Here is a 57,671-nt window from a genome sequence, read left to right as displayed (position 1 = left end):
GGGAGTCGTGCCTTCCAGGTGGAAACTTTCCAGGTAGTGATGGCCGTTTGGTTCGACTTCGCCGCTGGCCCAGCGGTTATTGTGTATTTTGTGTTCCTGGCCCTGGTAGGTAACGGTTTCATCCAGTTTGGCGAGCATGAGGGTGCGCCCCAGCGGAGGTTTCAGGGCGGCAACGAGGAGACCATGGTAGCGGCGGGTGAGCGTGCCGGCAATCGTGCCCATCGCATACCCGCCAATCCCATTCGTCACCAGCCATTCCCGCCGCTCCGCCGACGGCAGCACACCACATATCTCGCGTCCGTAATCCAGCATCTACTCCTCCACGCTCACGGCCTGCTGCCTGATCGCCTCCACCGCGCCCGGATTCGCCAGCGAGGAGAGGTCGCCCGCGTTCTCACCCAGGTAGGCCGCCTTGATCACGCGCCGCATCACTTTGGCGCTGCGCGTTTTCGGCAGGTCAGCCACAAATAGAATATCTCGTGGTTGCAGCGGCTTGCCCAATTCCTGCGCCACCCACGCTTGCAGCGCCGCCGCCAGGGCGGGCGTGGCCGCCGTTCCGGGGACGAGGACGCAGAAGACAACCACGACCTGCCCTTTCAGCTCGTCGGGAATGCCGATGGCTGCCGCTTCCACGACGGCGGGGTGGTTGACGAGGATTGATTCAACTTCCGCCGGGCCGACACGTTTGCCGGCCACCTTAATCGTATCATCCGACCGCCCCAGAATGTACCACTGACCCTCGCCATCCACCAACGCCCAATCCCCATGCACCCAGAGGTTGGGGAAGCGGGACCAGTAAGCCGCCAGATACCGCGCGCGATCCCGCCAGAAGCCGCGCGTCATGCCGATCCACGGCTGGCGAATCACCAATTCCCCCACCTGGCCGCGCACCGAGTTTCCATCCTCATCCACCACGTCCACGGCCATGCCCGGCGGCACCCCGGAAAAGGCGCAGGGCTTCACCGGCGTCAGCACATTGCCCATGACGATGCCGCCGGAGATCTCCGTGCCGCCGGAGTAGTTGATGATTGGGCAGCGACCTTGCCCCACGTGGCGGAAGAACCACCACCACGGTTCCGGGTTCCACGGCTCGCCGGTGGAACCTAGAATGCGCAGCGAAGACAGGTCATGTGCGCGCACGATTTCCTCCCCATGCGGAATCAGCGCCCGCACCAACGTCGGCGAAACCCCGAAAATGGTCACGCCGTGCCGCTCAATCAGCGACCACAGCCGATCCGGTTGGGGATAATCGGGCGCGCCGTCGTAAAACAGCATCGTTCCCCCCAATAGCAGCGTGCCAAACAACTCCCACGGCCCCATCATCCACCCCATGTCCGAGACCCAGTACATGGTGTCTGACGATTGCATGTCCATGCCGTGCGCCATGTCCTGCGCCGCTTTGATGGGAAAGCCGCAGTGGCTGTGGACGGCTCCTTTCGGTCGGCCCGTGGTCCCCGACGTGTAGATGATCATCAGCGTCTCGTCGGCGTCGGTGCGCGTTGTCTCCGCGGTGAGGGGCTGCCCGGCCACCAGGTCGGACCACCAGATGTCGCGCCCTTCGGTCCAGGCTATTTCGTTGCCGGCACGCCGCTGCACAATGACGTGCTGTATCGTAGGAACCTGGGCCACTGCCGCGTCCGCCACCGGTTTCATGGCAACTACTTTGCCCCGTCGTGGCGCGCCATCGGCGGTGAAGAGGGCTTTGGCGTTGGCGTCGGCCAGGCGGCTGACGATGGCCCCTTCGCCAAAACCGGAAAACAGGGGCAGGATGACGGCGCCGATTTTGGCGATGGCCAGCAGGGCGATGGCGATTTCCGGCGTCATGGGCATGTAGAGGCCAATGGCGTCGCCGCGCCCCAGGCCGAGGGCGCGCAGACCGTTGGCGACGCGGTTGACTTCGCGCAGGAGGTCGCCGTAGGTGAGGGTGCGCGTCTGGCCTTCTTCCCCTTCCCAACGCAGGGCGGCGCGGTTTTGCGTGGATGTGCCCATCCATTTGTCCAGGCAATTGTGAGCGATGTTCATCTGGCCGCCAACGCACCATTGGGTCCAGGGAATGCCGGCAGACGTGTCCACAATTTTCTCATAAGGTCGGTAAAACTGGATGTCTAGCTGGGTCAGCACAGCTTCCCAAAACCAGCCAATGTCCTTCGTGGAGCGGTCCATTAAGGCGTCCAATGAATCCAACCCGTGGGCATCCATGAACTGTTGCAGGACAGAGTGGTTTACATAATCGGGGGTGGGATACCAGGCAAATGGGGTGGCTGTGGGAGCCTCCATAGGTTTTCTCCTTGAAAGTAAGGCACGGATTAACGCGGAAAAACCAAGTCGTTCTGGGCCAAAAAACCGATTTCTTCTCCCCGGACGACGCGCCAGGCCGAGAAACCCGGTTTTTCGGTGTTCTCGTAGTTGACGGTGGTCGGCGGGTGGTGGTCAAGCAACGACCGGGCAAGTTGACAAGGTGCCGGCGCGGACGAGAACATTGTATCTGATTCAGCGTGTGCCGTAAAACATACAGGCGCAATCGGGTGCGCGGGGTTTTTGTGGACACCGTCATTTTTGTGGGGCGAATACTGTTCCGCGCCTCGACTCGGGCGGAAACAACTTGTGTTCCCCGTATTTCTGTGAGAGGCAATGGGCTCATGGGTTATCAACAAAAGTTCCGCGCACCCGGCGCAATCAGTGGGGAACAGGTGAAGGAGAATCGGGGGGGCTGAAATCGAGCTTCTGGGAAGGTTCGTTGGACCATGTATGCTGGAGGCTGAATAGTCTCAATCGAACAACCCTTGCCGTGCGCCGATTTTCCAAAGGGTGTGCTTCAAACGAGCTGAAACGACTTGGCTTATCACTCCCGCGATGGCGGGAAACCCTGCTACTATCGACTGCATTCCTGGGGGGCAGGAATGACAGGAGCTTCTGAATGGTTTTTCAACTAAAACGAAACACACCCATTGACAAATTGTGGGCAAATTGGCGAAATGTGATAAGATGGTGTTCGGTTTGGCAGCCGTTTTTGTGTGTGTTTTCTTCCAGAAAGAGCCAGTTCAGAACGTTCTGCCAACAGTTGTCTTCAGTTTTTTTGTTACAAAGAGAGGTTTACAATGGCAGAACGTGAAGTTGGAGTTGTTAAGTGGTTTAGCGCGGACAAAGGCTACGGCTTTATTGCCCGTGATAACGCCCCTGACATCTTCGTCCATTACAATGCGATCAACGGCCGCGGCTTTCGCTCCCTGGAAGAAGGGCAGCGCGTTGAATTCACCGTCGGTGAAGGACGCAAAGGCCCGGCAGCGCAAGACGTTGTCGTAATTGGCGGTCAATAGCCCCTACCGTTTCCGATTCGGAAGAAAAAGCGGTGGACTGGCAACAGTCCACCGCTTTTTTTTTTGGATCGCGGAAAGAGGCGAAATAGGATAAGAATCCGCGAAAACAGTCGTCAGCAGCCGGAAGCACGTCGTTCGCTTTTCCGAACAATCCCGCGCGAGATAGGAAGTTGCCGGCATTTGCCAATCAACGCATAATTTCCCTGTAACGACTAACGCTCTTGGGAAATTGGACCCATTTCAGCGGAGAAAATTGGTCCAATCGGGCTTAGTAGTCACATTTCCCTACCTTTATCCTCCTTCACGCAAAGGAACCCTCATGAATCTACCCGCCGTACAAACCATTGACCTCACGCGACAGTTTGATCGCAAAGTGGCCGTCGATCACCTCAACCTGACCGTCGAGGAAGGCGAGTTTTTTGGCTTCCTGGGGCCAAACGGGGCCGGGAAATCGACCACCATTAACATGCTGGTCGGGCTGCTGCGCCCCACGTCGGGCACGGCCTTGATCAACGGCATCGATGTGTGGCAGGAACCATTGCGGGCAAAACGCCTGCTGGGCGTGCTGCCAGAGGGGCTGAACCTGTACAAACGGTTGTCAGCACGGGAGTTCATCCATTTTGCCGGCACAATGCACGGCCTCCCCCACACCGAAGCCAGCCACCGCACCGAAGAACTCCTGCAACTGATGGACCTCGGCGACGACGCCGACAAACTGATCGTAGACTACTCCACGGGAATGAAAAAAAAGACCGCCCTGGCCGCCGCCATCATTCACGCCCCGCGCGTCCTCTTCCTCGATGAACCCTTCGAGGGCATCGACGCCATCAGCGGGCGGGCCATCCGCGACACCTTGCAGCGGCTACGCGCCGGCGGAACCACCATCATGTTCTCCTCGCACATTTTGGAAGTCGTGGAACGGCTTTGTACCCGCGTCGGCGTCATCGCCGAAGGCAAACTCGTCGCCTCCGGCAGCATTGCCGAACTACGCCAGCGCGCCCAGGCAGGCGAAACCGCCACCCTGGAAGAAATCTTCCTGCGCGCCGTCGGCGCCGCGGATGTCAACAACCAACTGGAAGGTGAAGGACGGCTCTCATGGCTGGGCTGACAGACCGATTGGGGTTGAACCTCGTCCAACAGAAGGCGCTCTTCCGCCTGCGCGCCCGCCTCACCTGGCGGCAGTACGTCAGCGAGCCGGGCAGGATCGTCGGCGCAATCATATTGGGCATCTTCGTGCTGCCGCTCTTCCTCGGCGCGGCCGTGGGCACAACCATCGGCTATCTGCGCCTCCCCGCTCCCTGGCCGGCACAACTGCTGGGCGGGGTCGTCGTCCTCCTCTGGGGCATCTGGCTGCTGGCCCCCATCCTGCTATTTTCGCTCAACGAAGGCATGGACCTGACACGGCTGCTCGTCTACCCCGTGACGCGGCGCGATCTGGCCGTCAGTTTCGTGTTGGGAACACTGTTTGACTTTCCCACGTACCTGATGCTGCCCCTCTTCCTGGCGATCCTCATTGGTTGGGGCATTTCCCCCGCGTTGCTCATTTTGCCCCTGGCCCTGCCGCTACTCTATGGGCACATGGTCTTAACCAGCCAACTGGTGGTGACCATTGCCGGCGGTATCTTGCGCAGCCGCCGCTTCCGCGACATCAGCATCATCCTGCTCTCCCTGTTGGGCACATCCTGTTACTTTCTGCAAAACGGCTTTGAGCAGCTCCTACGCCGCACAAGCATCAATCCTGATCAGTTGGCGACGTGGCGCCCGTTAGATGTGCTGCAATGGCTGCCGCCGGGAGCGGTGGCACGGGCTATTGAACAGGCAAGCCTGGGCGAATGGAGTCGTTCGCTGCTATGGTTGGGATACGCGGCGCTTTGGCTGCTGCTGATCGCCTGGGCATGGTCGCGGCTGCTACTGCGCTGGCTCACGGGCGAGGGATTCCTGATCAACCTGGCACCGCGCGCGGAAAAAGAGAAGCAGGCGGCGTCGCGGCCCGTGGCGCGGGGGTGGGTGTGGCTGCCGGCGGATGTTGGCGACCTGATGATGAAGGAGTTGAAATCGCTGTGGCGGATTCCACAGCGGCGGGTCGGGCTAATTCAGACGCTGATTTTGCCTTTTATCATGGGGGGCGGTTTTCTTGCCAGCGGATCCTCGCTGATTGGTGAGAGTGGGCGCTGGTTGAGTCTGGCGCTGCCGGCATACAGTCTCTTCATGTTTTGGATCATGGGGCAGAATATGCTGGGCATGGAAGGAGTAGGACTGGCGCAGTTGTTGACCACGCCCGTGCCCCGGCAGCGTATTTTTCTGGCGAAGGGAGCCGCGCTGCTGCTGGTGATGGGCGGGGTGTTGCTGGGCATGATGGCGCTGCTGCTGATTTTCACGAGGGAGGCGTTACTCGTGCCGGCATTTTTCACCGCCCTGATCATTGGACTCTCCTCCCTGGCCGTGAGCGCCCTCCTTTCCGTCTATTTCCCCATGCCGGTCAACCTGGAATCCACCTCGCGCCGTGGCGTGCGCGTGACCGGCGGAAGCTGTCTTACAGGCATCGTGGCCGCCTTCGTAGCCCCCATCGTCCACTTCGTCGCCGCCCTCCCCGCCGTCCTGCCGCTGGTCCTCGGCTTGATTCTAGAACGCCCCTGGGTGTCGTGGTTGGGGCTGCCCCTGGCGCTGGCCTACGGTGGTCTCGTATTCTGGTGGGGCACGCGATATGCCGGCAGCGCCCTCACAAAACGAGAACCAGAAGTACTCGCCGCCACTCGCCTGCCGGAACAAGACGAAAGCACCTGATCAGACCCAAAGCGGGACACGGATAACCACGGAAGAACGCGGATAAAACAGCCATGCGCGCAGGCTTGAGCTACTTCGTCCTTCGTGGCTTCGGCGCAAACAGACCTTGAGCCGGTCGAGAGGCAGTCGGATGGTACGCCCGCGCATCAGGAACACGCTCGCCTTGCAGGGAAAAAGAAAAACCCAGCACCAGGCTGGGTCATTATCGTTAGGGAATGGGTCGCCGACGTGACGGAAAAACCGTTAACGCGAGGTCGCCGCCGCCGTGACAATTAGATTCGATTCCGTCATCAACTGCTCATTCACCCACACTTGCAGTGTGTACTGTCCCGGCTGGAATCCTTCTTCGGGGTTTAGATACACATAACCCGGACCATCCGCCCCATAATTCCACAACTGCGTGCCGCCGCTCACCGGCTGTCCGTTGTGCCGCCACACCCAGGCCCACTCCATGCCATCCGCCATGCCATCATAAGAGAAGGTAGCGTAAATGGTATAGTAGCCTGCTTCGAAAATGCGCGAGGGCAGCACCGGCTCGTAAGCGTCGCTGACTTGCCGGGAAAAAGCAATGCTACCAAGCGTCGTTTTCTCCGTCAATTCGCTTTGGGCTTCGTAGGGGGTGCGGAATTGTGCCGGCAATTCCGCGGGCACAGCGGCCAGGGCATCAATCGTTTGCGCCTCGTCAACCGAAGGGGGTGAAACAAGCGCATTTGCCGCGGCAGGTTGGTCTACTAACGACGCGGCTGCCGCTGGCGAGTCGATCCGCACCACTCGCGGCGCCGCATCGCGCGTCTCCGCCACGCTTTCCGCGGCAAAAACAGGCTTGGTATTGGAGATGATGGCAAACCGGGGGGTTGTATCTTGAACGGGGCTCCACCCATACCAGAAAACGACGGAGGCGAGAAGGGCAAAAACAACGCTGACAGTCGTGTACTGCTGCAATCGGATTTGCGCCTGCCTCCTCATAAAGAAGTAGGGCGACCGCTTCACCTCACGCCATGACTTAAATGTCAGGCTGAGGGAAATTATAATCAGCGACGCCAAGCCACCGAGCAACCACGGCATGCTAGAATCAGCAAAATTCATAGCTATTTATGTAATCCTCTTCCCATAGATCACCGGTGCCATTATAGCAAACGCATTATTACCGGCAAATTTCATACGAATTCCTGACGCCTTCCAAGCGAATTGCCACTGTATTGCCCCCGTATTGTCCCATAAATCCTGTATTTTTCGCGTCACGCCAGGAGTAGGTCGAGTCTCTAACTCGACCTGGCGAAAGACGGAATGCGGCAAAATGAGCATTCGCTAAATCCTGCTGATTTCGTCCCTCTTGTTGGTGCGCCCCACCCATAGGAGCGACGATGAAATAAAGTACGGAATTGCCTCGTCAGTTTGCAGAAACGGTAAGGAAACAACTTCGTTGTCTTGTTTGATTTCCGTTCCATAGGGAACTCGCGGCATTTGTACATAGGCAAAACGCCCGCCCGTCGCTAGAATACCGCCCATGTATAAACTTGTAACCATGTATCGACGTGTTGATGATGAAGAGGCACTGGAAGCGTTTTTTGTGCAGCAGCATTTGCCGCTGGCGGAACAGCTCCCCGGCCTCCTGCGCAGCGAGGTGTGCCGCATTGACGGCAAACCGGGCGGCGAGTCTCGCTTTCACCTCACGTACGCGCTTTATTTCCCTTCTCAGGAGAAATTGTTAATGGCGCTGGCGTCACCTGCCGGCATTTCCCTGTTGCAGGCGCTCTATCCCTGGTTGGAAGCGCGCGTCATCTCCTGGTACTACGGCTCCGCCTGGGGGGACGACCACATCCAGCCTTATGAGGCAGCCGCCTGAGGCGCTGGGTGTGCGGACTAGCCACCGCCGGGCGCAGCAGGCAGGTAGATTTTGTTTTCCAGGGGAGCGAAGTAAACCATGCCGGCATAAACCTCCCCCTCCTGCTCCCCGCCAAACACATAAATGCGCGACTCAATCGCCGCCATGCCAAAGTAACGCCACGCCGTAATCGCTTGCGGGATGTCCACCGACTCCCACGTCGCCGTTTTCGGGTCATACAGCGCCCCCGTTACCGGCCCCGACGCGCCTCCCAAGACATATAACTTATTCACCAGCACCGCCGCTCCCGCTCCGGCGCGCGGCTGCGCCATGTCCGCGCAGGCGGACCAGCTTTCAGCGATAGGATCAAACGTCTCGCAGGAGGCCAACGGTTCTCCTTCCGCCATCCCCCCCACCACGTACAAAATCCCCCGGACGACGCCGCCGGCGGCAAATGCGCGTGCCTGGCGCAATGCCGGCAAAACACGCCAACGATCGCTCCCCGGATCATAAACATAACTATCCGCCAACGTTTCCCCATCATCCTCCCCGCCCAGAAAATAAAGCAACCCGCCATCAGAAAGCAGCAAGCCCCCCATGCTGGGGCGCGGCAAACTGGCCACCGGTCGCCAGGCGTTGTTGGTCGGGCTGTACGCCTCCACCACCGCCGCCGGTTGCCCATCCGCCAATCTTCCTCCGGCCACGTACACCTCTCCACCCAGCACCGCCGCCGCCGCATCCGCGACCGCCGTCGGTTTGGCCGACAACAGCCGCCATTGCCCCGCGCGCGTGTCGTAAAGACGCGCCGTATTCACCACCCCCACCGCCGTCTGCCCGCCAATCTGATACAGGTCTAGCCCCAGCGAGGCCACGGCCATATGCGCCGCGGGTTGCGGCATCGCCGCCACAGCAAACCAGCGCGATTGTCCAATTTCCTGCGCGGGCGCGGGCGTAGGCGTCGGGCTTTGCGTGGGCGCACTGCCGCGCAGCAACCAGCGACCGGCCAGCAACACCGCCGCCAGCACCACCACCGCCAGCCCCCAGCGCCAGGGCACGGCACGGTCCGCCGCCTGACGCACAGGCAGACGCGCCGTCTCCGATGGCGTATCCGCCGCTTGATTGTCATTGTGAATGATAAGGGGGAATGTTTCAGACGACGCTTCCGCGACGTCCTCGTTCTTGCTCTCGTCCGTCGTGGGCGCGGGTGACGACAGGGGCATATCGGGCAGCGTGACCAGCCCCTGCGCCAGCGCCGCGCGCATCGCTTCCGTCCGCGACGAGACACCTAATTTGGCGTAGATGCGGCGTAGATGCACTTTCACCGTGTTCGGGCTGATCGATAAATCTTGCCCGATCTCGCGCGTGGAAGCACCCCGCGCCACCGCGTGCAGCACGTCAAGTTCTCGTTCGCTTAATGGTTCGCCCTGTTCAGCCATCCCCAAGATTATATCATCACAAGGGGCAACGTGTGACGCGCGCGCAGGCACATGGGGAAAATGGCAACAGCGTTCTTATGCCGGCATACGCCTCGACTGCTAACCTTCTCCTCGGCTGAGCTAGTGGAAGCCCCTGTTGCCTTCGACAGGCTCAGGCAATCGAACGCCTACCCGCCATCAAGGCGTGGGGGTAGCCTCAATCGCGGGCGTTTCCGTTGGCTCCAGCGTGGGAGTGGGCGTCGGCGTGGCCTCCTGGCATCCCTGGCGCGCCTCATCCACCTTCTGTGCCAGGTCGCGGCTGTAGGTCTGGTTCAGCGCGTCACGATAATATCGTTCGGCGGGACACCAGTCGAGGGCAACGGCGTATTGGTCCGCGTAAGCAATACGTGCCGTATTCAGTTTTTCACACGCATTTTGGTAAAAAGGCGCCACCAGACACAGATCCGAGAAATAGGCAATAGCCGCATTCCAATCCACTCCGTAAAAGGCAATCCCCCGCAGATACATCTCCGCCCAACTCATCTGGTCGATCACGTCCGTCGCCAGCGCCCCCAATCTTTCCGCCTGCGAAAGATAGGCCAGCCCCAATTCCACCTGCTCCCCATACAACAGTTCCACGCCATAGGCGACGTAAGCATCGTAGAGCAGTTTGTCCGTTTGCAACCGCTGGTAGTTCGGATTGGCCGCCTGGAAATTAATAATGGCGGAGATGGCATCCTGCCACGCTTGCTGCCGCACCAACTGTTGCAGCCGCTCCAGTTCAGACACCGGCTCTGGCGTGGGCGTGATCGTGGGGGTGGGCGTGAGGGTCGGCGTCGGGGAAGGGGTCAGGACAACGTCACGGGCGATGATGGCCTGGTTTTGCAATTCGCGCACGCCGGGGTAGTCCGGTTGCTGCTGCAATATCCATTCCATCCGATGTAGAGCCAGGTCATATCTGCCGGCATTCACATCTTCCCGCGCCAATTCCAACTGCCGCGCCAATTCCGCCGCCATCTCCGTCTCTATCTTCTCCCGTCGCAGCGATTGCCCACTTTGCCAGGCAACATACGCCGTGCCCCCGTAAAGCGCCAACAGCACGCCAATAATCAGCAAAGCGTAACCCAGGCCACGCAGCACCCGCTTCAAACCCGATGGTCTGGTATCCAAATTACGACTACTCCTGTACTCTTGTTGTCAGTTGGTGGTTATTCGACGGTGAACACCGCTCCGCCACCATGGGCAATTGCTCTTCGCGGCAGCACCCACCCGCCCAAGTATATCAGGCGTCGCCCATGATTTCCCTATAAACAGCCACCGTTTGCGCGGCGATCTGGCTCTGCGAATACCGCGCCAGCGCCCGGCGACGCCCCCGCCGCCCCAATTCGTCCCGCCAGGCGGGTTGTTGGATGAGTTGCCGCAAATGCGCGGCCAGTGCTTCCACGTCATCTTCCGCGAAAATCAGGCCGGCATCGCCGATAACGTTGGGGATTTCGCCGCTATCGGACCCCACGACGGCTACCTCGCAGGCCATGGCTTCCACAAGAACGCGGCCAAACTGCTCTTTCCATTGCGGGGTTGTGCGTGATGGCAGAACCAACACATCTAGCTGGCGCAAGTATGCCGGCATTCGCTCCGACGAAATCACTCCATCAAAAAAGACCCGCTCCGCAATCCCCAACGACTGCGCCATCTGCTCCAGCCGTCCCCGCTCCGGGCCATCCCCCGCGATATGCAACCGCCAGATACCCGGCAACGTCGCCGCCGCCTGCAACAGCAAATCCACGCCTTTTGCCGGCACAAGCCGACGGCTGGCCGAACCAATAACAAACCCACGCCCCGGGTCCCGCCGCGCCGGCGGCGTATACAGCGCCGGGGACACCCCAAATTGCGGAATCACGGCGCAGCGGTGGCGATACCCCTTGGCCCGCCACACCTCCACTGACGCGGCATTCCCCATAATGGCGTAATCCACCCACTCCAGCACCTGTTTCTCCAGACGACTGAACGGAAACGGATAATTCTGGTGGATATTTTGCCAGGAAAAAAAGAGACTCTTTACCCCCTGGCGACGCGCTTCCCGAACCGCCAACCACGTCGCCAGATTGTACGGCTCCTCATCCATGTGCAAAATATGCGGACGAAAGGCGCGAATGCGCCGCGGCAAACGTGGATAATAATGGAAGTGATAATGCCCGTTGAAGCGCATGGGATCAACCAGCAAACTGTACCCCTCGGTATGTCCCCGCTCCAACAGAACAGAACCGGCGGGGTCATCCCAACGGGGCGGAACAATAACCTGAAGCTCCACATCGTCACAACGAGCAATTGCTTCCAGCTTAGTCTGGTAGGCCCCCACCAGGCAAGCCTTGGACACCATCAACACACGCATGGGAAAAAACAAACTCCTGAGAAAAGACTGGAGCAGTCCCTAAGACTGCTCCAGTCCGCCAGATATCATGACATCTTCCCGCCGGCGCGCGGGAATGACCTAATGCCAACCCGGTTTGTGAAAGTTGACACAGAATCCTATTTTGCTATACTTGCCCCGATTTGACAACTGCGCATCACAGTACCCCACACCATACATCGTCACACCCGGGCCCATCCCACTTCGGATGGGTTTTTTTACTGTTGGCCATCCTCGTGGGCGCCGCGCTACGACTCTGGCTTCTAAGCAGTGCGCCTCCAGGGCTTTATCGAGATGAAGCATTCAACGGCCTGGATGCCCTGGATGTGCTGAGAGGGCACGTCGCCCTCTTTTTTAGCGCCAACAATGGGCGCGAACCCGCCTACATTTACCTGACAGCACTGAGCACGGCCCTTTTTGGCCGCACCGTGTTCGCCGTGCGCCTGGCAGCGGCGCTCACCGGAACCTTAACAACCTGGATTACCTACAAACTGGCCGCTGCCTGGTTCAGCCAGCGCGTGGGCCTGCTCGCGGCGTGGCTGTGGGCCATCACCCTCTGGCCCATTCACCTCAGCCGCATCGGTCTACGCCCCATCCTGCTCGTCCCCCTGCTGGCGGCAACCCTCTGGATCGGAACATTGGCCTACCGCCAACGCCGGCGGCGGTGGTGGATTATCGCCGGGCTGCTCTACGGCCTCAGCTTCTACACCTATCTCCCCGTCCGCTTCACCCCCCTTCTTTTCCTGCTGCTACTGCTCTACCTGATGCTTAGGCAGCGAGGGAAAGACTGGCGGCAGGCATTGTGGCCGGGACTTGGCTGGTTCACCATCACCACCGCCCTCGTGACCGCGCCGCTGGTCTGGCTGGCGCTGCAAAATCCGGCGCTGGTGCTGGGCCGCATCGGTCAGGTCTCCATCCTCGACCCGGCCATCAACGGCGGCGACCTATGGGGCACGCTCTGGCGACATACCTGGCAGGGGCTGGGCATGTGCTGCTGGCGCGGCGACGTTATTTTGCGCCACAATCCCGCCGGGCGCCCCGTTTTTGATTGGCTCATGTCCGTTCCCTTTCTCGGGGGTGTGGCCTGGTGCGCGCGCCACTGGCGCAGGCCGACGGCGGCGGCGCTGCTGCTGTGGAGCGGCGTCATGCTGGGGCCAACGATCCTGGCGGAGGATACGCCCCATTTCTTACGCGCGGTGGGAGTGCTGCCGGCATTTCTCTTCTTCCCCGCGCTCGGCCTCAACCAACTCGCCGCCTGGCCCCGCCTGCGATACACCCTCATCCCCCTGCTTCTCCTCGGCAGCCTCGCCCTCACCATCCGCGACTACGCCGCCTACACCCGCCAACCAGACACCGCCTACCTTTTTGAGAGCGGTGCACGCGACCTGGCCGAACAAATTAACGCCGACCACCACAGCCAGGTCATCTACCTGGAAAAACGCTTCGCCGACAACTGGCCCTCCATCCGTTTCCTGGTAAACCCCGAGCAACCCGTCGTCGCCTTCGACGCCACCATCCCGCCGCCACCCATCATCGCCGGTTCTGCCGGCCTCTACATCTGGCCCTATCAATCATTGGATTTCCTGCGTCAGACGCTGCCCCCCCCCGCTCTCATTTCGGCGGAAACAGGCAGCCTGGGGCGCGGCGACCTGGAACCAGAACCCTATCCGCTATTTGTTCATTTCCAACGGGAACCCATCCCGCCTCGCGCCGCGCTCACCCGTTTTGGCGACAACATCCACCTGGAGCAGGTCGAAGTCGCCCAAACCGACCCGCTTCATCTGGCCGTCACCCTCACCTGGTCCACCGACGCCCCCATCACCGAGACACTGGTGGCCTTCGTCCACGTAAGCGATGACGGTTTTCTCATTGGGCAGGACGACCAACAGCCCGCGCAAGGGTATTGGCCCACAACCTGGTGGCAACCAGACCTCCTTGTGCGGGATCAACACTTGATCACCCTGGACGAGGCCTACGATCCCGCGCGCCATCCGGTTATCGTTGGCCTGTACAGCGCGGACACCCTCATCAGGCTGCCCGTCTTCACGCCCAATGGCGCGCCCATTGGCGACACATGGCAAATCAAATAACCGGGCTACCGTTACGCCAGGCGCGCATTCTCTAATCTACATCTAATGATTCGCAGGAGAAAGTTGCCCTTGCGTGCAATTCTCGCCAAACTAAACGACCATGCCCCGGCTCATTGGCGCAAATGGCTCACGACAGACCACATTCCGGGAAAAAAGTGTCTTTCCAAACAGGCAACAAACCTTGAGCAGCACCGACGTAGACCCGCGACAACAACCTCACATCTCGAGACCTTTGTAGGCGGCACTCAACCGGAATAATTCCAACAACACACAACCAACTATTTCTCCCACCATTATCCACCACTCACCAACCGTTTTCCTTGAAGGAGTAAACCATATGCGAGAATTTCGTGTCAGCTCTGCAGCGAGGTTGATCTTGAAACCAGGCTTCGTCCTCCTCCTTCTGCTGGGACTGGGCGCGGCGACGCTGTACAACAGCCACACCGTGCAGGCACAGGAGCAAAACTTGCTCGCCAACCCCAGCTTTGAAGGATCCTACAGCTCCTATGTTCCGCCTGGGGGCAATCCCGACTGCCCCGCGGGAATTTGCACAACCGCGCAAACGGCGGCAGGCTGGACACCCTGGTGGTGGATCGTAGCCGGGCGGGATGATACGCTTTATGCCAATCCTGAATTCAAGCCGGCGGAAGCGCGTGATTATGCCTCGCGCGTCCACTCAGGCGACCGCGCTCAACAATACTTCAACTTTGGCCGCATCAACACCGCCGGACTTTTCCAGCAGGTGACGGTTCCCGCCAATGCCAACCTGCGCTTCTCCATCTGGGGCATGGCCTGGTCCACGGGCATCGCCTGGGATGGTCCAAACAGCGACGTTCCGTATTCCGCCGAGCCAACCACGGTGAACATGCGCGTGGGCATTGACCCCACGGGAGGAACGGACCCATTCAGTCCAAACATTGTCTGGTCCGGCACCCTCAACCCGTATGACCAGTATGCGCTGTTGAGCGTGGACGCACGGGCGCAGGGTTCAGTGGTGACGGTGTTCACCTATTCGTCGCCCAGCGAGCCGCGTAAGCACAACGACATTTATTGGGATGACGCGGCGCTGGTTCCCCTGGGGCCGGGCGGCGCGCCAGTGGTGACAAATCCGGGCGGAGGTGGCGGCGCGGCGCCCGCGCCGGCAGCGCCGGTGTCCTTCGTGCTGGCGCCGACAGCCACGCCGGATGCGGAAGGGATTATTTACGCGGAAGTGCCCCCTGGGGGATCGATCTGGTCGGTGGCGGCTAATGCCGGCATCACCCTCGACGAAATCCTGGAATACAACAACCTCTCCAAAGATGACTTCGTTAACGCCGGTCAGCGCCTCATCGTCGGCTATGGCGACCCCAACGGCGCAGCCACCCCCGTGGAAGAAGCATCACCCGAGGCGGAAATTGCCGCCGCCGCCGTCGTCACCGATACCGCGGCGCTGGAACAACCCGCCGCCCCCACGGAAGCGCCCGCCGCGCCGGAAGCCACCCCCACCAGCGAACCTGAAGCCGTCGCCGCACCGGTAGATGCCGGCATCTCCGTCGCCCAACCGGAAACAGCCGGAGCCAGCATCTGCCTGCTCGCCTTCGAAGACACCAACCAGAACGGCCTGCACGACCCCGGCGAATCCCTCCGCGCCAATGTCGCCTTCACCATCTCCAACGGCCAAAAAGTCGTCAGCAACTACGTCACCACCGGCACGGACGAACCCTACTGCCTCCCCGGACTGGCTGATGGCAACTACCAGGTAACGCGCTCGCAGCAGGCGGACGAAATCCTCACCACTCGTGGCGACTGGGGCATCGCCCTCACCGACGGCAGCGTCGTCACCATGGAATTTGGCAGCTACACCAACGCCAACCAGGCCATCGCCAGCGCCGACCAGAACGCCACCAGCGCCGACCTCCAGGCCGCCACCAACAACGTAAGCGCCTCCGTCGTGGAGGCAGAATCCGCGCAAAGCGGGGGCCTCACCAGCGGCATCACCATCGCCGCCGTCGTCCTCGCCGCCCTCCTACTCGTCGTCGTCGTCGGCCTGCTGCTCACAGCGCGCCGCACCAGTTAAGGGTTAGTTCTCTCCAAGATTGGTTCATTCTCCAAGAATGAACCAATCCGCGCCCCCAGGAATGAAAAATATGACCAAACGCCACCTGCCCATGACCGCCAGGCTGCCCCTCTTGCTGCTGGCCTTGCTCAGCCTCGTCCTATTCGCCCGCGCCCATCACTCAGAAGCAGCGCCATTGTTGCAAGCCACCAACCGGGTCACCAACCCCGGATTTGAGCAGCCGTACAACAGCGGCGTCGCCAACGGCTGGGCGCCCTGGCATCAAGACACAGGCAAAACGACGTGCGATACGCGCTATCTGGTCCAACCGAAGTGGTTCAACGAACTAAACCCCAGCATTGTCCTCGAAGGAGGCAGTTCGCAGGGCGTGGGCAACCAGTTTGACACCTGGCGCGGCGGCGTTTTCCAGACCGTCACAGGACTGACAACGGGAGCCACCTACCGCTTCACCGTCTCCGCCCGCCTGTTTGCCTCCAACGAAAACTTTGGCACGGCCCCGGCGGACGGGATTGGCGTGGTGCGCGTGGGTATTGATCCCAACGGCAGCGGCCTCTGGAGTGATGGGGACATCAAATGGAGCAACGTGATTGCGCCCGCCGGCGCATGGCAATCCGTCTCCGTGGAAGCCACGGCCACCGCCGGGCAAATCTCCGTATTCACGGAAGTGGATTACGGCGGGGCCAACAACTGCCGCGCCCATCTCGATTCCTGGGTAGACCGCGCCGAATTGATTGAAGTCAGCGCGGCGGGCGGGCAGCCGCCCGCGCCCGTGCCGGGCAACACCCCCGCGCCCGCGCCCAATCCCGCCCCCGTGGTCATCGTCACCCTCGGCCCCACCCCCACTCCGGATGCCGAAGGGGTGATCTACATGGCGGTTCCGCCCGGCGGCTCGCTGTGGACGGTGGCCGCGCAGGCCGGCATTTCCCTGGACGAACTGCTGGAGTACAATAACCTGACCCGCGACTCGTTCGTGCAGGCAGGGCAGCTCCTCGTCGTTGGCTTCGCCGAACCATCCGGCGGCGAAGCCACGCCCACCGCCGAACCGGAAACCCAGGGCGGCAGCGCCGATGAGCCGGCGCCAGAGGCCACGGCCACAGCAGAGGTTACCCCGACGCCGGCGCCGCCCACGGCTGCTCCCGGCGGGGAGATTTGCGTCAATGCCTTTGGCGACACCAACGGCAACGGGCAGCATGAAACAAGCGAAGGCTTCATGGCGGGCGTGACGTTCACGCTGTCGCAGGGGAGCGATGTTCTGGGACAAGGGGTTTCGCGTGGCGCGGCGGAATCGGTTTGCTTTGAAAACATCCCTGCCGGCAATTACGAGGTCGCCCAGATTTTGCCGGCAAGCCTGGAAGCCACCACCGCCAGCAACCTTAGCCTCGACCTCAGCGTCGGGCAGCAAATTGGCCTGGAATTCGGCAGCCGCGTGCGCCAGGAAACCCCGGCGGAAAACGCCATCGCCGGCGCCGCCACCGAAGCGCCCGCCGCCACCGCCGTGCCCACCGACAGCGGCGGCAGCGGCCTCAGCTTCGGCGCTATCAGCGGCCTGCTGCTGATTGTCGTCGCCGTCCTGGTCCTGGGCGGCCTTATCCTCGTCGTCATGCGCCAGCGCGGATAATGCGCGTGGAAAACCACCTTCCCGGAAGCAAATTTCGGGAAGGTTTCGAAGGCAGAAGGCGGAGAGACGCTTTCTGCCTTTTTTATTAGGGCGACAACGAGATTTCGGGAAGAATCTTCCCGGAAGGTTGACCCCGTTTGCAAAATTGCTTCATACTTGAGTCTGGCGAAATCCACATAGGGTGATCGGAGTCGAGGCTTTAGCCGGGTCACCATAGGGTGATCGGAGTCGAGGCTTTAGCCGGGTCCCCCCCATATGTGGACCGGCTGAAGCCTCGACTCCAAAAACGCCAGAGTCCAGTTCATAAATGCGGCGTTTTGACCTGAAGAGACCTTCCTGGAAGGTTGACCCCGTTTCCAAATTGCTTCATAAATGCGGCGTTTTGATCTGAAAAGACCTTCCAGGAAGATGTGAAGACTGCACGCATGTCCAGCATGAAACTCGTGGTCCAAGACGGCTCCCTACCCGGCATCCGCTTCCGTATGGGTAAGCGTGAGTGGATCATGCCGGCATCATGGCCGGTATTAGGGCTGATCATTCTAGTCGCCGCGCTGCCCCTGGTGCATCCGGGGGCGCTGCTGAACACACGCGGCGGCGGCGACAGCCCCTTTCTCCTGCAACGGGTGCAGCAACTTGCCGCCGCCCTCGCCGACGGTCACTTCCCCGTGCGCTGGATGCCCGACGCCAATTATGGCTACGGCTACCCCTTCTTCAACTTCTACGCGCCGCTGTCCATCTACATTCCCGCCCTGCTCCACCTGCTGGGCTTCAGCCTGACCGGGGCCATCCAATTGGCGCAGATTGCCGGTTTCGCCGCCGCCGCCGGGGGCGTGTATGCACTGGGGCAGCGGTGGTGGGGGCACGAGGGAGCCAGCTTGCTGGCCGCCGCCGCCTACACACTGGCCCCGTTCCATCTGGTCAACGTGTATGTGCGCGGCGACTCGCTGGCGGAATTCTGGGCAATGGCCTGGTATCCGCTGGTGCTGCTGGCGGGGGACAGTCTGGCAGCGGCGGAGGGACGGCAGGTGGGCAGGCAAGCGGCGCTGTTTGGCCTCAGTTATGCGGCGCTCGTCCTCAGCCACAACATCTCCGCACTCATTTTTTCCCCGTTTTTGCTGTTGTACCTGCTGCTGCGCTGGCGGCGCGCGGCGCTGCCGCTGCCACGTTATGGCGGGCGGCTGCTGGTGGGGTTGTTGTTGGGGTTGGGGCTGGCGGCGTGGTTCTGGATGCCGGCACTCGCCGAACAAAACCTGGCGCAACTCGGACCCGTCACCACCGGCTACTTCCACTACAGCGGCCACTTTCGCGGCCTCAACCTGGCGCAGCCCACCTTCCTCTTCAACTACGACGCCGGCGCAGCGGACGGCGGCCCCTTCCGCATGGGACTGGTCCAGACGCTCCTGATCGCAGCCGGGCTGCTCGCCTGGTGGCGGCAAGACCACACCGCCTCATCCCGCCTCCCGCGCCTCTTCGTCACCGGCGGCCTCCTGCTCGCCACCTTCATGATCACCCCCCTCTCCCGCCCCCTCTGGGACCACCTCCCCCTGCTCCCCTTCACCCAATTCCCCTGGCGGTTTCTCTCCGTGCAGGCCCTCATGGGCGCGCTGGCCGCGGGCGGATTGGGCCTCTGGGCGGCGCGGATGGACGGCTGGCGCGGCGGCGGCCTGCTCCTTGCGCTGCTGCTCCTCCTGGGCCTCAGCAGCCTGGGCGCGCTAAACCCCGATTTCCTCCATCTGCGCGACAACGACATCACGCCGGCGCGGCTGGCGGAATACGAGTGGTTCACGGGCAACATCGGCAGCACCGTCAGCGCCGAGTACCTGCCCCCCGGCGTGCAGCCGCGCCCCTACACCAGCCCGTGGCTCAACGAAGGGCAACGGGACGCCGCGCGCGTCATCAGCGGAGAGGCCACGGCACAGCTCACCACGCGCCGCGCCACCCGGCAGCAGTGGACAATCACCGTGGCCGGCAGCGCGGCCACCGTGCGCCTGCCCACGCTCTATTGGCCGGGCTGGCAGGCGCGGCTAGACGAACAGCCCATTCCGCTGACCGGAGCGGCCGGCTCTGGCCTGATGCAGATCACGGCCCCCGGAGGCACGCACACGTTGGCGTTGACGCTGCGGCGCACCCCTGTGCGGCGGGCGGCGGAGGCGCTTTCGCTGGCGGCGCTACTGCTGACGCTCTGGCTCCCGCGAGGCTATGCGAAGAGGATTGAGCGGCGATGGGCGTTGGCCGCTGTCGGCGGCGTGGCAGTCCTGGCCGTGGCGCTGCGCGTCTGGCCGTCCCCCTCCGCCTCGGCGGACAACCTCACCTGGGATTTCGCGCAGATGGGGTATTTGCATCATGACGAGGCGGGCGTCCCCTTCAACAATGGCGCCGTTTTGCGCGCCTATGCGTACAGCGCGGAGACCATTGCCGCGGGCGAGAGCCTGACCGTCCGCCTCGATTGGCAAACGGGCGCGGATGCCGCCAGCACGGATGCTGCCGCCACGCTCGCGCTCTATTCGCCCGCCGTCAACCGCCTGGCGGAGGGGCTGGCGGAACCGGTGGCGGCGCAGACGCAGCCGGCCACGTCGGGCACGGTGGCGTATGCGCTGACCGTGCCTGACGATGCGCCCGCCGGTTTATTCGTGCCGCGCCTGACGTTTGCCGGCATTTCCCCCCTGCTCCCATCCGGCCAAACACGCGGCGATCTTTTCCTGCGCCCGGTGCGCGTGGTTGCCGCCGCGACGGAGAATGCGCCGCCGACCAACGCGACCCTGTCGTTGCGCCTGAATGAGGCTGCCGTCATCGGGCCAACGGTGCGGCTGCATCTGGCCTGGTGGACGCCGCAACCGCTGCCGGGGAACCCCAAGGTGTCGCTGCGGTGGGTGGGACCGGATGGGGCGCTGCTGGAACAGTTTGATACGGAGCCGGGGTATGGATTTTTGCCGGGCGGCGGCTGGGCGGCAGGGGCGTGGGTGAATGATTGGCTGGCGCTGGCGCTGCCGGCATCGCCTCTCCCCCACGCTATCCTGACCGCGCAGCTATACGATGCCGGCACGGGCGAAGTCCTGCTCACGCGCCGCCTGGGGGAACTGGTCACGCAAGCGGACGGCGCGCCCATTTTCCGCCCCACGCAGCCCGTCTACACCCTGCCCACGGACGTGACGCCGCTGGCGGCTGATTTTGGCGGGGTGATTCGCCTGCGCGGTTACACGCTGGCGCAAACGGCGGAACGGCTAGAAGTGACGCTGTACTGGGAGGGGCTGCGGGCGGGGGAGCGGGATTATTACCATTTTGTGCATCTGCTGGACACGCAAACGGGGGAGATTATGGTGCAGGATGATGCGATGCCGCGGCGGAACAGTTACCCGACGAGCCAATGGTCGGCGGGGGAGATTGTGGCGGATGGGGTGACGCTGGATCTAACGGGGGTGGCGGTGGGGCGTTATGAGTTGGCGTTGGGGTTGTATGGGAAGGTGGATGGCGGGGAGGTGAGAATGCCGGCATTGGACGCCACCCAACATCCCCTCCCCGACGACCGCCTCATTCTCCCCGTCACCATCACCGTGCCCTAGCCGATCAGCCGGCCACCTGCTTTACCGCGCGCGCCACGCTGTCCTTCGGGCTGACCTTGAACTGGACATCTTCCAAAAAGCCGTCGGCATCCACCACAAAATGGCTACGAATGATGCCCATGTACTTGCGCCCATACAGGCTCTTTTCCCCCCAGACGCCATAAGCCTCCGCGGCGGCATGGTCGGGGTCCGACAGCAGATGGTAGGGCAAATTCTCCTTTTGCCGCCACTTCGCCAGCGCCGGCGGCGCGTCCGGACTGACGCCCAACACAACCGCGCCCGCCTCACTGATTTGCGGGAAGCGGTCGCGGAAACCACACGCCTGCGTGGTGCAGCCAGAAGTGCCCGCTTTGGGGTAGAAGAACAGGATCACGCGCCGTCCGCGCAAGTCGGACAGCTTTACGGGCGTGTTTTCATCGGAAGTAAGCTCGAAATCAGGAGCAGGATCGCCTATTTTTAACATGGCAGTGTTCCTCGAGAATAGTGGACAGTGGATAGTGGTCAGTGGATAGAATAGTGGACAATGGATAGTGGTCAGAAGCGCCGTCCGTCAACTATCGTCAAGATAAACCTGCGTCATCTGCGCAATCTGTGACTATTTCCATTCATTGTAGCACGCCCCTCATACCTCATACCTCATACCTCATCCCCGCGGGGCGAATGTGCGCTTGCACATATTCCTGATACGCAGTCCACAGCCGCTGTGTGAGAGGGCCGGGGCGGCCAGCGCCCACGGGGAGGCCGTCAATCGCCACGACGGGCACGACGCCGCGAGACGAACTGGTGATGAAGGCTTCGTCCAGGCGGGCGATGTCGTCGATATGGATGGGCGTCAGGGATAGGGGGAGGTGTAATGCCGGCACTAACGCCAACAAAATCCGGCGCGTAATTCCCTCCAGAACGCCCGCCCCCGCCGTGTACACCATGCCATCACGCACCGCGTAGAAATTGCTGCTGCTCCCCTCCAGAATCTCCGCCGCCTCGTTCACCAGAAGATGCTCATACGCCTCTGGGTGTCCCAGAGGATAGGGGCGGCGCGCCAGCACAAAGCCGGCCGCTTTCACCAGCGGCGTCTCCCGCTTCAAGCGGGGCGCAAGCTGCACGCGCACGCCCTCCTCATAGCAGGCGGCGGGCACGGGCGTGAACGGCGTCAGCGCAATGAGGAGGCGACTGTCGCTGCCCAGCGGCGTGGCCGGCGCGGCCAGCACATCAAAACGCACGCGGGCGTCCGGCAGTGGATACGCCGCACAGACCTGGTGCAGTGCCCGGCACAATGCCATGCGGTCCAGAATATAATCCCAGCCCAGCAGCCGCATGGACTGCTCCGTGCGGTCCAGATGGTAATCAAGATGCAGGAATTTGTTGTGCGCGAAGGTGCGTAAAGCGGAATAGACGCCCAGGTCGAGGACATCGAAGGCGTCGTGAATGGATGTCGCGCCGGGCGGCCAGGGAAGTGGCCGCGGACCGGTGGCAGTCACGGCGAAAAGTTGAAGATCGTTCATCATTCTTGCGCAGCCGGGGGCGGATCGTCCGCGCCGCGGCGTTGGGCCAGTTGCTGGCGAATTTGCAGGTGCGCCTGACGGTTGAGCGGGTAGCGCCAGGCCATGACAATGGCAAAGACGAGGCAAATTGCGGGAATGACGCTGACGAGGAGCCGCAGCGCCAGCAGCGCCGCCGCCGGCTGCGCCGTGACTATCAGGCCATCCTGGCCGGCAATGAAGCCCGCCGCTTCCAGCACCAATCCTACCAACAGGATTGATCCCGTGCCCGTGAGCTTGCGGAGAAAAACGAGGTAGCCAAAGTAGACGCCCTCGCGCCGCTGCCCCGTCGCCAGTTCGTCTGCTTCGATGACATCGGCGACGATGGCCCAGGGAACGGCGTTGGCCGCGCCATAACCAATTCCGGCGAACAGGGCGGCGACCAGAATTGTCTTTTGCCCGCCGGGGGGGACCTGGCTGATGATGCCCAGGACGATCACCCAGACGAAGGCGCAGCCGATGTACGTGAGCCGCTTACCATACCGGTGCATCAATTTCACGACCAGGGGCATGGTGATGAGCGCCAACATGAGCATGACACCGAGGACGATACTATCAAATCCCGCCGCCACACGCACGTAAAACACAAGAAACCAGACGAATACGGCGGCGACGACGTCCACGGCGGCAAAACTCGCCAGGTAGATCATAGCCGCGTAGCGGAATGGGACGTTGGCGTATACTTCGCGGGCGGTGCGCAGGAGGTTGGCGGAGCCGAAAACGGGGGGCGTCTCCGGCTCTTTGATGGCGGCGAACAGCAGCAGCGGGGGGATGGCCAGGGTGACGCCCCAGACCGCGCCCGCCGTGGCGTAGCCCGCGCGCAGGCTGCCGCCAAACCAGGAAGCAAAGAGGGTTTCGGCCAGGAGTTTGAAGCCGGCTGCCGTGACCAGGGCGGCGAAGATGGACACGCCCATGCGCCACCCGGCCAGGGTGCTGCGTTCGTCGTAGTCTGGGGTGAGGGCGGGCGCGAGGGCGGAGTAGGGCACGTTGATAAGCGTGTAGAGGGTGTCAAAGAGGATGTAGATGAGGCCGTAATAGGCGGCGCGCGCGCCCAGGCTGGGGATGGGGGGCGTGCTGAAGAGGAAGAAGAAGCAGAGGCCAAAGGGGATGGCGGTGAAGAGGAGGAAGGGGCGGCGGCGTCCCCAGCGGGTGTGGACACGGTCGCTAAGGATGCCGATGAGGGGGTCGTTGATGGCGTCCCATAGTTTGCCGACGGCGACGACGATGCTGGCGACGCCCACGTCTACGCCGACGATGTTGGCAAGGAAGAAGAGCCAGAAGAGGTTGCGGGCGGTGGTGGCGGCGGAAGTGCCCCAGTCGCCTAGTCCATAAAGGAATTTGATGCGCCGGGGCAAGGGGGGTGTGGCAAGGGAGGGGGTGAGGGTGGACATGCCGGCATTTTACCCCATCGGGAACCATTTGCCCCCTGCCGCCGTCTTTTTAACATCAACCCTTTCACCAACGGAGGCGAGACATGCTCACAACGTATATGGCAATGTGGTCCATTGTGATGATCGGGGCTATCGCCCTGTGGCGTCTACGTCATCCGGGGCAACTGTTGCTCATTTCCCTGGTGTCTTTGCTTGTGCTGCTGCTTTCGCAAACCTTATTCTGGCAGCTTTCGCGGAGTGCCGGCATTTCCCCCACCACCTCCCTACCCGACCTCGCTATCTATCTCCAGCACGGCCCCGTCGCCTGGCTGGCTCTCCTCGTCATGCCCTGCGGCTGGCTGGGTCCCATCCTCGGCCTCAGCCTGGTGGAAAAAAGTCGGCGTCTGGCGGAATAAACCGGGATGCTACCCCGACCACATGCCCAGCGCCAGGCGCAGCAACGCCCGCAGCAGCCAGCCGCCCACACCCAGGCGCGGGCGCAGTGACAAACTTTGCTCCATCAGCGTCATGGCCGACAGCCAGCGCCCCCGGCGCACGTGGTGCAGGCTCAGCGCCCACAATACCCGGCTCTGTCGCTCCCGATCCCCGGCCCGCGCCAGCAACGCCGATGCCTCGCTGTAATTGATTGCTGCTTGTTCTTGTTGTTTGATGCCGGCATAAACATCCCCCAGATTCGCCAGGGCCACACCCTGCCCCGCCCCATCCCCCAACCGCGCAAAGCCCGCCGCTGCGTCTTCCAGGGCCGCGATGGCCGCGGACCCGTTGCGCTGCAGGCGATAGACCACGCCCAGGTCGTTGAGCGTTTCGCACCAATCGGCGGAATCCGCCGCGTAAGCGGCAGCCGCCGCCCGTAGCTGCTCCGCCGCCGCCGCGTACTGTCTCTGCCGGAACAAGCGTAGCCCCGCCGCGCGCAGCCCGTCGGGCGTCACTTCATTAACACCCATTCACCCACTCCCCCAAGCATGAACCCATCTGAAAAGCGCCATTAGAAAGTGATGTCCAGAATACCTTCGGCAATCTGGCGCAGGCGGTGGACGTCCAGGTCGGCCAGGCGCATGGCGGTTTCAATGTAGCTGCGGTTGATGGGTTCAACAACGAATGCGCGCATGGATGCCGGCAAATCCGCAAACCGCTGCCGCATCTTCTGTTCCGCCTCATGCTCCGCCAGCGGCCCCCGCTGCTGGTCCATGAAATAATCCAGCGGCACGCCCAAATACTTCCCCATCCGCTCCAACGTTAGAAGCGGGATCGGCGTTTCTCCCAATTCATACGCCGCCACCTGCCCGGCATCCCCCTTAATCTCTTGTGCGACTTCCTCCAGCGAGCGCCCCGCCTGCACTCGCGCCTGTCGCAGCAGTCCCCCAATAACGCTGCGCCGCAACTGCTGCAATTCGTCATAATCGACCTGTCTTGGCCGCCCCATGGTCTCGGTTCCCCAAAAGTGCGCCATGGGCACCTGCAAATACATTGCCAGCACTTCCAGGTCAGGCAATGACAACACGTGCGTCCCTTTTTCCGCCGCGGCAAATGTCGCGGGGCTGATATTTAAAGTGCCGGCACAATCCGCCACGGACCGCCCCGCAAAAAGACGGGCATCCCTTATCAAAAGTCCCAATATCTTGGCGCGCGTTTTGTCGAGTTCATTCATATGGGCCTCTTTTCGGCAGGGGAATCAAACAAGGCAATAAGATTGATGCTTGAGAAGCAGGCGTGCATCACAGCGGACACAGAATAGATGCGATCTTAGCATAAAAAACAGGTGTGACAATAACCGACACGTCCTATCCCTTTGTGACAAATATCACGCATGACAGATGACAACCGCGACTATCGCCCGCCCGCGCAGCCCACTATAGTGTCATTAGGATGTCCGGATTGCTTCCCCGGTTATGCCGGCATCCTCACCACAACCAGGGAATCAGCCACAGCCCTCACACGATTCCGCTAACGCAAACTGGCGGGGCAAAAGCCAACCAAAAATCATCCCTCCCCGCACCCAACCTGCTTCCCCACCAGTCTCACAGCCCTCATGGGGGATGCGTCATCCACGCCCACAATAAGAGCCGATCGCATCCGCCACCGTCCTGGCTCCATCTACCGGCGTGGCCTGGAAAACGCCACCAACCTCATCCAGGCCATTCACGCCTTCATACCGTTTCTCGACCCGAATCCCCGTCGAGAAAACATCACGGAGGGAACGGAACACCATGGAGTGGCAACCAATCAACAAAACCAACATCGGCTGGCCTGTCCAGCCCAATCTCCTCAACTACGAGGAAACGAAAGCAACCTTCTCCTGGGACACCATCCGCGAGGAACTGCCGCCCACCAACAGCGCCGGTTTAAACATCGCCCACATCGCCGTTGACCGTCACGCCAACGGGCCACGCCGCGACCATGTCGCCCTGCGCTGGCTGGGCAAAGATGGCGACATCCAATCATTCACCTACGCCGACCTCAAAGCGCAAAGCAATCGCTTCGCCAACGTCCTGCGCCAGTTGGGCATCGGCGCGGGCGAGCGCGTCGTCGTCCTTGCCGGACGCATCCCCGCCCTTTATATCACCGCCCTGGGCACATGGAAAAACCGCGGCGTCTTTTGCCCCCTCTTCTCCGCCTTTGGTCCCGAACCCATCTTACAGCGGATGCAGCGCGGCGACGCCCGCATCCTGGTCACAACCCAGTGGCAGTTCGCGCGCAAGATCGCTTTGCACCGAGAAGAACTGCCGCACCTGCAATACATCTTCCTGGCGGACGTTGACGAAGACATCGACGAAACGGTGCTGTCCTTGCCAAAATGGATGTCCCAGGCGGACGACAACTTCACCATCCCCCTCACCGACCCGGAGGACATGGCCATCCTCCATTTCACCAGCGGTACGACGGGCATGCCCAAAGGCGCCATTCACGTCCATAACGCCATTTACATCCATTACATGACGGCAAAATACGTGCTGGACCTGCATCCCGACGACATCTACTGGTGCACGGCAGACCCCGGCTGGGTCACGGGCACGTCCTACGGCATCATCGCCCCACTCATCCACGGCGTCACCAACATCGTGGACGAAGCGGAATTCGACGCCCTCCGTTGGTATCAGATTCTGCAAGATCAGGGCGTTACGGTCTGGTACACCGCACCCACGGCTATTCGCCGCCTCATGCGCCTGCCGGACATGCAGCCGCGCCAGGCATATGACCTCAGCCGCCTGCGCCTGGTCCACAGCGTGGGCGAACCCCTAAACCCGGAGGCCGTCGTCTGGGGCGAGGAAGCCCTGGGGCTGCCCATTCACGACAACTGGTGGCAAACGGAAACAGGCGGCATCATGATCGCCAACTACGCATCCATGCCCATTCGCCCCGGCTCCATGGGGCGACCACTGCCCGGCATCGAAGCGGCCATTGTGCGCCGCCTGGACAGCAACCGCGTGGAAATTATTGACCGACCGCGCGTTGATGGCGACCTGGCGCTGAAGCCTGGTTGGCCGTCCATGTTCCGTGGCTACCTGCACGACGAGGAACGGTATCAAAAATGCTTCGTGGATGGCTGGTACATCACGGGCGACCTGGCCATGAAAGATGAAGATGGTTACTTCTGGTTTGTTGGGCGGGCGGACGACATCATTAAGACGGCGGGCCACATGGTAGGTCCATTCGAAGTGGAAAGCGCGCTGATCGAACATCCCGCCGTGGCCGAAGCCGGCGTCATTGGCAAACCCAACCCCGTCATCGGGGAACTGGTGAAGGCTTTTGTCTCCCTGAAGCCAGGATACCAGCCCAGCGAAGAACTACGCCGGGAACTGTTGGGGTTTGCCCGCACGCATCTCGGCTCTGCCGTCGCGCCTAAAGAAATCGAATTCCAGGACAATCTGCCCAAGACACGCAGTGGCAAGATCATGCGACGGTTGTTGAAGGCGCGTGAGCTAGGACTGCCGGAGGGCGATATTTCCACATTGGAGGCGGACTGATGATTAAGGAACCAACCATGTCAACGACACCGGAGGCGGTCCCGCTGGTGGACCGCACCCATGGACAATTCTTGCTGCGAGAAATGCTGCGCATTCGTCGCCTGGAAGAGAAATCGGCGGAGTTGTACAGCAGCATGAAAATACGCGGATTCCTACACCTGTACATTGGCGAGGAAGCGGTCGCCGTGGGCGTCGCCCAGGCGCTTTCGCCCGCGGATGCGATCATCGCCACGTATCGGGAGCATGGGCAGGCATTGGCGCGCGGCATGAGCATGGAAGCCATCCTGGCGGAAATGTATGGGAAGGTGGAAGGCTGCGCGCGTGGGCGCGGCGGCTCAATGCACCTGTTCGACAAGACGCTGCGCTTCTTTGGCGGCAACGCCATTGTGGGCGGCGGGTTGCCGCTGGCCATTGGCGTGGCGCTGGCAGACAAGATGCAAGATCGGCCTAACGTTACCTGCTGCTTCTTTGGCGATGGCGCGGCGGCGGAAGGGGAGTTCCACGAGTCGCTCAACCTGGCGGCGTTGTGGCATCTGCCGGTGCTGTTTGTTTGCGAAAACAATCAGTACGCAATGGGCACGGCGCTGCGTTACTCCCACGCGGAAACCAACCTTTCGCGCAAGGCGGCTGTTTATCCCATGGATGCCACCCCCGTGAACGGCATGGACGTGCTGGAAGTGGAGTCCATGGCCAGGCAGGCCGTAGAACGCATCCGCGCGGGCCAGGGTCCGCAGTTTCTGGAATGTCACACCTATCGTTTTCGCGCGCACTCCATGTTCGACGCCGAATTGTATCGAGAGAAAGAAGAGGTGGAGATGTGGAAGCAGCGCGACCCCATTGAGCGGTTGGCGCATCATTTGCGGCAGCACGAACTGCTGACAGATGAGGAATGGCGCGAAATGGCGGCGCAGGTAGAACAGGAACTGGATGCCGCTGTCGCTTTTGCCGAGGCGGGGAGTTGGGAACCTGTTTCCGAACTGACGCGCTTCGTTTACTCTGATGGGAGGGTCGCATGAACGGTGCAGTCACTTACACAAAGACCAATGGACACGCGCAAGAGACGCGCACCGCGCCCCCGCGCGCGGCGCAAACGCGCACGATCACCTACCGCGAAGCGGTGCGGGAGGCGATTCGGGAGGCGATGCTGCGGGACGAGCGCGTGTTTTTGATGGGGGAGGATGTGGGGCGTTATGGCGGCTGCTTTGCCGTGAGCAAAGGGCTGCTGCAAGAGTTTGGTCCGGAACGCATTCGAGACACACCGCTCTCCGAGTCAGCCTTCACGGGGGCGGGAATTGGCGCGGCCATGAACGGGATGCGCCCCATTGTGGAGATTATGACCGTCAATTTTAGCCTGTTGGCGGCGGACCAGATTTTGAACAACGCGGCTACCCTGCTCCATATGTCCGGCGGGCAGTTCAACGTGCCGGTGGTGATTCGCATGGCGACGGGGGGCAGCAAGCAGTTGGCGGCGCAGCATTCGCACAGTCTGGAAGGCTGGTATGCCCATATTCCGGGGCTGCGCGTGGTGACGCCGGCAACGATTGAGGATGCGCGGGGGATGTTGTGGTCGGCATTGCAAGACCCCGATCCGGTGCTGATCTTCGAGAACTCCTCGCTGTACAACGTGAAAGGGGAATTGCCGGCAGGCGACGTGGTGGTCGATATTGATCACGCCCGCGTGCGGCGCGCCGGACAGGACCTGACCCTGATCACGTATGGCATTGGCCTCTACAAGTGCCTGGATGCGGCGGACCGGCTGGCGGAGCAGGGCATTGAGGTGGAGGTTATTGATCTGCGCACGCTACGCCCGCTGGATGATGAAACGTATCTGCAATCGGTGGCGAAGACGCATCGTGCCTTGATTGTGGACGAGGGGTGGCGCAGCGGCGGCATTTCCGCGGAATTGAGCGCCCGGATCATGGAGAACGCTTTTTATGAGTTGGACATGCCGGTGGCGCGCATCTGCGGCGTGGAAGTGCCGATGCCCTATCCGCGCCATCTGGAAGAGGTGGCGGTTCCGCGGGTGGACGAGATTGTGCGGACCGCGCAGCACATGGTGGTGGGATAGGAGGATGCCATGGCTGAATTTCGTATGCCCAGTCTGGGCGCGGATATGGAGGCGGGGACGCTGGTAGAGTGGTTGGTGAAGCCCGGTGACCGGGTGAAGCGGGGCGATATTATCGCTATCGTGGAGACGGTGAAGGGTGTGATTGAGGTGGAGGTGTATGAGGATGGGGTGGTGACGGAACTTCTGGTGACGCCGGGAACGGAAGTGCCGGTGGGTGTGCCGCTGGCGCTGATCGGGGAATCGGCGGTGGCGGCTCCGGTGGCGACGATGCCGGTGTCGGTTGCGGCAATGCCGGCACAATCCCCCCCTACACGCCCCTCCAAAGCAGCCGGACGCAATGGCCACGGCGAACGCGTTCGCATTTCGCCCGTGGCGCGCCGACTGGCGGAAGCGATGGGCGTGGACCTGAGCACTGTACGGGGCACGGGACCGCAGGGGGCCATCAGCCGCGCGGACGTGGAAGCCGCGGCAGCGGCAATGAAGCCTGCGCCGCCCACGCCCCCTGTTTCCCCGCCCGCACCGGTAGAAGCCGCGCCGGTAAAAGTAACGCCGACGATGGATGCGTATGCCGGCATGCGCCGCGCTATTGCCGCCGCCATGTCCCGCTCCAATCGAGAAATCCCCCACTACTACCTGGAAACCCGCATGGACATGCGCCAGGCATTGGCCTGGTTGGAGGCGGAAAATTCAAAGAGATCGATTAAGGAACGGATATTGCCGGCAGTTCTCCTGCTCAAAGCCGTCGCCAAAGCCCTCACCATCGTCCCCGACCTGAACGGATACTGGCGCGACGACCAGCTCCAGCCGCAAGAAGCGATCCACATCGGCTTCGCCATCGCCCTGCGCCAGGGCGGCCTGGTCACGCCCGCGCTGCATCACGTAGACCTGAAGACGCTGGACGAGTTGATGGCCGACCTGCGCGACCTGATCACGCGCACACGCGCCGGGCGGCTGCGCAGCTCCGAACTCACGGACGCCACCATCACCGTCACCAACCTGGGCGACCTGGGCGTGGAAAAAGTGTATGGCGTCATCTACCCACCGCAAGTGGCCCTCGTCGGCTTTGGCAAAGTAATCGAACAAACCTGGGTGGAAAACGGGATGCTGGGCATTCGCCCCATCCTCACCGCCACCCTGGCCGGCGACCACCGCGCCACGGATGGCCGCGTCGGCGGGCAATTCCTCGACGCGCTCAACCGCGCCTTGCAAGAACCGTTGGAGTAGCAAGGGACAGGTAGTGAGAGGCCAGAATTTCCAAGATTGGTTCATTCTCCACGAATGAACCAATCTAAAACGCTCAGATCGTCACCACCTACCCCCCACCGAACACCATTCCCAGGAGGAATAATGATGTTTGCTGCACCTGCTGTGACAAAGCAACAAGTTAAGGAAACCGTTTTCGACCTATTGAGCACCATCGCACCAGAGGCGGACTTTGGTCGCCTGGACCCCAACGTGGACCTGCGCCAGGCACTGGACATTGACTCGTTCGATTTCCTCAATTTCCTTATTGGCCTGGATGAAGCCATCGGAGTGGAAATCCCGGAAGCTGACTATGGCAAGCTGGTATCCCTGAACGATTTGCTTGACTACCTGATGGCTCATCTGTGACAACCTGCCTCATGCGGAACACTGAAAAGAAACCCGGTTTCTGAGCTTCAGGGAGAAGAAACCGGGTTTTTGTCCCATTACAAAGATCACCCGCGTCAGGTGAGCGTCACAACTTCCGTTTCCGGCGACGAAAGATTATACTTGACGTAGTGGCGAGGATGATGTTCCCCGCCCGTCGTCAATCGATCATGCCATTGGCGCGCGGCAACGGCTGTCGATTTTGTCCGCGCTTTGCCGGAGGAACAAGCCCTATGAGTAACAGCCCTGAAACCATGTCTAATGTGGACACCGCCTGGTGGCACATGGAGCGCCCCACCAACCTGATGATGATCACCGGGGTGATGACGCTGGCCCAGCCGATTGAATTTGAGGAGATGCACCGCATCTACGAGCAGCGACTTCTGCGTTTTGATCGCTTCCGCCAGCGTGTGGTGGACTCGCGCGCGCCGCTGGGCAGCCCGCAGTGGGAGTTTGACCCCCATTTTGATATTCGTGCCCATCTGCACCGTATCGCCCTGCCTGCTCCTGGGAACCAGGCGGCACTGCAAGACCTGGTCAGCGACCTGATGAGCCAGCCTCTGGACTACAGCAAACCGTTGTGGTCGTTTCATCTGGTGGACAACGTGGGCGCGGGCTGCGCCATCGTCGGGCGGCTGCATCATTGCATCGCCGATGGCATCGCCCTGGTGCGCGTGCTGCTCTCCCTCACAGACGCCTCGCCAGACGCCATCTGGATAAACGACGAAAGCAGCGATAGACACCCATCCGGCTTGCTTTCCACTCTGCTTCGCCCGGCCGTATCCGCTGCCCGCTCCACTTTGCGGCTGACGGAAACCGTGCTGAACGAAGGCATTGAAACGATGCTGCGTCCGACGCGCGTGTTGGATGCGGCGCGGCTGGGAACCAGCGGCGCGGCGCGGCTGGCGAAAATCGCGCTTTACCGGCCTGATCCGCAGACGATGTTTAAGGGGGATCTGGGTGTCCTTAAGCGGGCGGCGTGGACGGAAAAGCCATTGTCGCTGGTGGATGTAAAGGTGGTAGGCAAAACTACGGGGGGCACGGTCAACGATGTACTGCTAACGGCGGTGTCCGGGGCGCTGCGGCGTTATCTGGTGGAGCATGATCAGCCCGTCGATGGGCTAAACATTCGCGCCCTGGTTCCCGTAAACCTGCGGCCATTGGATAAGGCGCTGGAGTTGGGCAATCGTTTTGGGCTGGTGTTTCTGTCGCTGCCGGTGGGGATTGAGGACCAGTTGGATCGTTTGTTTGAGTTGAAGAAGCGGATGGACGAGATCAAGGATTCGCCGGAAGCGGTGGTGGCGCTGGGGGTGCTGCACGCGATGGGGATGACGCCGGTGGAGATTGAGGATCTGATTCTGCGCTTCTTTGCCAGTAAGTCTACGGCGGTGATGACGAATGTGCCCGGACCGCGGGAGTCGCTCTATTTCGCGGGGGCGCGCGTGGAAAGCATTATGGCCTGGGTTCCACAGTCGGGGCAGTTGGGATTGGGGGTGAGCATTTTCAGTTATGCCGGCAATGTCTGGCTGGGAATCGCCACAGATGAGGGACTCGTCCCCGATCCGCGGCGCATCATTGAGCATTTCTACGACGAGTTCGCCCAAATGCAAATGCTGCTGCCGGAAGCTCAAGAAGCCGCCACGGCCACGGGAGACACCGCCGTCAACCGCTGCCAGGGCGTCACGCAATCCGGGCGGCCGTGCCGCAACCGCGCCCTGCCCGACTCTACCTACTGCCGCGTCCACCAGAGCCAGGCGGCGCCCGAAAATGACGCATCATAACGTGACGCGCTTTTCCTGGCGCGTCACATCTGAACAATAATGGCTAACGAATCAATGGGAAAAACCTCGGTTGATCCCAAAGGAGGCCTTCATGTTCCAAAAGATTCTTGTTCCCTTGGATGGTTCACAGCTTTCTGAGCAAGCCTTGCCGCTGGCGACGATGCTGGCCGAAGCCGTCAACGGCGAACTCATTCTGTTACGCAGCCAGGTTTTGGTCCATATGATGATGCCGGAGGTGGCCATGGAGTACGATTGGGTCTGGCCCGCCGGCTCCCGCAATGGCTCGCGCAACGAAGTGGCGGATTATCTGGGCGGTTTGCAAAAGAGTTTGCAGCGCAGCGGTCTGACAATCCACACGATGGTGGTTGAAGGGGATGAAGCGGGAGCTATCGTGGATGCCGCGGATGAGGAAGACGTTGACTTGATCGTCATGTCCAGCCACGGGTATTCCGGCTTCACGCGCTGGATGTTGGGCAGTGTCACGGAGAAGGTGCTGCATTCCGCCCCCTGCCCCGTCTTCGTGGTGCAGTCGGCGCAACCCATTCGTCATATCATGATCACGTTGGACGGCTCGCAGTTAGCGGAGAAGGCGCTGGAGCCGGGGCTGGAAATGGCGCGGCAGTTCGGCGCTCGGGTGACGCTGCTGCAAGTGAATATGCTGCTGCCGTTGGGTTATGGCGAGGCGTTGTCCGGTGAATGGGCGGAGATGGATGTAAGCCAGGGGTTATTTGACCAGATGCGCGAGGGAAGCGAATCTTATCTGGCGAGTGTGGCGGCGCGATATGCCGGCACAATTCCCATGGAAACCCACGTCATTGATGGCATCACCGTCCCCAGCATCCTCGACTACGTAGAAAGCAACGACGTAGACCTGGCCGTGATGAGTACACATGGTCGCTCCGGGCTGCGCCGCTGGATTTATGGCAGCGTCACCGCCAGAGTACTGCGCAGCGCCCCGTGTTCCATGCTGATCATCCGTCCGCACGCGGAAGAACTGCGCTAGTGGTTTACCAACTTCCAGGAAGCTGCCAGCCTCCTGGAAGATCCTTTTCTTAATGCCGGCATCCTTTCACTCTCGACTCTGGCCCCGCCTGGGTAAAGCAGTGTTGTTTTGTGGCAGCCTGTTCCTCTTCATTCTGGCAATCACGTTGATGAAAGAAGGAGCGCGCAGCCTGGCCCCACTGCTGCGGCAAAGCGCGTTCATGGAGAGCGTGCCTCGCAGCCTGGGCGTCGGTTGGTTAGCGACCTACATCCTGATGAGCGGTTCGCCGGTCGCTGCCGCCTCCCTGACCTTCTTCGACGCGGGCGTCACATCACCGCTGGGCACGTTTGCCATGATCACAGGCAGCCGATTAGGGGCCAGTTTCATGGTCATCTTCCTCGGCTTCATTTACGTGCTGCGCGGGCGCGACCGGGCCACCAGCCTGAGCATGGGGCTGCTCTCCTGGCTCGTCACCGGTTCAACTTACCTGGTCAGTTTCGTTTTGGGGGCAGCCCTGCTGCGTGCCGGCATTTTCAACGACATCCATCCGCGCTCCACCGTGTTGCTGAACGCTATCACAGACCGCCTCTTCGATCCCGTCGTGGGCGTCTTCATGGGCATTTTGCCGCGGTGGGCGTTGTTTCTTGTCGGCACGGGCATCATCCTCATCAGCTTCAACCTGTTTGACCGCTGCCTACCCGGCGTCAGCCTGAAAGAAAGCCAGATCGGGCGCGTTTCCCTCTTCGTCTATCGCCCCTGGGTGATGTTCCTCCTGGGCGCGGGCATCACCCTCATCTCCATGTCCGTGAGCGTCTCGCTGAGCATCCTCGTTCCCCTGAGCAGCCGCGGCTTCGTGCGGCGCGAAAACGTGATCCCCTATATCATGGGAGCCAACGTAACAACTTTTATTGACACGCTGTTTGCCTCTTTGCTACTGGAAAACCCGCAAGCATTTACCATTGTGCTGGCGCAGATGGTCAGCGTGACCTGCGTCTCGCTGCTGGTGCTGCTGTTGATGTACCAGGTGTATGCAGAGAAGATGATCAACCTCGTCGTCGCCACCACCAACAGCAATCGCCATCTGGCGCTGTTTATGGGCATCATTTTTGCCTTGCCGTTGCTGTTTCTGCTGGTTTAGGACTGACGATGAAACAGAGTACAGCATTGCCTCATCCGTTTGAAGGAACGGTAAAGAAACAACTTCGTCGTCTTATTTAATTCCGTTCCTTGTCGCCTTGTCGGCCGCTTCCAGGAAGATAGAAAAACGCTATGAAAATCCTGATCGCCATTGCCACGCCGTCGCACCTGGCGGCCATCACGTTTTTCGTCAGTCGGCTGCTGCCGGAAACGGAGAAGCAAGTGACGCTGCTGCGCGCGGTGCGCGGAGAGGAGCGGCGCGCGGCGGCGCTGGCGTTGCTGGCACAGGCGGGCGCGGATTTGAAGCAGGCGGGCATTGCGGCGGAGATGAAGGTGGCGGTGGGCAATGCCGGCAAAGTCGTCATCAACGAAGCCAAAACCGGCCAATACGACCTTCTGATCGTCGGGCATACAAGTGCGGCAGGGCAGCCAACGCGCCGATTTACCGGTTCCGTCGTACGCCGACTCGTGGCCCATGCCCCCTGCCCGGTACTCGTGGTCGGTCGGGAAACAGAAGCCAGCGTAGAACAGATTTTGCTGTGCGATGCCGGCACGAAATCCCCCTCCCTCATCGAACGGCTGGCCGCGCAGCTACCAGGGCTACTGGATGGAACCGAAACCATCACCATCCTGCACGTCATGTCCCAGATCAGCGCCGCCCCCGGCATCCCTGGCAAACAACTCCGAGCCGACGCCGAAGAACTGATAGAAATCCATGCACCTGAAGGTCGCCTGTTGGAACGAGACATCAATCTTCTGCGTCGTTTTCACGTCCAGGCCAAGCCCAAAGTGCGTCACGGGCAGGTAGTGCAGGAGATCATGGCCGAGGCGGACGGCGGCGGCTACGGGCTGGTGGTGATTGGCGCACATGCCGGCAGCGGCTGGCAGCGCTATTTGCTTGAAGACCTGGCCCAGCAAATCCTGACCCACCTGGAATGCACCGTGCTGGTCATTCGCTGAGCCTGTTTTGGAGGTGTAACCATGACGCACACGCGGACAATTATCGAACCCGGCGTGGCGCAGGGCGAGTGGTGGCACCGGCTGCCGGACGGACGCATTCAGTGCGACCTGTGCCCGCGTTACTGTCGTCTGCGCCCAGGCCAGCGTGGCTTCTGCTTCGTGCGCCAGGCGCGGGAAGACGGGATCGTCCTCACCAGCTACGGACGCGCTTCGGGATTCTGCATAGACCCCATTGAGAAGAAGCCGTTGAATCACTTCTATCCGGGCAGTAGCGTCCTCTCCTTTGGCACGGCCGGCTGCAATCTCGGCTGCCGCTTCTGCCAAAACTGGGACATCTCCAAAGCGCGGCAGATGGACCGGCTGGGAGATTGGGCCGCTCCTGAGGCGGTGGCGCGGGCGGCGCTGGTCAACGGCTGCCGCGGCATCGCCTTCACTTACAACGACCCCGCTATTTTCGCGGAGTACGCCATTGACTGCGCCATTGCCGCGCACGCTCTGGGACTGAAGACGGTAGCCGTTTCCGCCGGCTATATCGCGCCGGCGGCGCGCGCGGAGTTCTTCGCGCACATGGACGCGGCGAATATCGACCTGAAGGCGTTTACCGAGGATTTCTACAACCGCATTTGCTTCGCGCACCTGGAGCCGGTGCTGGAGACGTTGCGCTGGCTGAAGCAGGAGACGTCCGTCTGGCTGGAAGTGACGACGCTGCTGATTCCGGGGCATAATGATGACGCGGCGGAAGTTGCCCAACTGTGCGATTGGTTCGTGGCAAACCTGGGCGCGGAAACGCCGCTGCATTTCACGGCGTTTCATCCCGATTTTAAGATGCGGGATGTGCCGCCAACGCCGCCGACTACGTTGAATCGGGCCAGGCAGCAGGCGCTGAATGCCGGCATTCATCACGTCTACACCGGCAATGTCTGGGACCGCGGCGGCCAGTCCACCTACTGCGCCGGCTGCGGCAACCTCTTGATCGAACGAAATTGGTATCAACTGGGTGCATGGCGTCTCAACGCCAACGGCTGCTGTACAACCTGCGGCCAGCGGTTGGCGGGACACTTCGCCCCCCAACCAGAACGGTGGGGCGGGCGGCGTCAGCCCATCCGCCTGTAGATGTCACAAATGACGCAAATCTGTTTCGAGAGAAGCTTGGGAGGACGCAGCCGCTCCCCCAAACCGCCAACTATCCACCAACCACTGTCCACCAATCACTATTCTTCGGAGATCGCATGTTCCCTGAGTTTGAAGACAGTTCCCTCCCCGCGCCCACGTTTTCCGCGCTGCGCTTGGGGAGGGACCCCAATTTGCCCGTCCCACTGCGTGGTGTAAATCAGCTTTCTGCCGGCATGAAACGCCGCCTCCTACGCCTCCTCATCCCCCCTAACCTCCTCACCCACTTCCGCATCAACCCCATCAGTTGGGAAAACCCGGCGGGCGAACCACTGATCGACATCACAGCGGAGCCGGGCGAACCGCTGCTGCGGTTGGTCGGCTGGCATGAACCAGGCGCGCGCGACCCCTTCTACATGCTGGAACTGGTAGACAACATCTTCAACGGCCTCGACGTGAACCTGCTCGTCCTCAGCGACCCACACAGCCCCCGCTACTACACCGACCGCGGCCTCGAAGGACGCGACACCCTCTTCGGCACGATCCACCGCAACCTGGTCGAAGAGGAGCGGGCGATGCTGGCCGGGCTGGCTCCCGCGCAGATCCGTCTCGGGCTGCGCGCCTCGCGGCTGGTCATGCAAGGGATTGAGTGGTTCGCCGCCATCCTGGGGCATCCCATCCTTTATCTCGAACCGCTCACCTACCTGGATGCGTGGCTCTTTGAACGGCGCGGCTGCGGCTACATTTCCGGGCGGCGGCTGATGGAGAAAATCCACGTCGCTTTTCAGCCAGGGGAACCGCTACACGCGGCGCTGGATGGCAGCACGCCCTTTCGCCAGCCGGGGCAGTGGCGCACCGTGCGCGGGCGAGCGTGGGCCATTCACGATGGCATTCTGGCAACTATCGGCGAGTCGTGGAACGGGGTGCGCATGGCGAAACGGGTCGGCTATATGGCCGGCATGGATACTTTTCCCGGGGCGCTTTATTAACAGCTCGCTCATACTCAACTCAGGCTTTGTTTAATTTTTGCCTCTAAAATTCGAGTGAAGTCGCCAAACAAGCATCTCAGCCCCTGGTTTCCCCTCCTGGCCAGGGGCTGAGTGCTTTCTAATGGTTATTATCCCGGATGTAGATGCGGGGGACGCGGGTGTTGATGTTCGTGAGGACTTCGTAGGGAATGGTTCCCGCCCATTCAGCCACCTCGGCACAGGTGATCGCCTGGTCGCCTGACTCCCCCAGCAAGATGACTTCATCTCCATTGTAGGCGCTGTCCCAACCGATGTTGACCATAAACTGATCCATGCAAACGCGCCCGACGACAGGGTAGCGCCGCCCGCGGATGATTACCTGGGCGTGGTTGGAAAGACCGCGGAAGTAGCCGTCGCCGTAGCCGACGGGGATGGTGACGACGCGGCTGAGGGTTTCCGGGGTCCAGGTGGAGCCGTAGCTGACGGGGTGGCCGGGTTTGACGACTTTGAAATAGACGACGCGGGATTTCCAGGCGAGGGCGGGGCGCACGGGGATGGTGCGGGGGACTTCTTGAGAAGGGTAGATGCCGTAGAGGAGAATGCCGGCACGCACCATGTCGAAATAGCTGCCTGGCAACTGCAAGATCGCGCCGGAATTGGCCATGTGGCGCAACGGCAGGGGCAGACCATGCCGCGGGAAAAAGCGCAGCGCCTCCTCAAAGCGGGCCAACTGCTCCCGCGCCGAGGTCAGGTCCGCTGCATCCGCGTTGGCAAAGTGGGAAAAGACGCCTTCGACGCGGCAATGCCGGCATCTCGCGGCCGCGGCAAACAGGGTGTCGGCGTTGTAGTAGTGGACGCCAATGCGCTCCATGCCGGTATCAATCTTCAGATGCACGCGGGCCAGCACCCCCATTTGCGCGGCGATCTGGTCAATTTGGCGCAGTTTTTCCACAGAAGAGGCGGTGAGGGTGAGGTCGTGCCGCAGGAACAGGGGAATCTGGTCCCCCAGGATGCCGCCGAGAACGAGGATGGGGGTGGTAATGCCGGCATTTCGCAGCAAAATCCCCTCCTCCAAAAAAGCCACCCCCAGGTAGTCCACCCCCAGAGACACCAGATGGTGCGCCACCTCTAGCAGCCCGTGCCCATACGCATTCGCCTTCAGGATTGCCATCACGCGCGCCGGCGCAACCTGCCGTTGGATGAGACGCAAATTGTGCGTCAGCCGCGACAGGCTCACTTCGGCCACGGTGGGCCGCACCACGCCGCTTTCGGCGATAACAGGATTGAGGATGGAGACCATGAGGAGAATTGTATGCGGGAGGAAAATGCCGGCAAGTTCGCGCCCCACATGCAGATGAAGGACTTCCCCCCTCCATCGTTCTTACGCCGCGTCAATCATTCCGTCCAATTGCGTGGCGACACGATTGACCATTGTCAAGACCGTTTTTTGACTCTACCGAAAAAAACCCTTCGAGACGAGAAGTTCAACTTTTTCCTCGACTGAATTTCCGATCAATGACTAAAAGTTGAACTTCTTTCGGTGGACGCTTTTTTGTATGCACGCTTGCGGAATGATTGCCCTGGACAGAACGCATGTGCTATAATGGTGATTATGGAAACGACGCACAAGCTGCAAACGATTGCCACGCAGATGCACCTGGAGCCGGCGGAAGAGACCGGCAGCGCCGGGACGCCTTGTGGGGCGCGCACGGCCCACAACTGGAAGGAAGAGTTGGGCGTGTTCCACGCCGCGCTGCCCGGCGGCAAAACCATCCCCCTGCTGAAAACCATGCTGACCACCGCCTGCGAGCGCAACTGCGCTTACTGCCCCTTCCGCGCCGGGCGCAACTATCGCCGCACGACTTTCAAGCCCGAGGAGATGGCGCAGGCATTCATGAGTATGAATCGTGCCGGCATGGTGCAGGGTCTTTTCCTCAGTTCGGGCATCATCAAGGGGGGCGCGGCCACGCAGGACCGGCTGCTGGACACCGTAGACATTTTGCGCCGCCAGCACCAGTTTCGCGGCTACGTGCATCTAAAAATCATGCCGGGGGCGGAAAGGGCGCAGGTGGAGCGCGCCATGCAGTTGGCGGATCGCCTCTCGATTAACCTGGAAGCGCCCACGCCGCAACGGCTGGCCGTGCTGGCCCCGCAAAAGCAGTTCCTGGCGGAGCTTTTGTCGCCGCTGCAATGGGTGGAGGAAATGCGCCAGACGCAGCCGTCCCGCCTCGGTTGGAATGGGCGCTGGCCTTCCACGGTGACGCAGTTTGTGGTGGGCGCGGCGGGGGATTCGGACGTGGAGCTGCTGTCGGCGACGGAGTATCTTTATCACCGATTGCATTTGAGCCGTACCTATTTCTCCGCTTTTCATCCGATTGCGGACACGCCGCTGGCGCAAATGCCGGCAACGCCCCTCATGCGCCAGAATCGACTCTACCAGGCATCCTTCCTACTGCGCGACTACGGATTCGACCTGGAAAGCCTGCCCTTCGATCCGGAAGGTAATCTGCCGCTGGACCGCGACCCCAAGCGCGCCTGGGCGGAGACTGCCCTGGCGGACAACCCGGTGGAGCTAAACCGGGCCAGCCGCGAGGAACTGCTACAGATTCCCGGCATTGGCCCCCAAAGCGCCAACACCATTGTCGCCGCCCGCCGCCGCGCCACCTTGCGCGAGTTGGAGGAACTGCACGCCATCGGCCTGCGCACCACGCCCATGGCCCCCTTCGTTCTCCTGGATGGCAAGCGCCCAACCTACCAGATGCGGCTCTTTTAGGGACGAGGGAGGAGTTACGAAGGACGAAAATAGTCACAGATTTCGCGGATGACGCAGATTTGTCTGGATGATATTTGCCGGGGTGCGCGTCTGACCACTATCCACTGACCACTATTCTCAAAGGAACAACCCTCATGCCTATGCACCAGCCGACCCTATTTGGAACGCCGCCCGCCGAAGCCGCTTTCAACGTGTATCACGATGAAAGCGGCTTTTATCGTCCTGGGTCGGGGAGCAGGTGGCTGCTGCATGGGGTGTTGTTTGTGCCGGCATCGCAGCAAACCCAAATCGTCACGCTCCTGCAACAAATCCGGCAGGAAAACGCCTACTTCGACGAAATCCACTTCGTCAACCTGCGCCGCTCCGTCTACGGTCCCAAGCCTCAATGCGCCCGCCAGTGGCTGCAAACCTTTGTCAGTGAAATCGCCAGCCGTTGTTACTACTATTGCCTGGCGGTAGACACCCAATCCTCCGGCTTCCAGGCGGAACGCTTCCCCGAACCGTACCACGTCTACAACTACTTCGCGCGCACGGCGATCATTGCCGGCATTGCCTGGTCCCTGTCCAATTACGAGCGCGTCGCCCTGCGCCTGCACTCCGACAAAAAAGCGCGGGCAGCGGGAGACAACTTCGCCACCTACCTGCCACGCCAGGTCTCCCAGGAAATCGCCAGCCGGCGCGCCAAACGCCCCGCCGCCTACCCGCAAACACGAATGCTGGCCCCCAACGTCGTGCCCATCGGCTCCAATCCCGCCTGGGCGGCGGACGAACAGAAAGAGGCGTGCGAACTCATCCAGTTGGTGGACCTGGTCACATCCGGTTTCCGCCAGGCATTGACGGCCAACTCCGGGCAGCGGGCGAAAGTGGTCCTGGCGGAACTCATCGCCCGTTGGGTCGAAGACACGCGCCGCCCCCCGTGGCTGCAAACAGAAGAACTCCACCGCCGCTTTTCCGTTTCCTGCTTCCCCAACCGCCACGGCGACTTTCACGACCCCGCCCTGGCCATCCAGCAAATCAACCAGTTATCCCTATTCGACCCATAAAAGTGAGTTCACTGAAAAAACCGGGTTTTTCGATTGTCCGGCTGAAATTACCAGAGTGGTTCATGTGTAAAAACCCGGTTTTTGACCTTTTTTCAGTAGAGTCAAAAGTCATTGGCCGGAGGGTAATAGCCAAGGAACTACGGCAATCGGGGACGCGCCATGCCGGGGGGATTCTGCGCAACACGCCTCATTCCAGGTATAATCCAGGACTAGACTACAACCAGATTTCGGGAGGGACATTGACAACATCTTCCCGGAAGCTGCTCCCCAAGGCCATCATCCGTGACGGCGCTTCCGGGAAGATTATTTTCACAGGAGACAACATCATGGAGCATCGTCGTTTAGGGCGCTCAGGCTTGCAGGTGAGCGTTTTGTCTTATGGAGCCTGGGTCACCTTTAGCAACCAGTTGGACATGGACAAGGCATGGGAGATGATGCGGGTGGCGTATGATGCCGGCATCAACTTCTTCGACAACGCCGAGGTATACGCGCACGGGCAGGCGGAAACCATCATGGGGCAGGTGCTGGCGCAAAGCGGCTGGCGACGCGACAGCTACATCGTCTCCAGCAAAGTGCGCTGGGGCTGCATCTCCGACCCCAAGCCCACGCAGCTGGGCCTCAGCCGCAAGCACATCGTGGAAGCGTGCCACCAGGCCATGGAACGGCTGCAAGTAGACTACCTCGACCTCTACTTCTGCCACCGAGCCGATCCCGCCGTGCCCGTGCTGGAGGTCGTGCAAACCATGACCGACCTGATCCGCCAGGGCAAGGTACTCTACTGGGGCACGTCGGAATGGACAGCGCAGCAAATCATGGAAGCGCACGCCGTCGCGCGCCAGTACAACCTCTATGCGCCCACGATGGAGCAGCCGCAGTACCACATGCTCCACCGCGAACGGTTTGAGGTGGAATACGCCCGCCTTTACCAGGAGTACGGCATGGGCACAACCATCTGGTCCCCGCTGGCCTCCGGCATTCTCACGGGCAAATACAACGACGCCATGCCCGCGGATTCGCGCATGACGCTGCCCGGCTACGAGTGGCTGCGGCGCATGGTGGAAAGCGAAGAAGGGCAGGCGCGGCTGGCGAAAGTGCGCCAGTTGACGGGAATCGCCGACGATCTGGGCATCAGCATGGCGCAAATGGCCGTGGCCTGGTGTCTGAAAAACCCCAACGTGAGTACCGTCATCCTGGGTGCGTCTCGCCCCAGCCAGATTACGGAGAATCTGGGCGCGCTGGAAGCGGTCAGCCTGCTCACGGATGAGGTGATGGCGCGGATTGAAGAGGTGTTGGGGAACAGGCCGGAAATGCCGGCATTCTACTTATAAAGCAGCATCAGAAGGTAGCAGACAGAATGACGACCACGCTCCCGTTAACCAAATTGCCCGTGGGCGGCGTCTCGCCGGCGGTGCTGGTCTGTGGCGACCCGGCGCGTGCCGGCCGCATCGCGGAGATGTTGCAAGACGCGGCCCTGCTCAGCGAGTGGCGCGAATACCGCGCCTATCGCGGTTTGCACCAGGGGCTACCCGTTACCGTCTGTTCGCACGGCATTGGCGCACCGGGAGCGGCCATCGCCTTCGAGGAGCTGATCGCCGCCGGGGGGCGCTGCCTCATCCGCGTGGGCACGTGCGGCGGTTTGCCGCCGGATGTGGGGGATGGGGACGTGGTGATTGCCACGGCGGCGGTGCAGTCCATTGGATATGCGCGGGAGGCATTGCCGCCCGGCTACCCGGCGGTGGCGGACCTGGATGTAAGCGTGGCGCTGCGCGCGGCGGCGGTGGCCGGCGGGAAGCGGGCGCGGGTGGGTTTGGTGGTGTCGCGGGATGTGTTTTATGCCGGCATCACCACCCCCCACACCCCCAACTACCACGACCTGTCCCAGGCCAACGTCCTCGCCGTGGAAATGGAATGCGCCGCCCTCTTCCTCGTCGGCGCGCTGCGTCGGGCGCAAACCGGAGCCATCCTCGCCGTCGATGGCAACGTGCGCGGTAGCGGCGAATCAATGAACACGTACCAGCCCCATCGCCCCCAGGTGAGCGCCGCCGTGACCGCCGCTGGCGAGATCGCTCTCGCCGCCCTGCGCCTGCTCCACCCCGATTCCAAAGATCCATCATGAACCTATCCGACCAACGACGCGCCATTCGCCTGCTGCTCAATGAACGAGACGCCACGGACGCGATGGCCGTCTACTATGCCTTCTATCACCCTGACAATCGCACGACGTTGGTGACGTATCCGGAGGATGCGGAGCGGGCGCGCGGCTACGTGGCGCTGTCGCGCACGGGGATTGATCTGTTCCGCCCGCTGGTGACGATGCGGCTGCCGACTGTGGAGAAGGGGGGGGAATTGGATTTGGATGCCGGCATCCACCTCCTCTACCGCGCCATTCCCCCCGAAACCCCCATCATCCTGCACACCACCACCACCTACCTACCCCTCATACGCGCCGTCTTCGCCATCGAACGGGAACAGACGCTGCGCCTCTTCCGTCTCGACGCTAAACGATTCGAGCCAATCATCAACATCTTCGTCACCCAGGCCAACTCCCCCGACGAGCTGCCTCGCTTCATCGTGCGCAATCCCCCAGGCGACCCGCGCGGCGAAATCGTCGCCAGCGCCAGCCTCAACTGGCAATCACCCACCTTCGCCGACATCGCCGTGCGCACCCATCCCAACTATCGCCGCCAGGGATATGGTCGCAGCGTTGTCGCCAGCCTGGCGCAGCACCTGCTGCGCCAGAGCCGCACGCCTCTTTACTCCGTGGAAACGCACAACACCGCGTCCATCGAACTGGCGCAGGCTGTCGGCTTCCGCGACACCCTGGCGCGCACCGTCATCCTGGAAGGCCACCTGCAGCCGGGAAGGAATGGTTAATGGATGGTAACTATTCACGTCTCCGAGAGATTGGACCAATTTTGTAGACATCAATAAGATTCAACCAGAGCAAATTGGTCCAATCTGGGCAGATGACCTGTATAGTCACAATGGATGAACTGTTAAATCCTGGAACGGCTAACGATCTTGCATCCATGCTAACCATTCACCCATTCACCCATTAATTGTTCTCCCGCTCGTCTTTGAGAAGCACATTCAGCACGCCGCTGACCAGGCTGATGACGATAGAGCCGAGGAAGGTCGCCACAAAGCTGTCCGAGGAAATCCCCAATCCCAATGAATTGGACAGGGCAATCGTCAGAGACAGCATGAGCGTGTTCACAATGAGAACGAACAGCCCCAGCGTCAGCAGCACCAGCGGGCAGGTGAGGAGCAACAACAGCGGACGCACCAGCGCGTTCACCAGGCCAAAAATCAAGGCGACGGCAATCAGGGAAATAGCCGTTCCATCGTGGTGTAGCCCCGGGAGCAACTTCACGGCTACCCACAAAGCAATCGCATTGACGAACCAACGCAACAGTAAGTTTCGCATTCCTGGTCTCCTTTGATGAGAATTGACAGGAGTGTCAGTCCTTTTGCGCGAAGTATACTCTAATGCTGCGCCACGGGGTAAGGGACTCCGCCCGGCAGTGATCAAACCATTGGCGTGTATTTTGATAGGAGAAACTGGCGCAGTTTCCAGAACTACGCCAGTCTGGGAAGTGCGCAACCCTTCAGAGCGTTAATGACAAAAATCACATTAGATACATGCCTTATGCCACTTTACAAAAAAGCCCAAGGGGATTTAGTGTGATGTGAGGGAGTCTTGCATTTAGGCGCACTTTGCCTACATCAATCCCCATTCTCCACTCCGAACCCGCAAAGCCCATCCGGTTAGCAACCTTCTAATTTCCCAAGCAAGCGTCTTTACATTCAGTGAAATCATATGAAAAAGTTAACCATCTTACTCAGCGGCTACAAAGCAGCGGTTATCATTGTGATTCTTCTGCTGATTTCCTGTGGGCTGGCGGGCTGCAGCCCGGGGCAATCCGCAACAGCTACGCCAACGCCAACAATTCCACCGGAAAAGCTGGCCGAATACCGGGAAACGTTCAATATCGTCTGGCAGACAATCAATGAAACCTATTTCGATCCCGATTTCAACGGCGTTGATTGGGACGCAATGTATGACGAATACCTGCCCAAGATCAGCGCGGCCGAAAACGAGGAAGCGTTCTACATGCTTGTGAATGAGATGTGCTTTCAGATTAATGCCTCCCATATGGCTCTCTTGCCGCCGGGTTCGGCTGATCAAATAGAGCCGATCCTTTCCGCGCGCGGCAGTGTAGGCCTTGACGTTCGATTCATTGACGAACAGGTCGTTATCACCAGCGTAGAGGCCGGATCGGCCGCCAACCGGGCCGGACTTCAAACCGGTTTTATCATTCTGAGTGTTGACGGGGTTTCTGTTGAAAATGGGGAAGAATGGATCACACTCTGGCTACCACCTCGTAACGAACGCCGCCGGCAGGGACAGATACTCAGCGCGATCCTGACGAAATTCTATGGCGAACCTGGCCAATCCATCACTGTTTCCTATCTTGACGCGCAAAACCAGGAGCATGAGGCCACCCTGGTGATGGAGGCCCGAAAAGAGGAACCCTTTACTGCCCAAGATTTGCCCGCGATGTACATTGGATTTGAAGCCAGACGGCTGGAAGGAAACATCGCCTATATCCAGCTAGACGGCTTTCTGCCCCCCGTCCTCGACGGGGTCCTGGGCGCCATCCAGGAGATGGGAGATGCGCCAGCCATGATTATTGATGTTCGCGGCAATCCCGGCGGTTTTTACTACGTTCGCAAGGCAATCGCCAGCCAGTTCTTCCGGGAACGGACATTGCTCTGGCGGTACATCACCCGCCCAGGTCTTGAGTTGCCAGGGTTCGAGCGTGAAGGTTATACCGATCCGCCAGACGAACCGTATCTCGGGCCGGTGGCGGTTCTGGTGGATATATTAAGTGGGTCATCAAGCGAAGAGTTTTCGGGGATGATGAAAGCAAATCAGCGGGCAACCGTTGTGGGAATGCGCACAGCCGGGTCGGTCCTGGTGGGAGATATTAAAGTACTCCCCAATGGGGCTACTTTCCTGTACCCATTTGCCCAGACGCGAACGGCTGATGGCGCTGTTCTCGAAGATCACGGCGTCATCCCTGACATCACCGTTCCCCTTGACCGCGACGACCTCCGTAATGGGATTGATACCCAGCTTGAGGCGGCGGTTCGATATCTTCTGTCGGAGAGTAACTACTAACGCTCTCTGGAAACGGACCAATTTCACGCGCTCAATAACTCTTTTCGCCAGAGAAAATTGGTCCAATCTGGCTTAGCAGTTACTGTCGGAGATAGAAAATTAGCAACTGTACAGGTACGTTCCCTGAGCTTGTCGAAGGGAACCGGGCTTCGACAAGCTCGGGCTTCGACAAGCTCAGCCCCCGACTGACCTGTACAATTACGAAAAATAATCTTTGCGTCTACTCAGCCTTCAGCGGTGTGACGCACTTACAAACGGGAAAGTGCGTCACACCTGAGGGGCCGAGGCGTATTTTGTCTTTCTGGAAGGAGTCTCATCAGCCGACAGGTGCTTTGATTGTGGAGGATCATGATGACAACATTGAGCGAGCTAGTCAATGAAGGAAAGGAACGCCGGATTACGTTTTACAACAAGAAGGACGGGAGAAAACTGCTGGAGTTGTCCCTATTGTGGACCGTGATTATCGCCCTTGCCGCACCGCAGGCGGCATTGTTGGTACTGTTGTTGGTCCTGCTAGACGTTCTCGACGTAAGAATGGATGACAGGCAAATTGATCTTGTCCAGGGCAAGAAATCTTAGGGTTCGCTCGAGAAATACTTTGGATTTTCCCACAAGTAAGAACCCTTCCAGCGCATCCGTCATTTCCAAATCTATTAACGGATGCGCCCTTAGCGCGCATTCGTTCAAAGGGGCTTCAGGCATTGCCGAAGCCTTCTTGCTTGCCGGATAATCACAAGTTGATTTTGAATGAGCCTCTGAGATCTGTTCCTTTTTTTCTGGCAAGATCGGTTCTACCTCCCAGTTGCCCTTCTCACTCTCGCCTTTTCCACTCAAATCTTGGTAAGGAACGCTTCAGCGAATTTGCTATTGGCGTTCATACGGCGGACCAGGAAATCTACGATAAAGGGGAATTGCCCCATGGCGCGCTGGAAGAAGTAGGAACGGCGCATGCCGGCCCACATTTCCTCGTGGCAGCGCTGCTCGTAGATTTTCAGCGCCGCCGCGGACACATCGCCCTGCGTCATGGCGTCGTCAATGGTGTCGGCGGCAAAGACGCCGGAGACGACGGAATTGTGAATGCCGCCGCCGGTGAGGGGGTTGATGAAGCCGGCGGCGTCGCCAACCAGGATCGCGCCATCATAGACGTGCATCAGGTCATTTTGTGAACCGAAGTTGAGGGACCAGGTGGCGACATCGCGCAGTTGTCCACCATGCTTGAGTCGTTTTTTGACTGCCGGCATTTCCATGAACACCCCCAGCATCTCCTCCAAACTGCGCTTCTGCCGCCGGAAAATGTCCAAGCGCATCCCCAGGCCGATATTCGCCTTCCCCTCCCCAATGGGGAAAATCCAGGCATAACCGGGCACAATTCCCTTGTATAGATAAAACTCGATCTGGTGTGGCAGTTCCTCCAGATCTTCCACGTAGGCGCGCAAAGCCACCGCCCGATGCTTGTCCAGATGACGATTATTTTCCGGGCGCAGCGCGCGCGTGATCACTGACGTGGCCCCATCCGCGCCCACGACCATATTGGCGCGGATTTCCTCCAGTTTGCCATTGCGCCGCGCGCGCACGCCGACAACGCGCCCATCTTCAACAATTGGCTCCTTCACCTGCGCCCGCGCAAACTCCGCGCCGGAATCAACGGCGTGCTGCTGCAAGGCAACGTCGAATTGCAGCCGGGGAATGACGTAGGACTCCGCCCCGGAAGGGCTTTCGCGGAAGTCTGCTTCCAGAACGTACCCTTTGAGCGAACTGATGAGGAGCTTGCGCACGGGGTAGAAGCCGGCGCTGTCGATTTTCTCGCGCATGCCCAGGCCATATAGCAGTTCAATCGCGCCTGCCGGCACAGCATCGCCGCAGGTTTTATCACGGGGGAAGTCCTGCCGGTCCAACAGCAGCACATCGCGCCCCTTGCGCGCCAGGGCCATGGCGGTTGTTGCCCCCGCCGGCCCCGCGCCAACAACGATAACGTCTCGTTCCTTCATGACACTCTTTTCCTGAATGGTATGTAGATCTTCCTGGAAGCTCGATGTCAAGTCCCAAACGCCTCATCGTTCAGATCGTTTGGCATCAGAACAACTTCCGGGAAGGTGGTCGTGAATAGCGACAAGGGTATTAGGGCGCATCCGTTAATAGCTTGGGAACTGACAGATGCGCGGGAAGGGTTCTTGCTTGCCGGATAGGCCCAGTCGATGGGAACAAATCCTTAAATGCCGGCATCCGCGCGAACTTTCGCCAATAGTCCCTGGCAGCCGTCTACAACCAGTCGATAAACCAAGTCAAATTTGCCCGTATAGTAGGGATCGGGAACCTCGCGCCGGTCCGTTTCGGTCGCAAAATCCAACAGACGATAGAGACGAGGATGGTCGCCAAAGCGCCGGCGCAAATCGTCCATGTTTTCATTATCCATGGCCACAACGTAGGTATGCGGATCGGCCATGTCCGCCGCCGTTATCTGGCGTGCGCGCCCCTGGTAAGCAATGTTGTGCGCGGCCAGGATGCGCCGGGTTCCCGGATGTGCTTTTTCGCCGGCGTGCCATGCGCCAATGCCGGCGGAATCCACCGCAATCAGCCGCGCCAATCCCGCTTCATTCACCATCTGTTGAAACACCGCTTCCGCCATGGGGGAACGGCAGATATTGCCCAGGCAGACAAACAGCACACGCACGGACACAAGTACCTCCACGACGGCAGCGTGAAAACACCGCATGAGACGACGGAACGCGCCGGGGGCAGCGTACCTGTTTAATTGGCTACAATTCTGGCGCACAAAGGGCCGGCAGCACGACGACCAGCCACAATAAAAAAAGAAGTCAAGTTGACCTGTAAGCCGCATTCTGTACCTGCCGCGGCAAATGCCGGCAGCAAGTGGTGATCATCTGTCTGGGAACGCCATTGCTGGCGCTCTCTGGCGGCCTACCCGGATGTCAGACGGAACGAGCAGCCCCGTAACGGACGCGGCGGACATGCCGCCGCCCCATTTTCATCCTGCTTGGCCTTGCTCCTGGCGGGGTTTACCTGGCTGGCGACATTACTGCCACCACCGGTGGTCTCTTACACCACCGTTTCACCCTCGCCCAGCCCGGAGGCCGGGCAATACACCTCTCTGTTGCACTATTCCATCGGGTCGCCCCGTCCGGCCGTTAGCCGGCGCCATGCTCCGCGGAGTGCGGACTTTCCTCGACCTCACCGCTTCCGCAAAGGGAAACGAGAAGCCGCGACCACCCGGTCAACTTGACAAAAGGATCGTAACATTGCACCCTCCCCGCGTCAAGCAACACCCGCTCACGCGCAAGAAAGCGCGTTACGGCCTCCGCCCGGCACGCTCTCGCCATTGCCAATACTCACGAATGTTACGATAGGGAACGTATGAATCTATGGCGCGGGCCATATCTTCCGTCAAGTAGTTCATCCAGTAGTCATCAAAGACCATGCGTCCTTCTTTAGCGAACGGCCCTTGTCCCGCCACCAATGCCGGCAAACTGGTAATAGAGCCAATATTTCGCGTGTTGCCACTACCAGGCCGATCTCCAGCTATACGCCACTTTTCCTGGAGCAGAAACGTGAAGTCCCTCACAACCGACGTGATGTCATGCAATTCATCAAGCGTGAACACGCGCCGCTCGTCAATGTTTGCGTCTGTACGTGAGCAAACAACGCCAAGCACGTAATGCGCCGCATATTGCGAATAGGGAAAGGTGATGTTCTTGCTGGAATCACGCTGGCGAAAGTAACCAGTAAACGTGCCGAGCGTAAAACCATTGACGCGCTGTGGATTTATTCTGTATGTACTCTTGAGATCGAGCGCAATTCTGGTACCGTCTGGGGCAATGAGACTGATGTCCGGGTAATGATTCTGGTGTTCACTGAGTACAACCCGATACTCCTTTTCATCTGCGAATTGTGAGATAATGGGGAACAGTATCAACTCGATAATCTTGGAGATAACCTTGGTGTCTATTGAGATAGTGTAGAGATTGCGATAGACATCAATGAAGCCCTTGACGACCCAATCCCCGCTATCTGTCGCCAAAGCCGATTCCAACTGTTCAAAACGGGCTAACAGTGCCCGTCGGAAATCATCCGTCCCCATCGTGCCTCACCTTGATCTCATCATGTAAAAAACGCGCCGCCGTTTTCGCATGATTAACGCCTAAACCCCAATCAGCAGCAACTCCTTCGAGTTGGAATTGGTGGATAAGGCGTATTTGTAGTGACCATAATGCTCAACCCGCACATGCCGTTTGTACTTTTGCAGCAAAGAAACCAATTCTGATTCAATGGGAATCCCATCGCTCCGATAAGATACAACCAGGATGCTCTTCCTAAACCGATGAAATAACCGATTGAATGCGGCATGGATTTGTCTTTTGTCGGTCCATTCATTTGGCCGGAGTTGCAAGCGTAGATGTTTTGAATGATGGTCTAGTTTCTTTTCCCACTCATCGTATATTGTCAAACCTTCAAGAAAGTGATAAAAGGCCAGGTAATCAACAGCAACGCCTTTACGCGAAATATAAGGCGTATCAACATACACCAGATCGTAATCGCCCACGACCTCAAGAGCATCATGGTTTAGGGCCTGGTTTGATTGCCCATTGTCAAACACCGCCTGGTTTGCTTCTTCTATGAAGGTCTGAAACCATTCAGGAAACGGTCTGTCCCAGGAACGCTTATTTCCAAACGAACGCTCAACATCAGCAAAACGCATGTACAAATTCTTGCGATGGAACAGGTTGTAAGGGCGCTTGATCATGCACGCCTGGCACAAGGCAAAGAACGCCAGGGCAAATTTATAAGGATGCGCGAGGCGGCGAATGTTGGTCATCGTCTGATCGATCCAGGCATTTTCCTCGTCCGTGAAATAGATATTGTGGAATGTGTCTTGCACGAAGATCGGGTAGACAATTTCGCTATGCTTCTGAAGCAACCACTGCACGTCCTCAAAGTCGAGTTGCACCTGGTCGTTTTCAATGATCGCCTGTCCAATGTGGTAATTGAAACGCAGCAGATCATTGTAGGTAATGCTTTTGCCTTCCTGTTTTAAGCGATAGGCGACTGCGCCTGTGCCGGCAAAAGCATCCAGACAGGTGTGAAAATCCAGGTCAGCGATCTGCTCCCAAATCCAATCAGTGAGTTTGGCCTTGCTTCCTTGATAGCGCGTAGAGGGGAAACACGCAGTGGCAGTGGGAAATAGGGACAATTGTTGATACGTGTCGGGTTCCATCATACTCTGGTAGAAGCGGCTAATCCGTCGCTACAGGTGTAAAACGTCTACGAAAAGAACAACTATCGAAGCAGTTGCATGAGAACGCGGCGGGTGAGGACGGCGGCCATTTGGGCGCGGTAGGATGCGTCGCCGCGGAAGTCACCCGGATGCCGGCATTCCTCTCCCGCCAACACCGCCGCCCTTTCCATGCCCTCCGTCGCCACGGCTGCTTCAGATGCCGGCAGCCGCACCGGTAGCGCATCAATCCCCGTCGCCGCCAGCCGCACCGTCTCCCCCTCCGGTTGCCACGCCGCCACCGACACAATCGGATAGTCCGCCGGCGTGCGCGCCACCCGCTCCGACGCCCCCCGCCCCGCGCCCCAGGGAATACGAATCTCCGTGATTAACGCAGCCGGCTGGCGCAACGCCCAAAACTGTGGCAGCGACAGGACCACGGCCTCCGGCGCGTAGACCGTCAGGCTGGCCTCCAACACCAGAAGCGCCGCCAGCAGTTCGCTATCCGCCAGCCGGGCAGCAATGGAGCCGCCCAGCGTAGCCGCGTTGCGGTACGTATTCGGCCCGGCGCGATGAATGGCCGCCGCCAACAGCGGATGCCGCGCCGCCAATGCCGCCAGGTCCGTCAGCCGCGCCATGGCCCCCACGCGCAGCCAATCTCCGGCCTGTTCTGCCTGGTCTAGCCCCAGGTCCTGTAAATCCACCACGCCGACAGTCACATCCGCCGCCAGCAGCTTTGTGCCGCCGCCGAGGGGCACGGTATCTGGCTGCGCCAACTGCTGCAGCGCAGTCTCCAAATGAACAGGACGATAGTAGACACGGGGGCGTTTGGGCATCTCTTTTTCTCCTACGAAAATGATCTTCCCGGAAGCTTCGTCACAGATGATGGCCCTGGGCAACAGCTTCCGGGAAGATGTCCTCATGCGCAATAATCTTCCCGGAAGCTTCGTCACAGATGATGGCCCTGGGCAACAGCTTCCGGGAAGATGTTCCCACGGCAGCGATCCGGCGGATTTTTGTCATCTTGCCCTGAAATAGGCATACTTGCGTGAATGAGACTGGAACAGTCTCCGAGACTGCCCCAGTCTGGAATAGCGTAATCACCGCTATTAAACCATATTCAGCAGGAGTCTCAAAGGTCCTTATGACGCAACCCAACATGCCGCCTCCCGCGCCCGAATCCGCGTCGCTGCTGATAACGCGCAACGCGCCGCGCGCGCGCAATCGCTGGCTGCCGTTGTTGGTCATCGTGGGCGCGCTGCTGTTGATTGGGTTTTACGTCACCAGCGACGCGACGGCGCTGGCGCACGACCACGCGCTGGGGGCGCTGGATTTTCTCGGCGGGGCGGTGTGCCACCGTCTTACGGGCCATTCCATCATCATTGCCGGGCGGCAAATGCCGCTGTGCGCCCGTTGCAGCGGCATTTACCTGGGGGTGCTGCTAACATTTCTGGTGACGCTGCTGGCCGGACGGGAGCGGGACGCGGCACTGCCGCGGCTGCCCGTGCTGCTGGCGCTGCTGGGCCTGGTGGGCGTGATGGGTGTGGACGGCCTCAACTCCTACAGCCACTTCCTCCCCCGCGCGCCTCACCTCTATCAACCGCAAAACTGGCTACGACTGGCGACGGGGTTGGGCGCGGGGCTGGCGATGGGCAGCATTGTGTCCCCCGCGCTGGCGCAAACGTTGTGGCAGTCGCCGCGCTGGCAGCCACCACTGCGGTCGCTGCGCGAGTTGGGCGGCCTGGCGCTGCTGGCGGGCGTGGTTGGGCTGCTGGCGCTGAGCAACCAGCCGACGCTGCTGTACGTATTGGCGCTAGCCAGCGGAGCAGGTCTGCTGGCCGTTCTCAGCGCCATTAACAGTATGCTGCTGTTGATGGGTCTGCGCCGCGAGGGGCGCTACGTTTCCTGGCGGCAGGCGCTGCCGGCATTAACCTTTGGTCTGGCGCTGGCATTATTGGAACTGATGGCGGGTGCGTGGCTGCGCCTGAGTCTGTTTGGAACGCTGACAGGATTGCCCGGATTGTCATAGTCTTGTGATGCGCCTGGCGATTGGAGGGAGAAAATGGATTTTGTGACGGCGTTAGGGGGAATTGGGGCTGCTTTTGGGTTGGCGACGAGCGCGGGCCTGAATGCCTATATTCCGCTGTTGATTGTGGCGCTGGTGGCCCGTTTTACGGACTTGATTCGCCTGGCGGAGCCGTATGATTTGCTGACGAGTTGGTGGGTGATCGGGCTGCTGGGGGTGTTGTTGGTGGTGGAGATGCTGGTGGATAAAGTGCCGGCAATTGACTCCGCCAACGACATTGTGCAAACCTTCATTCGTCCGGCGGCGGGGGCCATCCTCTTCGCCGCCAACGCGGGCGTGATCAACGACATCAGTCCGGTGGTGGCACTGGTGGCGGGGCTGCTGCTGGCGGGGACCGTACACACAACCAAAGTGGCGGCGCGCCCGGTGGTCACGGCCACGACTGCCGGCATGGGCAACTGGTTCGTGAGCCTGCTGGAGGACATCGCGGCGACCATCATGTCGCTGCTTTCCGTCATTGTGCCCATTTTGATGCTGTTTGCCAGCGTGCTACTCGTTTATCTGGTGGTGCGGCTGTGGCGGCGGCGCAAACGGCCTGCCTACGCGGAGGCGTGAGCGGCTGTCCGCAATTAAATTAGCGGAAATGTGCGGACAGCGGCTATCCATGATAGCTTGTCAGTAACCGTCCATAAAAGTGTAAAATTGTCTTCGGACGGTTACTGAGCGGCGCGGGCGGTTTGTTGCGCCAGGGCGATGGCGCCCAACATGCCGGCACGGTTCCCCAACCCCGGCGGCACAATGTAATCGGCAATCCGCGCCATCACGGCGGGGGAAGCGACGTAGCCGTTTAGTGTCTGCCGGACTTCCGCGTGGATGAGCGGGAAGAGGTGGCGCTGTTCCATAACGCCGCCGCCGAGGATGATGCGCTGGGGGGAGAGGATGCAGACCAGGTTGCTGAGGGCGAGGCCGAGGTAATGGGCTTCAATGGCCCAGGCGGGATGGTCGGGGGGGAGAGTGGCGGCGTTTTGGCCCCAGCGGGACTCGATGGCCGGACCGGCGGCCAATCCTTCGAGACAATCACCGTGGTAGGGGCAAATGCCGGCAAATGCCGGCAGCAACGCCCCATAGGGCAACCGATCTTCACGGCGAGGGAGGCGCATGTGCCCCATCTCCGGGTGAATCAACCCGTGCATCATCTGGCCGTTCACCACGCCACCGCCGCCAATCCCCGTGCCAATCGTGAGGTACACGAATGTATCCAGCCCTTGCGCCGCGCCCCAACGCCATTCACCCAACGCCGCCACATTCACGTCCGTGTCAAAACCGACGGGCACGCCTAGCGCGCGGCGGATCGCGCCCGCGAAATCGACGTTGGCCCACCCCGGTTTGGGCGTGGTGGTGATGGTGCCAAAAGTGGGCGAATGGGGATCGGGGTCGGCGGGGCCAAACGCGCCAATGCCCACGGCGGCAATGGGCGGCTGGGCGCGGAAGAAGGCGATGGCCTGCGCCAGCGTCTCCTCCGGCGCGCGCGTGGGGAATCGCTCTTCCGCCAGAATATCATCCGGTCCCGCCGCAATCGTACACACGAACTTCGTCCCCCCCGCTTCAATCCCGCCATACAATCGTTCGCTCATCGTCACTGCTAATCCCCTAATCCAAGATTGGTTCATTCTTGGAGAATGAACCAATCTCGTTAACCGCGCCCATTCACCGATGAATTGTTCGCTTCCGCTTCCAGCCACATCACCTGGTACGGGGCCAGGGTGATGCCCGGCCACGTGGTCAGGTTTTGGCCGGTGAGATGGTCGTGGAGCGTGCCGGCAAAACGGAGTTCCTGCAAGCGGTAGGCGGGCACTGTCTGCGCCTTTTCGCTGAAATTGCCCAGGATGAGCAGGCGTCCGCGGGCGCTGTCCCGCTGCAGCCCCAACACGGCGTCGTTATGCGTCCAGACCGGTTCCGTGCGCGCCTGTGCGTGTAATGCCGGCAGCCCACGACGCGCGGCAATCTGGCGGCGCAGCCCATGAAAAATGCGTCCCGTGGCTCGCTGCCAGTCGCTACGCCGCGCTGCTCCCTCCCAATCCATGCGCGGGCGGTGCATCCAGCGGTTGTCGTCCGCCAGGTCGGGATCGTCCCGGTAGCTAAGGTCGTTGAGCAAGCCCAATTCATCCCCCATGTAAATCAGGGGAATGCCGCCAAAGGCCAGGATGATGCCGTGGGCCAGCAGAATGCGATCAATCGCCAGGGAAACGAGCCGGGCGTCCTGCTTCTCCAGAGCGATTTCCAGGCCGGCCAGGGAGGCACAGGAGCCGCTGATACGGCGGTCGCCCGTTTTGGGGTTGAACTGGAAGGTGTCGCCACGGGCAAAGCTGTCGGGGAAGCGTCCGCTGTAGAAGTCGCTGAGGAAGGCGCGATGGAGGTAGCCGGAGAGACCAACGGCAGCGGCGTCTTCGTCGGTGACGGCCCAGCCGATGTCGTCGTGGCAGCGAATGTAGGTGATCCAGGCGGCGGATGCGGGAAGTGCCGGCATTTCCTGCAAAGCCCGCGTCATCAACACCACCCGCCGCTCCGCCAAACTGCTCCAGATCAACACCATCAGCACATTGTGGTAGGCGATCTCACATTCCCGGTTCGTGGACTCCCCCCGCCCCAGGTAGGGAATCAGCCGCGGCGGCGACACAATAGCCTCCGCTTTGAACAGCACGCCGGGCGCGGCCAGGCGCGTGAGAGCGCGGAACGCCTGCAACAGATAATGCGCTTCCGGCTGGTTCTGGCTGTCCGTGCCCATGCGCTTCCACATAAAGGCCACCGCATCC

General features: G+C 60.6%; 49 protein-coding genes and 1 other RNA gene (2 of these 50 running past the window's edge). 29 read left to right on the top strand and 21 right to left on the bottom strand.

Features of this window, described 5'->3' with window-relative positions; genetic code table 11:
* Together H6650_04375 and H6650_04370 are read right to left on the bottom strand one after the other, a co-directional pair.
* On the bottom strand, positions 1–312 hold the beginning of the coding sequence (locus H6650_04375) for a glycogen debranching enzyme family protein (protein ID MCB8951232.1). 1,689 nt of this gene lie to the left of the window's left edge; only the first 312 of its 2,001 coding nucleotides appear in the window; its start codon is at positions 310–312; its stop codon lies beyond the left edge, outside the window.
* Entirely contained in the window at positions 313–2,199 is a 1,887-nt protein-coding gene (locus tag H6650_04370) for an AMP-binding protein (GenBank protein ID MCB8951231.1), read from the bottom strand.
* An 899-nt stretch (positions 2,200–3,098) separates the two neighbouring features.
* Between H6650_04370 and H6650_04365 the strand changes: the two genes are divergently transcribed.
* From H6650_04365 to H6650_04355, 3 genes are all read left to right on the top strand, one after another.
* Positions 3,099–3,317 carry a cold-shock protein gene (locus tag H6650_04365; GenBank protein ID MCB8951230.1) on the top strand — a complete coding sequence of 73 codons (219 nt, stop codon included), beginning with the start codon at positions 3,099–3,101 and terminating at the stop codon, positions 3,315–3,317.
* Positions 3,318–3,636: 319 nt separating this feature from the next.
* Positions 3,637–4,425: an ABC transporter ATP-binding protein gene (locus H6650_04360; protein MCB8951229.1), complete on the top strand. Its 789-nt coding sequence runs from the start codon at positions 3,637–3,639 to the stop codon at positions 4,423–4,425.
* Entirely contained in the window at positions 4,413–6,101 is a 1,689-nt protein-coding gene (locus H6650_04355) for a hypothetical protein (protein ID MCB8951228.1), read from the top strand. Before H6650_04360 ends, H6650_04355 begins: the two co-directional genes overlap by 13 nt.
* 243 nt (positions 6,102–6,344) lie before the next feature.
* Here the strand turns inward: H6650_04355 and H6650_04350 are convergent, their stop codons facing one another.
* The gene (locus H6650_04350; GenBank protein MCB8951227.1) at positions 6,345–7,166 is read right to left on the bottom strand and encodes a hypothetical protein; all 822 of its coding nucleotides are present in this window, start codon (positions 7,164–7,166) and stop codon (positions 6,345–6,347) included.
* A gap of 442 nt (positions 7,167–7,608) precedes the next feature.
* Here H6650_04350 and H6650_04345 point away from each other — a divergent pair, with 442 nt between their 5' ends.
* Positions 7,609–7,947 (top strand): EthD family reductase, encoded by a 339-nt coding sequence (locus tag H6650_04345; protein MCB8951226.1) that lies wholly within the window; start codon positions 7,609–7,611, stop codon positions 7,945–7,947.
* 17 nt (positions 7,948–7,964) lie between these two features.
* On the opposite strand, the gene H6650_04340 is transcribed toward H6650_04345, so the two are convergent.
* The 3 genes from H6650_04340 to H6650_04330 form a co-directional block, all read right to left on the bottom strand.
* Entirely contained in the window at positions 7,965–9,368 is a 1,404-nt protein-coding gene (locus tag H6650_04340) for a hypothetical protein (GenBank protein MCB8951225.1), read from the bottom strand.
* 171 nt (positions 9,369–9,539) lie between these two features.
* Entirely contained in the window at positions 9,540–10,511 is a 972-nt protein-coding gene (locus H6650_04335; GenBank protein MCB8951224.1) for a hypothetical protein, read from the bottom strand.
* Between the two features lie 112 nt (positions 10,512–10,623).
* Positions 10,624–11,733, bottom strand: coding sequence for a glycosyltransferase family 4 protein (locus H6650_04330; GenBank protein ID MCB8951223.1), 1,110 nt, complete (start codon positions 11,731–11,733; stop codon positions 10,624–10,626).
* A 242-nt stretch (positions 11,734–11,975) separates the two neighbouring features.
* On the opposite strand from H6650_04330, the gene H6650_04325 reads away from it, so the two are divergent.
* The 4 genes from H6650_04325 (at position 11,976) to H6650_04310 (ending at position 21,075) form a co-directional block, all read left to right on the top strand.
* Positions 11,976–13,841 carry a glycosyltransferase family 39 protein gene (locus H6650_04325; GenBank protein MCB8951222.1) on the top strand — a complete coding sequence of 622 codons (1,866 nt, stop codon included), beginning with the start codon at positions 11,976–11,978 and terminating at the stop codon, positions 13,839–13,841.
* Between the two features lie 370 nt (positions 13,842–14,211).
* Entirely contained in the window at positions 14,212–15,897 is a 1,686-nt protein-coding gene (locus H6650_04320; GenBank protein ID MCB8951221.1) for a LysM peptidoglycan-binding domain-containing protein, read from the top strand.
* Positions 15,898–15,967: 70 nt separating this feature from the next.
* Positions 15,968–17,515: a LysM peptidoglycan-binding domain-containing protein gene (locus H6650_04315; GenBank protein ID MCB8951220.1), complete on the top strand. Its 1,548-nt coding sequence runs from the start codon at positions 15,968–15,970 to the stop codon at positions 17,513–17,515.
* Positions 17,516–17,949: 434 nt separating this feature from the next.
* Positions 17,950–21,075, top strand: a complete 3,126-nt coding sequence (locus tag H6650_04310) for a hypothetical protein (GenBank protein MCB8951219.1) — start codon at positions 17,950–17,952, stop codon at positions 21,073–21,075.
* A 4-nt stretch (positions 21,076–21,079) separates the two neighbouring features.
* Here H6650_04310 and bcp read toward each other — a convergent pair whose 3' ends face one another.
* The 3 genes from bcp to H6650_04295 all read right to left on the bottom strand — a co-directional run bounded on the left by bcp (position 21,080) and on the right by H6650_04295 (position 24,004).
* Entirely contained in the window at positions 21,080–21,538 is a 459-nt protein-coding gene (gene bcp / locus H6650_04305) for a thioredoxin-dependent thiol peroxidase (protein ID MCB8951218.1), read from the bottom strand.
* Positions 21,539–21,704: 166 nt separating this feature from the next.
* Positions 21,705–22,580, bottom strand: coding sequence for an aminotransferase class IV (locus H6650_04300; GenBank protein ID MCB8951217.1), 876 nt, complete (start codon positions 22,578–22,580; stop codon positions 21,705–21,707).
* Entirely contained in the window at positions 22,577–24,004 is a 1,428-nt protein-coding gene (locus H6650_04295) for an MFS transporter (protein MCB8951216.1), read from the bottom strand. The genes H6650_04300 and H6650_04295 overlap by 4 nt, the downstream gene beginning before the upstream one ends.
* A gap of 83 nt (positions 24,005–24,087) precedes the next feature.
* Here H6650_04295 and H6650_04290 point away from each other — a divergent pair, with 83 nt between their 5' ends.
* Positions 24,088–24,399, top strand: coding sequence for a hypothetical protein (locus H6650_04290; protein MCB8951215.1), 312 nt, complete (start codon positions 24,088–24,090; stop codon positions 24,397–24,399).
* 9 nt (positions 24,400–24,408) lie between these two features.
* Here the strand turns inward: H6650_04290 and H6650_04285 are convergent, their stop codons facing one another.
* Positions 24,409–24,948, bottom strand: a complete 540-nt coding sequence (locus tag H6650_04285; GenBank protein ID MCB8951214.1) for a tetratricopeptide repeat protein — start codon at positions 24,946–24,948, stop codon at positions 24,409–24,411.
* Positions 24,949–24,989: 41 nt separating this feature from the next.
* Positions 24,990–25,652 (bottom strand): helix-turn-helix transcriptional regulator, encoded by a 663-nt coding sequence (locus H6650_04280; protein ID MCB8951213.1) that lies wholly within the window; start codon positions 25,650–25,652, stop codon positions 24,990–24,992.
* A gap of 559 nt (positions 25,653–26,211) precedes the next feature.
* Between H6650_04280 and acsA the strand changes: the two genes are divergently transcribed.
* From acsA to H6650_04225, 11 genes are all read left to right on the top strand, one after another.
* Entirely contained in the window at positions 26,212–27,969 is a 1,758-nt protein-coding gene (acsA, locus tag H6650_04275) for an acetate--CoA ligase (GenBank protein ID MCB8951212.1), read from the top strand.
* Between the two features lie 17 nt (positions 27,970–27,986).
* Positions 27,987–28,985 (top strand): pyruvate dehydrogenase (acetyl-transferring) E1 component subunit alpha, encoded by a 999-nt coding sequence (gene pdhA, locus H6650_04270; GenBank protein ID MCB8951211.1) that lies wholly within the window; start codon positions 27,987–27,989, stop codon positions 28,983–28,985.
* Positions 28,982–30,037, top strand: coding sequence for an alpha-ketoacid dehydrogenase subunit beta (locus H6650_04265; protein MCB8951210.1), 1,056 nt, complete (start codon positions 28,982–28,984; stop codon positions 30,035–30,037). Before pdhA ends, H6650_04265 begins: the two co-directional genes overlap by 4 nt.
* Positions 30,038–30,046: 9 nt before the next feature.
* Positions 30,047–31,261: a 2-oxo acid dehydrogenase subunit E2 gene (locus H6650_04260; protein ID MCB8951209.1), complete on the top strand. Its 1,215-nt coding sequence runs from the start codon at positions 30,047–30,049 to the stop codon at positions 31,259–31,261.
* Between the two features lie 144 nt (positions 31,262–31,405).
* Positions 31,406–31,648 (top strand): acyl carrier protein, encoded by a 243-nt coding sequence (locus tag H6650_04255; protein ID MCB8951208.1) that lies wholly within the window; start codon positions 31,406–31,408, stop codon positions 31,646–31,648.
* Between the two features lie 251 nt (positions 31,649–31,899).
* Positions 31,900–33,447 carry a wax ester/triacylglycerol synthase family O-acyltransferase gene (locus tag H6650_04250; GenBank protein MCB8951207.1) on the top strand — a complete coding sequence of 516 codons (1,548 nt, stop codon included), beginning with the start codon at positions 31,900–31,902 and terminating at the stop codon, positions 33,445–33,447.
* Positions 33,448–33,538: 91 nt separating this feature from the next.
* Complete coding sequence (locus tag H6650_04245) at positions 33,539–34,450, top strand: universal stress protein (protein ID MCB8951206.1); 912 nt, start codon at positions 33,539–33,541, stop codon at positions 34,448–34,450.
* A 52-nt stretch (positions 34,451–34,502) separates the two neighbouring features.
* A complete protein-coding gene (locus H6650_04240; GenBank protein ID MCB8951205.1) occupies positions 34,503–35,567 on the top strand; it encodes a hypothetical protein in 1,065 nt (354 codons plus the stop codon).
* Between the two features lie 131 nt (positions 35,568–35,698).
* A complete protein-coding gene (locus tag H6650_04235) occupies positions 35,699–36,526 on the top strand; it encodes a universal stress protein (protein ID MCB8951204.1) in 828 nt (275 codons plus the stop codon).
* 21 nt (positions 36,527–36,547) lie between these two features.
* Positions 36,548–37,639, top strand: a complete 1,092-nt coding sequence (amrS, locus tag H6650_04230) for an AmmeMemoRadiSam system radical SAM enzyme (protein MCB8951203.1) — start codon at positions 36,548–36,550, stop codon at positions 37,637–37,639.
* 116 nt (positions 37,640–37,755) lie between these two features.
* Positions 37,756–38,625, top strand: a complete 870-nt coding sequence (locus H6650_04225; GenBank protein ID MCB8951202.1) for a hypothetical protein — start codon at positions 37,756–37,758, stop codon at positions 38,623–38,625.
* Positions 38,626–38,743: 118 nt separating this feature from the next.
* On the opposite strand, the gene alr is transcribed toward H6650_04225, so the two are convergent.
* Positions 38,744–39,952: an alanine racemase gene (alr, locus tag H6650_04220; protein MCB8951201.1), complete on the bottom strand. Its 1,209-nt coding sequence runs from the start codon at positions 39,950–39,952 to the stop codon at positions 38,744–38,746.
* Positions 39,953–40,216: 264 nt separating this feature from the next.
* On the opposite strand from alr, the gene H6650_04215 reads away from it, so the two are divergent.
* From H6650_04215 to H6650_04195, 5 genes are all read left to right on the top strand, one after another.
* Entirely contained in the window at positions 40,217–41,377 is a 1,161-nt protein-coding gene (locus tag H6650_04215; GenBank protein MCB8951200.1) for a helix-hairpin-helix domain-containing protein, read from the top strand.
* A gap of 134 nt (positions 41,378–41,511) precedes the next feature.
* Complete coding sequence (locus tag H6650_04210; protein MCB8951199.1) at positions 41,512–42,420, top strand: hypothetical protein; 909 nt, start codon at positions 41,512–41,514, stop codon at positions 42,418–42,420.
* 326 nt (positions 42,421–42,746) lie between these two features.
* The gene (locus H6650_04205) at positions 42,747–43,748 is read left to right on the top strand and encodes an aldo/keto reductase (protein ID MCB8951198.1); all 1,002 of its coding nucleotides are present in this window, start codon (positions 42,747–42,749) and stop codon (positions 43,746–43,748) included.
* A 26-nt stretch (positions 43,749–43,774) separates the two neighbouring features.
* Entirely contained in the window at positions 43,775–44,536 is a 762-nt protein-coding gene (locus H6650_04200; protein MCB8951197.1) for a nucleoside phosphorylase, read from the top strand.
* Entirely contained in the window at positions 44,533–45,294 is a 762-nt protein-coding gene (locus H6650_04195; GenBank protein MCB8951196.1) for a GNAT family N-acetyltransferase, read from the top strand. The genes H6650_04200 and H6650_04195 overlap by 4 nt, the downstream gene beginning before the upstream one ends.
* A 181-nt stretch (positions 45,295–45,475) precedes the next feature.
* Here H6650_04195 and H6650_04190 read toward each other — a convergent pair whose 3' ends face one another.
* Entirely contained in the window at positions 45,476–45,847 is a 372-nt protein-coding gene (locus H6650_04190; protein MCB8951195.1) for a phage holin family protein, read from the bottom strand.
* Positions 45,848–46,240: 393 nt separating this feature from the next.
* Here H6650_04190 and H6650_04185 point away from each other — a divergent pair, with 393 nt between their 5' ends.
* Both H6650_04185 and H6650_04180 read left to right on the top strand, forming a co-directional pair.
* Positions 46,241–47,605, top strand: coding sequence for a PDZ domain-containing protein (locus H6650_04185; GenBank protein ID MCB8951194.1), 1,365 nt, complete (start codon positions 46,241–46,243; stop codon positions 47,603–47,605).
* 348 nt (positions 47,606–47,953) lie between these two features.
* Positions 47,954–48,184 carry a DUF4342 domain-containing protein gene (locus tag H6650_04180; GenBank protein ID MCB8951193.1) on the top strand — a complete coding sequence of 77 codons (231 nt, stop codon included), beginning with the start codon at positions 47,954–47,956 and terminating at the stop codon, positions 48,182–48,184.
* A gap of 251 nt (positions 48,185–48,435) precedes the next feature.
* Here the strand turns inward: H6650_04180 and H6650_04175 are convergent, their stop codons facing one another.
* From H6650_04175 to H6650_04150, 6 genes are all read right to left on the bottom strand, one after another.
* A complete protein-coding gene (locus H6650_04175; protein MCB8951192.1) occupies positions 48,436–49,593 on the bottom strand; it encodes an NAD(P)/FAD-dependent oxidoreductase in 1,158 nt (385 codons plus the stop codon).
* 221 nt (positions 49,594–49,814) lie between these two features.
* On the bottom strand, positions 49,815–50,318 hold the full coding sequence (locus H6650_04170) for a low molecular weight phosphotyrosine protein phosphatase (GenBank protein ID MCB8951191.1): 504 nt from the start codon (positions 50,316–50,318) through the stop codon (positions 49,815–49,817).
* Between the two features lie 100 nt (positions 50,319–50,418).
* Positions 50,419–50,845, bottom strand: an RNA gene (gene rnpB, locus H6650_04165) — RNase P RNA component class A.
* Positions 50,846–50,912: 67 nt separating this feature from the next.
* Positions 50,913–51,701, bottom strand: a complete 789-nt coding sequence (locus tag H6650_04160) for a restriction endonuclease (protein ID MCB8951190.1) — start codon at positions 51,699–51,701, stop codon at positions 50,913–50,915.
* A 60-nt stretch (positions 51,702–51,761) separates the two neighbouring features.
* Complete coding sequence (locus H6650_04155; GenBank protein ID MCB8951189.1) at positions 51,762–52,835, bottom strand: DNA adenine methylase; 1,074 nt, start codon at positions 52,833–52,835, stop codon at positions 51,762–51,764.
* A gap of 62 nt (positions 52,836–52,897) precedes the next feature.
* A complete protein-coding gene (locus H6650_04150) occupies positions 52,898–53,668 on the bottom strand; it encodes an FAD binding domain-containing protein (GenBank protein ID MCB8951188.1) in 771 nt (256 codons plus the stop codon).
* Between the two features lie 308 nt (positions 53,669–53,976).
* Here H6650_04150 and H6650_04145 point away from each other — a divergent pair, with 308 nt between their 5' ends.
* Complete coding sequence (locus tag H6650_04145; GenBank protein MCB8951187.1) at positions 53,977–54,861, top strand: DUF2085 domain-containing protein; 885 nt, start codon at positions 53,977–53,979, stop codon at positions 54,859–54,861.
* Positions 54,862–54,894: 33 nt separating this feature from the next.
* On the top strand, positions 54,895–55,473 hold the full coding sequence (locus tag H6650_04140) for a DUF4126 domain-containing protein (GenBank protein MCB8951186.1): 579 nt from the start codon (positions 54,895–54,897) through the stop codon (positions 55,471–55,473).
* 101 nt (positions 55,474–55,574) lie between these two features.
* Here the strand turns inward: H6650_04140 and H6650_04135 are convergent, their stop codons facing one another.
* The gene (locus H6650_04135) at positions 55,575–56,492 is read right to left on the bottom strand and encodes an ROK family protein (GenBank protein MCB8951185.1); all 918 of its coding nucleotides are present in this window, start codon (positions 56,490–56,492) and stop codon (positions 55,575–55,577) included.
* A 59-nt stretch (positions 56,493–56,551) separates the two neighbouring features.
* A protein-coding gene (locus tag H6650_04130; GenBank protein MCB8951184.1) for an alpha-amylase crosses the window boundary here: on the bottom strand, positions 56,552–57,671 show its 3' portion. The gene runs 788 nt beyond the window's last position; 1,120 of the gene's 1,908 nt are visible here — the last part of the coding sequence; the start codon falls outside the window, past its right edge; it ends in the stop codon at positions 56,552–56,554.

It is taken from the genome of Ardenticatenales bacterium (assembly GCA_020634515.1).
GTDB lineage: Bacteria > Chloroflexota > Anaerolineae > Promineifilales > Promineifilaceae > JAGVTM01.
Note: the sequence above shows the minus strand (reverse complement) of the source record. Positions and strands in the feature narration are given on the sequence as shown.

Bases quoted from the DNA above. Each gene is read 5' to 3' on its own strand.
- H6650_04370 (MCB8951231.1), bottom strand. From the start codon at position 2,199: ATGGATGCCCACGGGTTGGATTCATTGGACGCCTTAATGGACCGCTCC.
- H6650_04365 (MCB8951230.1), top strand. From the start codon at position 3,099: ATGGCAGAACGTGAAGTTGGAGTTGTTAAGTGGTTTAGCGCGGACAAA.
- H6650_04360 (MCB8951229.1), top strand. From the start codon at position 3,637: ATGAATCTACCCGCCGTACAAACCATTGACCTCACGCGACAGTTTGAT.
- H6650_04355 (MCB8951228.1), top strand. From the start codon at position 4,413: ATGGCTGGGCTGACAGACCGATTGGGGTTGAACCTCGTCCAACAGAAG.
- H6650_04350 (MCB8951227.1), bottom strand. From the start codon at position 7,166: ATGCCGTGGTTGCTCGGTGGCTTGGCGTCGCTGATTATAATTTCCCTC.
- H6650_04345 (MCB8951226.1), top strand. From the start codon at position 7,609: ATGTATAAACTTGTAACCATGTATCGACGTGTTGATGATGAAGAGGCA.
- H6650_04330 (MCB8951223.1), bottom strand. From the start codon at position 11,733: ATGCGTGTGTTGATGGTGTCCAAGGCTTGCCTGGTGGGGGCCTACCAG.
- H6650_04315 (MCB8951220.1), top strand. From the start codon at position 15,968: ATGACCAAACGCCACCTGCCCATGACCGCCAGGCTGCCCCTCTTGCTG.
- H6650_04310 (MCB8951219.1), top strand. From the start codon at position 17,950: ATGAAACTCGTGGTCCAAGACGGCTCCCTACCCGGCATCCGCTTCCGT.
- bcp (MCB8951218.1), bottom strand. From the start codon at position 21,538: ATGTTAAAAATAGGCGATCCTGCTCCTGATTTCGAGCTTACTTCCGAT.
- H6650_04300 (MCB8951217.1), bottom strand. From the start codon at position 22,580: ATGATGAACGATCTTCAACTTTTCGCCGTGACTGCCACCGGTCCGCGG.
- H6650_04295 (MCB8951216.1), bottom strand. From the start codon at position 24,004: ATGTCCACCCTCACCCCCTCCCTTGCCACACCCCCCTTGCCCCGGCGC.
- H6650_04290 (MCB8951215.1), top strand. From the start codon at position 24,088: ATGCTCACAACGTATATGGCAATGTGGTCCATTGTGATGATCGGGGCT.
- H6650_04285 (MCB8951214.1), bottom strand. From the start codon at position 24,948: ATGGGTGTTAATGAAGTGACGCCCGACGGGCTGCGCGCGGCGGGGCTA.
- H6650_04280 (MCB8951213.1), bottom strand. From the start codon at position 25,652: ATGAATGAACTCGACAAAACGCGCGCCAAGATATTGGGACTTTTGATA.
- acsA (MCB8951212.1), top strand. From the start codon at position 26,212: ATGGAGTGGCAACCAATCAACAAAACCAACATCGGCTGGCCTGTCCAG.
- pdhA (MCB8951211.1), top strand. From the start codon at position 27,987: ATGTCAACGACACCGGAGGCGGTCCCGCTGGTGGACCGCACCCATGGA.
- H6650_04265 (MCB8951210.1), top strand. From the start codon at position 28,982: ATGAACGGTGCAGTCACTTACACAAAGACCAATGGACACGCGCAAGAG.
- H6650_04260 (MCB8951209.1), top strand. From the start codon at position 30,047: ATGGCTGAATTTCGTATGCCCAGTCTGGGCGCGGATATGGAGGCGGGG.
- H6650_04250 (MCB8951207.1), top strand. From the start codon at position 31,900: ATGAGTAACAGCCCTGAAACCATGTCTAATGTGGACACCGCCTGGTGG.
- H6650_04245 (MCB8951206.1), top strand. From the start codon at position 33,539: ATGTTCCAAAAGATTCTTGTTCCCTTGGATGGTTCACAGCTTTCTGAG.
- H6650_04240 (MCB8951205.1), top strand. From the start codon at position 34,503: ATGCCGGCATCCTTTCACTCTCGACTCTGGCCCCGCCTGGGTAAAGCA.
- H6650_04235 (MCB8951204.1), top strand. From the start codon at position 35,699: ATGAAAATCCTGATCGCCATTGCCACGCCGTCGCACCTGGCGGCCATC.
- amrS (MCB8951203.1), top strand. From the start codon at position 36,548: ATGACGCACACGCGGACAATTATCGAACCCGGCGTGGCGCAGGGCGAG.
- H6650_04225 (MCB8951202.1), top strand. From the start codon at position 37,756: ATGTTCCCTGAGTTTGAAGACAGTTCCCTCCCCGCGCCCACGTTTTCC.
- H6650_04215 (MCB8951200.1), top strand. From the start codon at position 40,217: ATGGAAACGACGCACAAGCTGCAAACGATTGCCACGCAGATGCACCTG.
- H6650_04210 (MCB8951199.1), top strand. From the start codon at position 41,512: ATGCCTATGCACCAGCCGACCCTATTTGGAACGCCGCCCGCCGAAGCC.
- H6650_04205 (MCB8951198.1), top strand. From the start codon at position 42,747: ATGGAGCATCGTCGTTTAGGGCGCTCAGGCTTGCAGGTGAGCGTTTTG.
- H6650_04200 (MCB8951197.1), top strand. From the start codon at position 43,775: ATGACGACCACGCTCCCGTTAACCAAATTGCCCGTGGGCGGCGTCTCG.
- H6650_04195 (MCB8951196.1), top strand. From the start codon at position 44,533: ATGAACCTATCCGACCAACGACGCGCCATTCGCCTGCTGCTCAATGAA.
- H6650_04190 (MCB8951195.1), bottom strand. From the start codon at position 45,847: ATGCGAAACTTACTGTTGCGTTGGTTCGTCAATGCGATTGCTTTGTGG.
- H6650_04185 (MCB8951194.1), top strand. From the start codon at position 46,241: ATGAAAAAGTTAACCATCTTACTCAGCGGCTACAAAGCAGCGGTTATC.
- H6650_04180 (MCB8951193.1), top strand. From the start codon at position 47,954: ATGATGACAACATTGAGCGAGCTAGTCAATGAAGGAAAGGAACGCCGG.
- H6650_04175 (MCB8951192.1), bottom strand. From the start codon at position 49,593: ATGAAGGAACGAGACGTTATCGTTGTTGGCGCGGGGCCGGCGGGGGCA.
- H6650_04170 (MCB8951191.1), bottom strand. From the start codon at position 50,318: ATGCGGTGTTTTCACGCTGCCGTCGTGGAGGTACTTGTGTCCGTGCGT.
- H6650_04160 (MCB8951190.1), bottom strand. From the start codon at position 51,701: ATGGGGACGGATGATTTCCGACGGGCACTGTTAGCCCGTTTTGAACAG.
- H6650_04155 (MCB8951189.1), bottom strand. From the start codon at position 52,835: ATGGAACCCGACACGTATCAACAATTGTCCCTATTTCCCACTGCCACT.
- H6650_04150 (MCB8951188.1), bottom strand. From the start codon at position 53,668: ATGCCCAAACGCCCCCGTGTCTACTATCGTCCTGTTCATTTGGAGACT.
- H6650_04145 (MCB8951187.1), top strand. From the start codon at position 53,977: ATGACGCAACCCAACATGCCGCCTCCCGCGCCCGAATCCGCGTCGCTG.
- H6650_04140 (MCB8951186.1), top strand. From the start codon at position 54,895: ATGGATTTTGTGACGGCGTTAGGGGGAATTGGGGCTGCTTTTGGGTTG.
- H6650_04135 (MCB8951185.1), bottom strand. From the start codon at position 56,492: ATGAGCGAACGATTGTATGGCGGGATTGAAGCGGGGGGGACGAAGTTC.